This window comes from Sulfurimonas sp. NWX79, assembly GCF_039667035.1.
Taxonomy (GTDB): Bacteria; Campylobacterota; Campylobacteria; order Campylobacterales; family Sulfurimonadaceae; genus Sulfurimonas; species Sulfurimonas indica.
This window is the reverse complement of record NZ_JALCZL010000001.1, coordinates 115344-173014: the sequence shown is the minus strand read 5'-3', so window position 1 is coordinate 173014 and position 57671 is coordinate 115344. Positions and strand designations below refer to the sequence as shown.

The following is a 57671-nucleotide window of genomic DNA, read 5'->3' as shown; positions in this document are numbered from 1 at the left end:
CAATCTTATCATCCAAGAATGTCAAATCCTGTGTTGCTGCCGTCACAAAACCATACGGTTTGAAAGACTCTTCAAGACTCATCTCAAACTCATCTTTTGCATCTTCCCAATCTTCCCCATCAAGGTCTAGTTCATATGTTGTCACTAAATCATGTGCTGTTTTGAGTGAATCTTCACTCTCTTTCATTATAGCACCCGGCAGTGCGATTTTAAGTGCTTTGATAAGATCATTATCAATAGCATCAAGGATTTTAGAGTCAATTCCTAAGATTTTTCTCTGCGCATCCGCTGTTAAAATAGAGACATAGAGAATATTGTCGCCCTTTTTTTGGTAAATTCCTACACCCATTGGTGTAAGTGCTCCGGCTTGTGGATACTTCACAAGCAGATCAGCTGCTAGTTTAGTGTGATGCACTGTCATCAATGTAAAGATCGTAAAGTCAGTTTGTTTAAACTGAATCTTAAATGGTCCGTTCATCTTACTGATAAGATCAATCCCAAAACCATTCTTCTCTAAAGTTTTGGCAATCGTATCAGATGTAATTTTTCCTTTAGCATTATCAACACTAAAAATATTCAAATCACCCTTTGCGTGGAGTGAAACAGCACAAAGGAGTGCAACTGCAAATAGTAATATCTTTTTCATATCTGTTATCCTTATGGTTTAATATAAATCCAACCTGCTTTTACACTCTCTAAAAGTTCAACTACACCAGCTGTCACAATTACAGAGCCCTCTATCAGGTCTTCTTCTTTTACTTTGAGTGTTCGCATCGTATTACCACAGGCAACGAACTCTACATCGTACTGCATTAAAGCATCTACACGTATAGCAGTTGTCCGGTTACGTTTGTACAGCAGTGCAAGACCTTTGGAATAAGCAACGATTTTCATCTCTACTTTTTCCGGTCCGTAAAACTTCAGTACATTGTTTGCGACACTCAGTATATGATCAAGAGCATGCGGAGAATCTTCTGTGACAGAAAAGACAATTTGTCTTGGATTGTCAATCGAAGGCTTTGGGTCTGCATACTCTGTATCTGCAAATAAGAGAATACAAAAGCTAAGTAAAATGAGTGTAAATTTTTTCATCAAATGTGCCTTTATTTTATATTTTTTGTCAAATCTTTAAAATCTTGAATGTTCCAAGAACCCGGAATCTTCTTAATGATTTGTTGATCCGAATCTACAAAGAAAAATGTTGGTGTAAAGTAAACATGAATACCCAGTGGCAGCTCATCAAAATCAAGATTGAGCTTTACAGGAATAAAACGTTTCTCTAACCATGTAGACATCTCTTTGTTATCAAAAACTTCTCTTTGCATATCCTTACAATAATGACAATCACTTCGTACCACATCAATCATAATGAGTTTAGCATTTTTTTTCTGTAGTTTCAGAGCCTCTTCGTATGTATGAAACTCCAATGCAAACAGTGATATAAATCCGCTTATTAAAATTAAAAATATTTTATTCACTTTCCCACTCCAATGTTCTATAAACTGTCTCTACATTCTGTCTGTGAATAGAGTCATAAAAAGGAACCCCTTTATACTCCGGCATAACAACTGCATTAACAACATCACCGATATCCTCACCGTCATCGAGCAGTTTTTTTACCTGCTTGCGCAACGTAACAAGATAATTATAAGTAAAATCAATGGCCTTTTTGTTTACCATTTCACCATGCCCACCAATCACATAAACAACATCCAAAGAGCGTAGCTCTTTCAAAGCTTTTATCCAGCCGTTAATGTCCCCGTCACGCAGAGATGGCAACCTCTCATTAAAAACTAAATCACCTGCAAAAATAACTTTTTTACTTGGAATGTAAACGTAAAGATCATTCTCTGTATGAGCTTTATTATTTACACTTTTTATAAAAACTTTTTCTCCATCAATCTTTAGAACTTTTTCATTATCTACAAATAGACCTGGATATTCTTGTGTAGTACCTTGAAATGCTTCTGCAGAGATTCTTCTTTGCATTCTTGTTTGTTCTTCTTTTGCTAACTCTTTAAAACTGCTTGGTCCTATAATAGTAACATTTTGTTTCTTGTAAAAACTGTTACCAAGCCAATGATCATCATGAATATGTGTATTTATAACGTAAGAGATAGGAAGATTTTTTATTTTTTGCATTTTTTTATATGCTTGCTCGGCATATTGGTATGTGGGACCACTATCTATCACAAGATAGCTGCTCCCCATAGTAACAAAACATGAATTAACCATGTTTCCATTGTTATGCTTATCCATCACTTCTGGTAGCCCGAAGAAGCAGAACACATCACTGCTAACCTCTTTGGGCTGAAGTTTGTAATCAAAGGAGAGAAGAGAATTTACAAGTACAATACTTAACAAAAATGACTTCAAAGCATAACTCCTTTTTTATCACACTATTTTAGAATTTAAACTGGTACTGAGCGATAAATGCATCGTCTCTATAACCACTTAAACCACTCCATTTACTTGTAGCATCCTCAGTTGCACCTGAACCACTTGCTAGGATATAGTTAAATACAACTTTATGTTGATTTCTTGCACGTTTTGCTTTACGAGAGAAATCAGAGTATGGTTGTGATAGGAAAAGGTTGAAACCTAAATACGTATTTCCTAATTTAGTAGTATTTGCTGTTGCACCTTTTTGTGCAGAACCTTGAAGATGTTTTGCAACCAACTCTAGTTTTGGTGTTACGAAATATCCTGCAGTTGCAGTATACACTGTTTCATCATAATCTTTTGTACCTAAAATATTTTTAGCATCAAAAAATTCAGCTTTTAAACTTAACTTACCAAGATTTGAATCAATACCAACATTGATATTTGAATAATCTTCCCCATTTGTAGTTAATGCATCATTACCATCTGCATTTTCACTTACTGCATATGAAGCTTCCATATGAAACTTTTCTGTCCAGTCAAACATACCACGGACTGCATAAGAGTTTCCACCAAACTCTGTACTGTTCACGGCAGAACTTCTGTTTGCTTGGTTAGCTATCATAATATCATAACCAAAACCTTTCCATGGACGCTCATGCCCCATTTCAAAACCATCTACCTTATTCCCTGCATAACCAATACCACGACCAGAGATCATCAAACCAGTATTTCTCTCTAATGCTAAAGATTTATCAAAACCACGCTCAGCAATATCGAGGTTCCATCCTGGCATTGTAAAACTCATACCATTTGGCATTTTAATAAGACCGGCTTTAATAACAAAAGCAGGATCAGCTACATAAGAGATAAATGCATCTTTAATCATTTTAGGCATTGCTGCACCATCTGTTGCATCACCACCATTAGCACTACTATGATCTTGATTAAAATCTAAAAAGACTTTACCACGAACTTTACCGGCTACATATTTCCAACCAAGGCGAATACGCTGTGCACGAAATGCAATATCAGAGCTTGCTTTATCTACAGAACCAGCTTCTTTGATTTGCATACCTTTTCCACCAACAGCCTCAAGCTGAGCAAAACCAAAGAAAGTCAGTTTTGTATCAACATCACCTACTTTTTTCTTCATTGTATAACCAGCTTCTGCTGAAGTCGCCATTAAAAGTACTGCTGCAGCACCTGCAGCTAATTTAACCATATTCTTTTTCATTATAAACCCTTATTTTTAAATAAAGAATATGTTATAATTAAACCGCTTGTTTATGTATAACATATTCAACAAAAGATGGCAGCCCCAACTGCCATCTCCCAATCCTTAACAGCCCATAGAGCCTTTTGTAGGACAACCACAACTGTAATCAAGCAGAGTAACATTACCTTTATTACTCACATCAACCACTTTTTCTCTTTTGATATAGTCACGAACTACATCGTATACAGGACGGATCTTATCTTTTTGCAGATTCTCACCTGCTTTTTGTAAGTTTCCACCCCATGATGAGACAACATATGTTTTATTTAAGTCTATCGGCTTACCTCCAATTTTAAGATTTGATATACGTTCACCGGCTTTGTTCGATACAGCGATACTGTATGTTACACCACCCAAGCGACTCATATCCCCACCTTGTTGGTAGAGCGGATTTTCATTAAATACATTATCTGCGATATCTTCAAGCAGTTGTGCTATTTTTTCACCTTTTAACTCAAATGTATAAACATTCGGGTATGTGATGCCACACATCTCATAAACATTATCCATCAGTATGTCATCACCTGCAAGAACTGTTGTTCCCCATCTGTACCCTGGAGTAAAAGAGACATCACACTGCATCTCATCCATAATCGCATCATTGATGAGTTGGTCAAATGTTGAAAAGAATGTATCACGTTTGTAAAGCATACCTTTTGTCTGACCAAGTACTTCATTGAACTCTTTTGCAAATGGAGCATACAGTTCATGAACAAGTTTCTCGCCTTCAGGATCAGCCGGAATAAGATTTGAAGCGATTGGAATGAGTTTATACTCATACCCTTTTACTTTTCCATCTTTTGCATCAACATCCAAACGTCCGATGTACTTACCATGACTACCAGCAATAACGATTACCGTATCATTGATAGTTATTGGTTGTGGTGAAGGGTCATGTGTATGTCCACTCAAGATAAAGTCAATACCATTTACCTGACGAGCAACCTCTTGGTCAACACTGAATCCATCATGTGAAAGAACAACAACACAGTCCACTTTTTTCTCATTTCTAAGTTCATCAACATACTCTTGAAGCGTTTCAAGTCTTAGACCAAAACTCCAACCCTCTGTAAACTCTTTCGGGTTTGCTGTTGAAGTAAATGGGAATGACTGACCGATGATACCAATCTTGGCACCACCTCTCTCTTCGATAGTATATGGCTCAAAAATAAGCTCTTCATACTCATCTGCAAATGGATCATCACCCACAATATTTTGAGAGATAAACTTCGCATCTAACATATCAATGAGCTCTTTAACTCTCTCTTTACCGTAAGTAAACTCCCAGTGACCTACCATTACATCAATACCAAGATAGTTCTGTGCTTTTACAATCGCTTCACCACCGGTTTTTAGTGCTACACCAGTTCCCTGCCATGTATCACCAGAATCTAAGAAAAGTACATTCTCAGCTCCACGCTCTTTAATAATATGGTTCGTCAAAGTTTTCATATGAGCGATACCACCCATTTTTCCAAACTTTTTCGCAAGCTCTTCAAAATTGATGTATGTATCAAAATATGCATCAAGTGAACTAGGCTCTAGTCCATAATGCTTTGCAAATGCTTCACCACATAAAAATCCCGGTGTTCCAACCAGATTTGGAGCAGAGATCAGTGTTGATGGCTCTCTCCAGTAAAGTGGCTTGATATGTGCATGCAAGTCACACATATGAAGCAGTGTAAAATTCCCTTTTGCTTTAAAATCATATATATCTTTTAAAGATATCTGTGCAGGAGATTTCACTCCGGTATTACAGCCACCGGCTGCCATACCGAGACCAAAAATCGCTGCAATATGCATAAAGTCTCTTCTTGAAATTTCCATTATAGACCTTTTATCTTTTTAAACCAGGAATAGCAATCTCACTACCCTTAGCCTTATCAGTAAGATAAATTTCAAGTGCTACCATCTCTTTTGAACCTAAAGGAATCACTTTAAGAAGTGCATTTTTCATACATCCTTGAAAACGGCGTTGAAAAGTTCTCAGTGATGACTTTGTCATTCTGTATGCAGGCCACGTTGCAGCAGCTTTTACACCTTTTGAGCTCAAATCTGGAAGAGGTTGTGTTCTTAAAACTCTTCCGATTACATCAGGAGAGTGACAAGAGTTACATGAAAGACCACGTCCACCACGTTTTGTCATAAATGTTTTCTCACCAAGAGCATACATCTCTTTCATTTGAGGGTTTGCATTTACATCAATGTTGATTGGCTCATCATTTGCAATAGATTTCACATATGCGACCATTGCGAACATATTTCCACTTTTAAGTTTGAGTGGTTTATGCCCACCGTCTGCCATCATTGCTTGTAGCACTTGATCAAGTCCTACAACCATATCAAACTTTTTAATATAACGCGGGAAACCTGCGATATATGAAGGAAGTTCATCTTCACTTACACCAAGATATTTTGCAAGACCTTCGTCTCCACCCATATAACTTAGTAACTCTTCACCATCTGCAATCATAATATCTGCTGGATTGTTTTCTGACATTTCAGCATACATTGCACGGTCTGCATCGCTCATTGCAAATTGTTCACCACCAAATGATAATGAAGCAAGCATTGCAACTGATAGAGCTATTTTAATACCTGTTTTCATCTGATTATCCTTTTGGTTTAATCTTTTTACTTTTCTCGTGTACTTCACCAGTGTTGTCTGTATATGTAACTGTAAGTTTCCCTTTACCATTTACTTTCATATAGATAGTAAATACCGGATTTACAGATAATGATTCCCAAACTGTCATCGTCGTGATATCTTTACCGTTATAGTTAAACTTCACACTGTTGATGTATTTTGCAGGGATGATTTTTTTCGTTTTCTTATCTTTCCCCATACCTGTATCCATTGGGTGCATTACCATGAAACTTACTTTTACAATTTCACCGTCTTTATATCTTTTTGGTTTGATCTTAATCAGTGATTTTCTTTCTTCTGCCATTTTCATATCCTCTTTATTTATTTTTTATCTTGTTTCTCTGATTGAAATATCAACCACATCCACCAATAGTTACTTTTACACTTTGAGAAGCGATTAAAAACTCACCATTGCTAAGTTCTACAAGACCAACAACCTCTTGCGTTCCACCAAGTTTGATACGCGTTGAGAAGTAAGCTTTTCCATTTGCAGGTGTAAGATTCACATCAATACAACGTGCATTTGAATTTTTTGTAGAGAGTACGTGGATTGCTTTTACATAGTCTGAATCTGTCATAGGAGAATCAACTTCAACAGTTACAGGAACAACTGCACCATTCTCAGCGATTTCTGGAACTTTAAGTTTTACTTTGCTTGATTTAACAGGAGCTTTCCCACCTGTAATAGCATCAACAGCTACTTTATAGTCCATCTTGTTTGGACTTACCGGTTTTGGCGCATCTGCTGCGAAACTCATAACAGGGATAACTGCACCTACAGCTGCCACTGAACCTATTTTTTTAAAAAAATCTCTTCTTTGCATTGTTTACTTTCCTTTAGTCTTATTTTGGAGCTACGACAAATGACGTAATGTCACATATCTCTCTTGGAGTAAATAGCTTCGTTGTTAAATTGATAGTCATATGTGTATCTGGATTGTCAATACGAGCATCGGCAATTTTTTGGAAAACAAACTGATAATCTCTTGCACCACTGTCGATGAAGTTCTCTTTATAGTCTGTTAAATCAGGACCGATATTACCAGCACCACGTGCGCCTTCAATATTATGACAAGCTACACAGTTTCCATACTGTTTTGGTGGGATTTTATCGCCAGGCATATATGTTTTACCCGGTTTCATTTGTTTACGAGATAAACCTTTTGGAGGGTTTTTCTTCGCTTTTTTCCCATTTAGATTATTAAAGATATACTCACCTCTAGCAATCGCAGCCGGATCACTTGTTATACAACCTGCTGGCATTGTAAATACCTTTGGTGGTGCCAACAGATCTTTTTCTATCATCTTACTTGCATCTGGATGCTCTATAACTTTGCTGTAATCTGTAGCAAATAGTGAAGCTCCTACAAGCAATGACATCATTACTGTTTTGTTCATTCTTGTTCCTCCTATATATTTTCAGGAACAAGTTTAACTACTGAATGTAAAATGAATGTAAAATCAGATTTTTTTATAGTTATTTATTTGAAGTATGTGGAAAGATATAGAGAAACAGGCTTCCCTGCTTTAAGTTTGACTCGATTTTAAGTTCAATATTCTCACTGTTAATGATGGATTTTACAATATTTAGCCCTATTCCAAAACCACCTTTTGATGTATCTTCACGATAATAGCGAGAAAATATCTTCTCAACTTTCTCAATTCCTACACCATAATCTTTAAAAGAGAGATGACATCTCTCATCTTTCATATAGAGTGCTATATCAATTTCTGAGTTTTCATACGAATACTTAATCGCATTGGAGATATTATTATCAATAAGACGCTGCAGTTGTTTTTCATTCATATGTACACTGCCACAATTGGAGATATCTGCATTTATCTTAATGTTTTTCATTGCCGCAACTTCAGAAAAGTACTCTACCCTCTCATTTAAGAACTTAGCAATATCAACATCTTTTTTTTCATGTTCAAGTCTCTCATGCTTGATGAGATAGTCCATATCATTATAGATATTTGAGAGTACTTTTGCAGCTGCCTTCATTCTCTGCATATATTTATTTGGTTCATTTTTACGATTATAGAGATCTATGTTAACGTTGATAATAGAGAGTGGTGTATTAATCTCATGCATCGAGTCTTTTATGAAATTATCAAGCTGCTTGTTCATTTTTTGAAATGGTTTGGCAAAGGTCTTAAGAAAGTAAACACTCAAGATAAATACCAAAATAACTATGCTAAATAAAATAAGAAGTACTTTTTCATAAACAGAAGCATACGAAATCGTATTATGTACGACAAGATAACTTGCACCGAAATATCTCTCTTTTGGAAGCTTTACAACCAAATAGGCATCGTTACCATCCAAATAGTAACCATTTTTAAAATACTTTACAGGATGTTCTATCAAAGTAAAAATTGCCTGAAATTTCTCATCATAAAGACCTGATTCAAAAGTCTTAAATCGGGGATACTCAAAAAATTCGTCATTTTGGTCATACGCTTGCATCGCTTTAATAAGCAGCAGAGACTTCTCTTTTAAAAGCAGTTCATTTTGAATGGCATGAATATTTTTCATATAGACCATATAGTAAAAAAGCGGCGTGAGCAGTATTATACTAATAAGTGCCGAATAGATAAGTGCATATTTTGTAGAGTACTGATTATCTTTCAATAATGTATCCTAAGCCACGTCTATTTTGTATGATATCATCCGGCAGTTTCTTTTTGAGATTGTTGAGCTGTACACGAATGGTTGCCGGTTCAACATACTCTCCCCACACCTCATCTTGAAACATCTGTGTTGATACTATGGAGTTTTTATTTTTGATGAGTACTTCTAGCAGCTCTTTTTCTGTCTTTCGAAGCACTATCTCTTCACCATCCTGCGTGAGCTTGCTCTTTTTAAGGTCATACACTACACCAGAGCCAAGTTCTACTATCGAGCCATCATTTTGTAAATGCGATGCCAAAGCCTGATCTATTCGAAGTTCTAACTCTTCAAGATCAAAAGGTTTTCTGATATAGTCACAACAGCCACGCTTGTAGCCCTCTTTAAGATCTTCCATCTCTGTCATCGATGTTAAAAAGATTGCAGGAATTTTTATGCCGTCTTCTCTAAGCTTGCGTAAAAACTCAAAACCGTTCATCGAAGGTACATTGACATCTAGAAGTAAAATATCATAGCTTTTATCATATACGGCATCATACGCTTCTGCTCCGTCCATATAGCCATCGACTTCATATCCGATATCATTCAAAAACTCTTCGATGCTGATTCGCAGTGAATATTCATCTTCTAAGAGCAGTACTTTCATTTTATCTTCCCATCTATTTTTTTTACTATTTTACGATTAAGCATCATCTGTATCAGCTCATCTTTGGAGTATTTGTCAAATTTTTCATAGGCCTCATCAAAAAAGACCTCTCTGTCCTCTTTATCTATAACATCCTGCAGATAGACAAGAGAAGATGCCGAATAGTTCTCATAGACATTGTTCTCATACCTCTGCTGTTTTACTATATCATACAAAGAGCTTCTTGTAATATTGATTAAAAAGGAGATATCATCTTCGGGATTTCTAAAGTAGTTAAGATAACGCTCTGGTAGAACAAACACAAAACCGCCAATGATCTTTCCATCACCATCACGCATATTTTCATAAAAGATATACTTCCCATCCTTATAAACAACACCACTGAGCTTTAACTCTTTAAAGTCAATCGTGTGTAGTGTTTGCAGATGCGCATAGTTATAGTTTCTGTTTGCCAGTATATACTTGTCAATACTAAGGTTTTGCATCATAAGCACTGCTGTATCTGTATGCTTTACATCTAGCAGTACATACAGGTCCACCCCGATAGAACTAAAAAAATCGGTGATGGACTTAAAAAAGGAGATAGACTCTATAAAACCCAAAAAATTTCCCTCTTTATAAACAGGAACTGTTGCTTTAATGCCAAGTCTGCGCCCCACTTCTATAGAAGTACGTGGTGCTTTATGGGTATCAAAGTACTTTAGGTCTGTTCTATAATCTCCAATTGGCATACCTGCATAGATATCATCCCAGCTTCTTGCAAAGATATTGAGCTCTTTTGTGATAACCTGCGTACGGATTCTAGAGCCTGTATTTTGTTGGATACTTTTGGCAATATCAGAGATGATTTTATAGCCTAAATCTTCATCATCATTTTCCAGTGCATCAATTAAGCCTTTGTTTTTTGAGAGCATCAAAGCAATACGCAGATCTTCCATCTTGTGTGTTTTTAACTGACTCTCCAAAGTCAAACGCATCTGATCCATAATATGGTATATCTTCTGTTCTTTGACCTCATTTTTATAGTAATAGGTTGAGAGTAAAATAATGACAATTAAAACAGAGAAGATAAGCACTATTTTCTTTAACAAACTTTTTACTACCTCATTAAAGAGAATTTAGATGTTTTAAAAAAACATCCGGTTCGACAAAACCAATAAGCGTTTTTGCCTTGATAACTTTTCCGTCTTTATCAAAAAAGATAAGAGCAGGTGGTCCAAAAACACCATATGCTTTTGAGAGCGCCTTCTCTTTTTCACCATTCTGTGTTACATCAGCACGAATCAGTACAAACTCACGCAACTTCTCCTCTACACGAGAATCTGCAAAAGTCACCTCTTCAAGTTCCTTACATGCACTGCACCAATCAGCTGCAAAATCCAGAAGTATCTTTTTACCTCTATTCTTCTCTAAAAGTCTATTGAGCTCATCCAAAGAAGTTACCCTTGTAAACTTGAGCGCTTCTTTTCTCTCTACTGTAGAGCTCATTGCAACACTTTTTACTTTTAAAAATCCAAGCGGTTGTGTCATACTTGGTGCACCTGCAAGTACTCCGATAAAGAGTGCAAGTGAATAAAGAAACATCAATAGTGCAACAGTGCGTTTAAAAATATGCCCCTCTTTATCAAATACACCAAGATAGAGTGCAAAACCAAGACCAAGCATTGCATAAAGCAATGTTGTTATATCTGATGATACAACTTTTTCAAGCATCCATACTGCAACACCGAGCATAAGCACACCAAAGATAGCGTTGATCATTGTCATCCATGCGCCCGGTTTTGGCATAAATTTACCGGCACTCACCCCAACTAAAATAAGTGGTATACCCATACCAAGACTCATTGCAAAAAGAGCTGCTCCACCCAAGAGTGCATCACCTGTTTGACCAATATAGACTAAAGCACCTGCAAGTGGCGCTGCTACACAAGGCCCAACAATCAGAGCTGAGAAAAAGCCCATAATCGCAACACCAATAAATCCACTGCGATTTGAGTTTTGAGAAACACGCGATACAAGTACATCTGGAAGTTTTAGTTCATAAAAACCGAACATAGAAAAAGCAAGTGCAACAAAAACAGCTGCAAAACTGTACACAACCCATGGTGTTTGTAATGCAGCTTGAAGATTTGAGCCAAAAAGCCCAGCAAAAACTCCCGCTATTGTATATGCTACTGCCATTGCAAGTACGTAAACAAGTGAAAGTCCAAACGCTTTTTTCGTTGTCAATCCCTCACCTTGAGAGATAATAACACCGGAGATGATAGGAATCATAGGAAAAACACACGGTGTCAATGAAAGAAGCAGTCCAAAAATAAAAAATGTTGCAAGCACAACTAAAAAACCACTAGATTTGATCGTATCTGCTATGAGGTCTGTTTCTGATTTATTTTGTAGACCCTGTTCACTCTCATTCTTTTGTGTTCCTGCAGGAGCCACAACTCCCTTATTTGACAACTTTGCACTGTCAACTTGAAGTGTAAAAACCTTTTCACTGGGCTCATAACACAGACCCTGTTCTGAACATCCCTGATACTCGACTTTAACTTTAACATCCTGCATACCTGCAAGAGCTTTCTCTTTTTGAAGTGTGAGTACAAATTCAGGTGATTTCAGATAAACAGCATCACCCATATGTTCAACCGATTCCGGTGCAACTATCTTTTTAATCGAGATACCATTAGCTTCTAAAAGAGATACATTAAGTTTATCTTTGTAAAGATATATCTCCGGTGCTATCTCTATGCCAACGAGTATTTGCGACTTTTCATCCACTTTGGCATAGGGTTTAAATGCTTCATTTGGCATGAGAAAATCTGCTGCGTGAAGCGTGAAAAGAGTTGCTAACAACAATGTCAACACTTTTGTAAATATCTTCATAGAATGACCTTTAGTAATTTTAAGTAAGAACTATACAATCTTTTTGTGTATATTTTGTGTAACTTGTATTATAATGTCAAAAAATAAAATAAGAGTAAATTATGAATATAGATTTAGATACTGAGATATGCGTGTGTAATTCACTCACTATTAAAGATATAGCAGAGTGTATCAAACAAAATAATCTTTCAACGCTCCAGGAGGTCTTGGATAATACAGAGATGCCAATCGGTGACAAGTGTGAAGCGTGTCATGACGAAGGATATCATAATGACGGGCTCAATATTCCAATGGTTCTTGCTATGGTCAAGAGTGGACGCGCTTAGGAACTTCAATTATAAATGTACTCTGGTTATCAGATGACTCAACATCTATCTTACCGTTAAACTGTTTCTCAATTATCATTTTGGACATATACAGACCCAATCCTGTACCATTTTTTCCTTTGGTACTAAAATATGGTTCAAAAATTTTCTGGAAATTCTCTTTTTTAATACCACCTGCATTGTCACTGATCTTAATTATTATCTTATCTTCTTTACTCTCTATTTCTATGATTATGTATCTGTTTTTTGAGCTTCCTGTTTCATAGGCATCTATGGCATTGTTTAAAATGTTTAAAAAGACCTGTATCAGCTCATTTGCGTAAACATGCACTTTTATCTGCATATTTCCCTGCAGTTCCAGTGATATCTCATCTTTTTTGAGTCTTGGTTCAATAAAACTGACACACTTCATAATAAGCTCACCGATTTGTATTTCAACGGCCTCTTTTGCCGGATGAAAGTAGGTTTTAAAATCATCAATAGTATTGGAGAGATATATTATGGAGTTACTTATCTCATCAAGTATCTTTAAAAGCTCCTCTTTTGTAATCTTTTCACCTATCATCTCTTTGAGCTGAATACTTGATATTTGCAGAGTGATTGTGTTAAGTGGTTGTCGCCACTGGTGTGCTATCATAGAGATCATCTCCCCCATAACGGCCTGCTTGGACTGAATCGTTAAGATCTCATCTTTTTGTATCAGCTCCTCAATCTTCTCTTGTACAGTAGCCTCGAGCGATTCATTAATCTCACGCAGCTCTTTTGTTTTTTCATAGACCTGTCTCTCAAGCTCTTTATTGAAGTTTTTAAGTTTACGTTGATAGTAGATCATGATAAGAACTATAACACCCATGAAAAAAAGAGTTTTGAGTGCCAGAGAATAATCGATTGTTGTTTGATACCTGCTTATTCGCCAGGAGTTTCGAATCGATTCAATTTTCTCTTTTGAAATATGCTTGAGAGCTTTGTTGATGATGGAGTAAAGAGTCTTCTCATCTTTTTGTATACCGATACTTCCCTGTATTGGTCTATCTTTTGCCAAAAAACCACTTATTTTGAGTTTACCGTAACCATATTTGTCAATAAAATAATCAGCTTGTTCATCCAATGTAACAATTGCGTATGCCTTGTTATATAAAACATCCCGTACCATCTTGTTCTTATCATACTCAACTTTTATACGTAAATATGGATAGAGGTATTTGAGATATGCTCTAAAAGAGTCCTTTTGAACTATTAGGACCTTATCTTTTAGCAGTGTCGGGTCATCCACAAAAGAGCGTTCCAACTTACTCAAAAGAGCAAAACTTGTAGCACTGAATGGAGGTGTTACTTGGATAGTTGTAAACTCTTTGTTTGCCGTTGCGACAACCGAAAGCATCTTACATTTTTTATTTTGGAGATTCTCCATCAAATCTTTTTCAGAAGCAGATGCGACAGGAGTAAACTCAAGTGAGGTCAGATTTGAAATGATTGAAAATATATCTCCCATCTCTCCGGTAAGCTTGTCATTTTTAATCCCATCGAGTGGAAAAAGATCATAGTTTATACAGATATCTATCTTTTTATTATTATTGATGTAGTTGAGCTCTTTATCGCTAAACTGTAGCGCAGCTGTATCTGTTTTTGGATGAAAGAGGTAATCATCCAAGCTTTTTTCATTTTGTATATGATACTCTTTTAAAAAGAGCTCTTTTTGTTTTTTCAAAAAACTTCTGTCAATGGAACCAAGCTCATAGGTATAGGGTAAAATTAGTTTTTGAACACCAAGGGCCTCTTTTTTTATACTCTCTTTTGAGAGTTTTATCTGATATTTTTTTTTGATAATATCAACCAACTCATCTTTATGAGAGAGTGCATACTGCCACCCTTTTAATGAAGCATCACGAAAAGCTTTTGTTCGCCCGGGATGTTTTGTCGCTTCTTCTTTGGATGTAATGAGTTCAAGCTGTAAGATATAGAGATTATCATCACTTGGGTCAAGTACATTGTAGTGCACTCCCAGATCATCAAGTTTATAAAGCTCATTCGAGACAAAAGCGGTCATTGCATCAACTTTTCCCTGAGCAAAATCATCAACACTGTAACTGTGAGGAACAAGCTCTACATCATCAACACTGACACCATAACCACGCAGATAGAGACCAAAGTTGAGCATAAAATCATCTTTTGTTGTTGCCATAATCCGTTTAGTTACTAAATCCTTGGGAGATTTAATCTCCGGTTTTGCTACCAAAACCAAAGCAGCCCGTTTGAAGTACGATGAAAGCAGGACCAAAGATTTACCGCGCAGATACTCTAAAAGTGCCAAGGAGTTGTAGATGCCGTATGTTGCCTTGCCACATAAAACATCATCTTCAATATCTATGCCATCTTCATATTCACGCAGCTCAACATCAAGCCCTACATCTTTATAAAACCCTTTCTCCTTCGCAGCTATAAAACCGGCAAACTCAAACTGATATTTCCAATGCAGTTGCAGTGAGACTTTTTGAAGCTCTTCCCTGTTATGATGATTGGCAAAAAGCGTTGTTACAAAAAGGGAAAGTAAAAGTAAAAATTTCATTGAAAAAACTACTTTTGTATACTTTTTAGGACATCTTCAAAACTGCCACGCACTATCTCTTTAACTGCGCAGGATATCATTAGGTTGAGAGGGTATGCAAAGTCCTCTATAGCTCTGTTTTCATTATCTACATAGTAACCGTTGACTAAATTTTTTTCATCATCATCAAAGCATTCTATGTAATCTCCAGTATCTTGCATATATACATAGACCTCCTTACCAAGTCCATACGCATATCCACACTCCCATATTGTCCCACTGTCTGGCTCTTTTCCACGAAACGGGTTTACATTTGCTATAACAATATCCGCTTCTTGAATCATTGCTTGATTTGCTTGAAATATATCCTGTGCTATTTTTTGTTTCGGCTGAGAAAAATTAACTACATTATCAAGTGGATAAAGTCCTTCATAGCCATACTCTTTACATAATGCAACCAGTCTTTTTCCTATCTCTATGGAATCTTTTTCAAAAACATCAGGACCTGCAATATAAATTTTTTTCATTTTTAAACACTCTCTAATATAATGCAACAATAATATCATATTTTTAATAAAGACGACTCAAAATATAAATAAATTTTTAACTTCAATAACTTAAGCGTAAAATTAGTCCTTTTTGCATATTCTACATTTAAAAAAGAGAAACAACTATGCCAAACAGATTAGCAAATGCAGACTCTCCATATCTGCAACAACACAAAGACAATCCGGTAGATTGGTGGCCATGGTGTGACGAAGCCTTTGAGACTGCAAAAAAAGAGAACAAAGCCATCTTTATCAGCATCGGCTACTCTTCATGCCACTGGTGTCACGTTATGGAAGAGAAAGTCTTTGAAAATGAGGAGTGCGCAAAGATTTTAAACGAGAGCTTTATCTCCATAAAAGTTGACCGTGAAGAGCGCCCTGACATCGATAAATATTATCAAGAGGTCTATATACTTCTAAATCGCCGTGCAGGTGGTTGGCCGACTTCAATTTTTTGTACACCCCAGAACAAACCGTTCTTTGCAGGAACATACATCCCGCCTGAGTCACAACAAGGTAGTATTGAGGGAATGGGACTTATCGAACTTACCAAACTTATTGCACGCAAAGTAAAAGAGCGTGATCCTAAACTCTTACAAAATGCAGATGAGATAGAAAACTTCATCAAACAGCCTGAGCATCCAAAAGAGGCAACAGTACTAAAAGAGGAGTTTTACAAACCATTCCTCACACAGGCAAAAAGCAACTACGACACACGTAACGGTGGTTTTTCAAGATCTCCAAAGTTTCCACATGTATCAACGCTTTACGCTCTGTTAACAATTGATAGAATCTATGAAGAGAAAAGTGTTAAAGCAATGGTAACAAATACTTTGGACAATATGACAAAAGGCGGCATGTACGACCTCATTGATGGAGGATTTTGTCGTTACAGTGTTGATGAGCGATGGCTTGTACCTCACTTTGAGAAGATGCTCTATGATAACGGACTGTTGTGTGGAGTCTATACAGATGCATACTTGTTATATGAAGATGAAAAGTATCTCAAAACTGCCAAAGAGATAGCTGACTTTTGGTATAACTATATGAATGAAGAGAATCTTTTCTATTCAGCAAGTGATGCAGACAGTGAAGGCCAAGAAGGTACATACTTTGTTTACAGCTATGAGGAGGTCTTTAGTGCACTTCAAGAGGCAGGATACAATAATGCCGAGCAGATGTGTCAAGAGATGGACATTTCACATCATGGTAACTTTGAAAATGCTAAAAGTATCGTACGTTTTGAAAATGGCATACCGGAGTGGTTTGATGATGTTAAGATCATCCTCCAAAAACTTCGTGCCGAGAGGGAGTATCCATTTATTGACAAAAAGGTACAAACCTCATGGTCTGCAATGCTTATCAACTCACTTTTCAAGCTTGGAGCGATTGACAGTAAGTACCATACAAAAGCCAAAGATTCACTTGATGCTCTTCTTGCTACTATGTATAAAGAGGAGAGACTCTACCATACAACACTCATTCATAAAGAGCCAAAAGTCGAAGCTTTCTTGGAAGATTATGCCTTCTTGGCACAAGCACTTCTTACTGCTTACAAATATACACAAGATGAAATGTATCTCATCACTGCGCACAGACTTGTAAACAAAGCACTGGAGAGATTTTATGACAAAGGTCTATGGAATTTCAGTGACGGTGAATTCAGTGTCAAAGCTGAAACTACAGATAACACATATACATCTTCAGTCTCTATTATGATTGATTGTATGCTTACGCTCTCTACCCTTTTAGAAGATGAGAAGTATGCTCATTTTGCCTTTAAAACGATGGAGTACAACTCTTATGATCTAGGCAGACGCCCTATCTATTATCCATATATGCTCACGCAGGCACTGCGATATTTAAAAGAGGACAGAATGATAAAAAGCTCGTTAAATAATTTTACAAACAATGCTTACGAGTTGGCAAAAATCCGCTTTCCTTTTGTACTTTTTAAAGCAGATGAGAGTGATGCATATATGATTTGTGGTAAAACAAGCTGTTTTGCCAACACTAATGATGTAAAAGAGATAGATAGGCTCATTAAAAACTCTTTTTAACCCAAATTATGTCATAAAAATTTCTAAAATTTAGCTATGTTTGTGCATAAGGGATATTTAGTAAAAATACTAAGCTACCTTATTGGTAGTATGTATTTTTAATGAATGTTCATTATGTGCAATGATAGTTGAAGTTTTTAATTTCATATGGCATAACTTGGGTTTAATCTTGAAAGTTTTATAATTGAGTGAAGGGGTCCACTTATGAATAAAACAAAAGAGAAACAGATAAAACATGTCAAAGGTGACAGAGTAGCTGTCTGGAAGAAAAAAGAGACCATAGCGTATGAGAATGAACTCAAACGTCTTCAGATTGAGCTGCTAAAGATGCAAAACTATGTAAAAGATACAGGTAAAAAAGTACTGATGATTTTTGAAGGGCGTGATGCCGCAGGAAAAGGTGGAACGATAAAGCGCATTACCGAGCATCTTAATCCTCGTGGTGCCCGTGTAGTTGCACTTGACAAACCAAGTGATATCGAAAAGACACAGTGGTATTTTCAGCGTTATGTACAGCATCTCCCAGCTGCTGGTGAAATCGTACTCTTTGACAGGAGTTGGTACAACCGTGCGGGAGTTGAGCCTGTTATGGGATTTTGTACACAAGAGGAACATAAAGAGTTTTTACATGAAGTACCCGAGTTTGAAAAGATGCTTGTAAACTCAGATATAAACATCTTTAAATTTTACTTTTCAGTCAGTAAAGATGAGCAAAAAAGACGTTTTGAAAAACGTCGTACAGACCCACTCAAACAGTACAAACTTTCTTCTGTTGATGAAAAGTCGCAGGGATTATGGGACAAATATACTATTGCAAAATACTCTATGCTCTTAGCATCCCATACAGAACATGCTCCATGGACTGTTATTCGTTCCAATGACAAAAAAAAGGCACGCATCAATACAATCAAACATATTTTAAACCATTTTGACTACCCAGATAAGATAGATAGGAAAAAACTCAAAGCCGATGAAAAAATCCGCATCCATGCAGATGATGAGATACGTATTATGGAGACAGAGATGACATTGAAAAAGACAAAGAGCTAAATCAGCAGAGTGTTAAATTATTTTAGCTATAATCCTCTTTTTACAAAGAGGGTTTATATGTTAGAAATGTTCAAAGATTTAGGCAAATATATATTTATGATTGAGCTTGGCCTCAAATACAAAAAAATCTTCAAACAAACTTTTTTTCATCCATTTATTACTCTGAAATATGGTTATAAAGAGCTTTCGCGTGCACGTGGCCAATACTCTAACAAAGTGCTTGACTTTTTAAATATAAACGTAAAACTCATAGGCGAACTGCCAAAAAAAGACAAAATCCTTTATGCTATCAACCACCGTTCACTTCTTGATATCATTGTTATGGAAAATATCTTCTCACGTTATAAGAAAAACGGTACATGGATAGCAAAACAGGAACTTTTTGAAGACCCGATTTATGGCAAATTTTTTGAATACAGCGGATGTATAGCAGTTGATTTGGAAAACAAACGCGGACTTCTCAACTTCTTTAAAACAATCAAGAAAATATTTTCCAAAGTCGATGATATGAATCTCTATATCTTTCCTGAAGGGGAACGTTTTAAAGGTGATGGTATCCATAAGTTCCAAAGCGGTGCCCAAAAGATTGCAAAAGCAAACAATCTTGATATCGTTCCTGTCTATATCAAAGGGAAAAATGAAGAGGTCTTTAAAAATGCTCCCTATGAAGAACCTTATAGTGTTGAAGTTTATGTAGGTGAGATTATCAGCCATGAAAATCTTGAAGAGAAATATTTGAAATTTTATAACAACATTGAAAAGAGTGCTTCATGAGTAAAATGACCTTAGGTGTAAATATAGACCATGTTGCAGTATTGCGTGAAGCACGCCGTGTTAATGACCCGGATATCCTTCAAGCTCTCTATGTAGCATGTGAAAATGGAGCAGATCAGATAACAATCCATCTGCGTGAGGATCGCCGGCATATTCAAGACAGTGATGTAAAAAATATCTTATCACACTCAAAATTACCGGTAAACTTGGAGTGTTCTATCAATAAAGATATTTTAGACATTGTAGCATCACTACGTCCACATCGTGCCACACTTGTACCTGAAAAACGGGAGGAAGTGACAACAGAAGGTGGTCTTGATGTTTTGACATACAGTGATGAAATTCATTATGCTATAGAGCAACTCCATGATGCACTCATCCCTGTTTCACTCTTTGTGGACCCGACAGTTGAGGCGATGGAGAAGTCAAAAGAGTTGGGTGCTGAAATGGTTGAGCTCCATACCGGTCTCTACTCCAACCTTTTTGCAATGCTGCACTCAAATCTTGCACACTCAAACCACTCCGTAAAAGAGTTGGAACTTCCTCGATATGAGCTAGAAACTAGGCTTGAAAAATCACTCCAAGATATTAAAATAGCAGCCCTACATGCAAAAAAGATAGGCCTTGAAGTCGCTGCAGGACATGGACTGAACTATCATAATGTCGATGCTATTATGAACATTGATGCCATTACAGAACTCAACATTGGTCAAAGTATTATTGCTCGTTCAGTATTTAGCGGTTTGGCTGAAGCTGTAAAAGAGATGAAACGCCTTACTACACGATGAGTCAGCAAACCATAGCTGTCAGTGTCGGAGACCTAAATGGTATCGGCATTGAGATAGCACTCAAAGCTCACGCAGAGATATCAAAGCTCTGCCACCCAGTTTACTGCATAAACAGAGAACTTCTCACGCAAGCTGCAAAGCTGCTTGATACTGCCATTCCAAATGATATGCAACTCTATGAAGTAGCAGGCAACTTTAGTATAGAAGCAGGAAAAGTCACTCAAAAGAGCGGCAGATACTCGTATGACTCTTTTATGACAGCAGTAGAGCTTTGTGAGACAGATAAAGCTGATGCGGTTGTTACACTCCCGATCCATAAAGAGGCATGGATGAAAGCAGACTTAGAGTATAAAGGTCATACAGACCTGCTTCGTAAACATTTTGGCAAAGAAGCTATTATGATGCTTGGTTGCCCTCAGATGTTTGTAGCACTCTTTAGTGAACATATTCCACTCAAAGAGGTTGCATCTGCACTGAGCTATGAAAAGCTCAAAACTTTTTTACTGGACCTACACAACTCTATCCAAAAAGAAAAAATAGCAGTTCTCGGACTCAACCCTCACGCAGGAGATAATGGTGTACTTGGTAATGAAGAAGAGATTATCACAAAAGCCATTGAAGATGTGAACCAAGAAGTAGCTTTTGAGCAGTTTATCGGACCTGTTGTACCTGATGTAGCCTTTGCACCCTACTTTCGAAAGAACTACAACTATTTTGTAGCGATGTATCATGACCAAGGCTTGGCACCACTCAAAGCACTCTACTTTGATGAGAGTATCAATATCTCTCTCAATCTGCCCATTATCCGCACATCGGTAGATCACGGTACGGCCTTTGATATTGCTTATAAAAACAGAGCAAATACTCTCAGCTATATCAATGCTGTAAAAAGTGCTATAGAGTTTACAAATAACTAAAAGATAATTATTTTCCTTTAAGATTTTTTTTGTTATACTTTTGTAACACAAAAGACAATATACTTGTCTTGAAAGTTAAAAAAAGAAGGAAAATAAAATGAAAAAAATCGTAGTACTCGCTTTTACAGCCGCTTCACTGATGGCAGGATCACTTATTGATGATGCAAAAAACGCTGGTCTAAAAGCTATTCCAGAGTCTCCAAGTGAGCTTTTAAAGCTTATAGACAACCCTAAAAACCCTATAACAAAAGCAAAAGTTGAACTTGGTAAGAAGCTTTACTTTGACCCACGCCTTTCAAAAAGCGGTCTTATCTCATGTAACTTCTGTCATAATCTCTCTAAAGGTGGAGATGATGGTATGCAAGCTGCAATTGGTCATAAATGGACAGCAAATCCTCACCATTTAAGCTCACCTACTGTATATAACTCAGTATTTAATGAGAAACAATTCTGGGATGGTAGAAGTCCAGATCTAGAAGACCAGGCTCAAGGTCCTATTCAAGCAGCACCTGAAATGGCAGCAACACCACAGCACGTTGTAAAAACTGTGACTTCTATGCCAGAATATGTAAAAGAGTTTAAAAAAGCATATGGTGATGATGTAAAAATTACTTTCAAAAAAGTTGCAGATACGATTGCGACATTTGAGCGTACACTTGTAACACCTTCACCATTTGATGCATTTATGAATGGTCATGAAGATGCTATGACAAAAGAGCAAAAAGAGGGTCTTAAAACTTTCATCCAAGTAGGTTGTACAACGTGTCATAACGGTGTAGGTATCGGTGGTGGCATGAATGCATTTAATGTTACAGCTACATACAAATATATGAACGTTGGTGACTTTAAAGGTGATAAAAACGGGATGGTTAAAGTACCAACTCTTAGAAACGTGACAGAGACCGGACCATATTTTCACAATGGTATGATTCCAACATTAAAAGATGCTATCAAAGAGATGGGACGCATTCAACTTGGTGTAAAAATCAGTGACAAACAAGCAAAATCGATCGAAGCTTTCCTTGGTGCTCTTGATGGTAAAAAACCATATATCAAAGTGCCAATGCTTCCGGCAACAAATGACAACACACCAAAACCAGTTGTAAAATAACTTCTTCATAGTAGCTTGAAAGCTACTATGAAACTCCTTTCTCCTTATCTGTTTTTTTCCATATTTTATAAAAATGATGTATAATCACTCTATATACTTAAAATATGGAGGGAAACATGTTTACTCTCACAGATGAAGAAAAAAAAGAGCTCAAAGAGATAGCTAAGCTGGCACTTTATGAAGCGGTACTGCAAAATAAGAGACTCCAACTCGACACAAGCAAACTCCCTCAAAAATTCAAAGAACATCTTGGTGCTTTTGTCACACTTAATGAAAATGGACAACTTCGTGGCTGTATCGGGCGTTTTGAACCAGACCAACCACTCTATGAGGTTATCATTGAGATGGCGATCTCTGCTTCACGCTACGACAACCGCTTTACACCCGTTACACCGGAGGAGTTGTCAAGCATTGACATTGAAATTTCAGTTTTAACGCCAAGGGTACGTGTCAATTCTGTTGATGATATTATTGTTGGTAAACATGGCATCTATATCTCCTATGGAGGCAGAAATGGTACCTATCTACCACAGGTGGCTACTGATATGGGATGGGATAAGGAGCAGTTTGTTCGTAGTTGCTGTATAGAAAAAGCAGGAATACCACCCCAGCACTGCAAAGATGCAGAGCTTTATGTCTATGAGGCTATCGTCTTTTAGTCTCTGACAGGTATATAGGCAAAACCTTCATTTTGCTTATCAATCAGACCGATTGTAGAGTTTGGAACGATTTTCACAAACTCTACTATGTCTTTCTTTTCTAGTTTATTTCTCTTCATAGCAGCACCACACATAATAAACTCAACCTCATATGTATCGCTCATAGAAGCTATTCTTTTTTTCAACTCTTTATAGTTTTGCACCAACTTTTTGTCATCTTTAAATAGTGTGCTTTTTATATCTTTTACAAAAAATCTGTATGCACCGCCATGAATGACAACAGCTACTTCAAGCTCTTTTAGATTACTTTCATAATGGCTCTTATTGTAAGTAATACCTTTGAGTATATTTTTTTCAAATTTAGCCATATTACTCGTAGTTAAATCATAGACAACTTTTGGATTTTCCTCATCGCCAAAGGCTGCACCAATAATAAGCACTAAAAATATCAATATTTTTTTCATCAAACACTTCCTTAATAAAATTTAAAAAGTGTAGCATCTATTTGTAAAATAAATATAAAAGAAAAAAGTTATGAAGTATTTAAAGTGAGCCAAAAGGCTCACGCAAGGTTTTATAGAGTCTCTGGAGTAAGTCCAACTTCTTCTAAATAGTGACGCAGTTCGACAATAGCATCTTTTGAAAGTGTATTTCCCTGATGTGGCAATGGCATAGAAAACATTTTACCATTTACATGAATCTTTGCATGATGTTCTTTTGTTAAGTCAATCTCTGCTCCATAATGCTCTAACGCATGTAATAGTTTCTTTGAATCAATATTTCCAGAGATTGGATGATCAAAAATTTTTTTGATTTTTTCTTTGTGTTTACTCATATGCAAAACTCCTTCTTTGTATATATTATAATTATCGCTTTTTAAAGATTAAAAGCGTCTTATCTTCCGTATCATAGAGAGAAAATGTCTGTTTATCTACCAGTTTTAATCCACTTAGTTTTTGAAAAAATTGAATTTTATGAAAATACTGCACAATCGTATCTTGATACTTAGTATATCTGCCATCTTCACCCTTTTCAAAAAGAGTAAATTTCGTATGGAGCTCATTGTTTTCAAACACTGCATCTACACTTAAGAACTCACTTTCACTATCACTGCTCATTGTACCCTCAGCGACATCAGAAAAACCATAGAGTGTATTGATATCTGCAATGAAGATACCATCATCATTCAGTTTATCAGCCATTGCTTCTAAGAATTCTAAGAGCTCCTCTTTTGACATAAAGTTCAGTACATCAAAAATGCTGACAATCGCATCATACTTCCCCTTTACATCTTTTGCATCAACAGACTCAGCATCAAGTCCTTTTGCCTTGCACTCTTCAACCATCAGAGTACTTAAATCAACTCCCTTACACTCTACACCATCACTTATCATACGCTCCATAAAGCCACCACGACCACAGCCAACATCAAGCAGTGTTTTTACATTGTAGTCATCAAGTTCTGAGCGATAGAGGTCATAAAGCGCTTCAGTTGCTTCTTCTATGCCTAAAAGATGTTCTGCTTTTGCATAAAGGTCTAAGTTTGTCATCTATGCTTTATTCTCTTCTTGAATAACATCACGGATTTTCTCATAGATATCAAGCACTTCATCTTTTTTTGCGATATAGGAATTTTTATTTGCTATGAGGTATGTTGAACTTGTCATAATATCTTCTACAACTTCTAAACCGTTTTGCTTCATCGTTGTACCAGTTTCGACAATATCAACGATCATATCAGCAAGTCCAATAAGAGGAGCAAGTTCAATGGAACCATAAAGCTTAATAATCTCAACACTAACAGCTCTCTCTTCAAAGTAACGTTTTGTGATATTTACCATTTTAGAAGCAACTTTAAGTTCAGGTTTTGTCAGGTCAAGCTTTTCACCTTTTTTCATCCCGATAGCTACTTTACAGATACCACGACGAAGATCTAAAAGACGCACTACATCAAGGCCCTGCTCTTCTAAAGTATCAAGCCCTACGACACCGATATCTGCTGCTTGATGATAAACATAGGTTGCGACATCCTGATTACGTACAAGTAAAAAACGAAACTTTGGCGTCTCTAAAATCAATTTTCTATCATCAAATTTAAAACTATCACCAAAGATAGTCTCAAAAATCTCTAAAGTCTCCTTGGCAATACGACCTTTAGGAAGTGCAACAGTTAGCATTAAAACAGCCTTTAATTTTTTTGAAATTTTATCTAAAATAAACTCAAAAACTAATAAGTTTGAAAATATTTTTTTTCAATATCTGATACTGATAAAATATTCTCTTTTTCCAAGTCTATATTGACAACTTCACACAATATATTTTTCTGTTCTACAAGAGCTTTAATAGAGTTCTGAATTTTTTCAATTTGACACTCTTTATTGTCCAAAAAAACAAAATCATCTCCAAAAATTCTAAAAGCATTAGAATGCTCAAAACACTGTTTGAATATAGCAGCTATTTGTCTCAAAAGCTCATCACCCTGTTTCCAGCCATACTCTTTGTTATATTTTGAAAAATTTTTCAGCTTGAAAATATGTAAAGAACTATACTTTTTTTCAAATTGATTTCTTACCAACACAACTTCAAGATAGTGCTGATTGTATAAATCTGTTAACATATCTTTATAGAAATATGCAAATCTCTCTTTTTCAATTTCTGTTCGAGGTAGCTGATCTATATTTTCATCTATAACTACATTTTTTAGCACATTAGAAGCAGCATCAACAACATCAGGATTGAATAAAATTCCTTTTAGACTCATCAACTCTTCAAGAGCCTCTTGAACCGTTTTTCTTCCTTTATATATCCGATTTGTAGTCATTGCATCAAATGTATCTGCAACGGCCATAATCTTTGCTAAGGGTACAATCTCACTGTCGTTTAATGCTCTGGGATAACCACTTCCGTTATATCTTTCATGATGCGCATATACGATTTCTGCCAATTCCTTAAACATAGGAATATGGGTAAGCAAACGATAACCGACATCCACATGTTCTTGTATTAGTTTATATTCCAGCTCATTGAGTTTATGAGGGTTGAGAAGAACAACATCAGGTGTCGCAACTTTCCCGATATCATGTAAAATTCCTGCTTGATAAACTTTATCACAGTCATCTTTAGAAAACCCCATCTTCTCAGCTATTATTCTACTATAATTTGCGACCCTTTGACTATGCCCTGCTGTATAGGTATCACGATCCTCAATCATTTCAACCATAGAAAGTAATGTCTTTTCATAATTATATTTTTGAAAATGAATCATACTGTTGAGTTCAGACGTTTTTTGTTCAACCATACGTTTTAAGTGTTTTTTATACTCTTCATTTTGTGCATATTTATATATTTTTTCTACTATTTTAAAAAGTTCATAATTTAATTGTTCATAATTAAAAGGTTTGATAATATAACCATCAATACCTATTCTAATCGCCTTAATCATATATTCGGCTTCACTATGTGCAGTAGTTATTAACACTGTTTGCTCTTTATGTAATGCCCGGATTTTTTCTAGCATTTCCAATCCATTCATCTTTGGCATTGATAAATCGGTTATAACAATGTCAAAATTTCCACTTTTATAGTATTGAAGCCCTTCTTCACCATCTTTAGCGACTCTAACCTGTTTAAAAAACTTACTTAAATAGTTTGTCATTTCCTTTTGAATTAAAAGATCATCTTCTACATATAATATTGTAAATTTTTTTCCTAGTTGTTGAAGTAACTTTAAATCCACTGCTGATAACCTTGTTAAAATATTTATTTTTAATTATATCTTAATTTTGATAAATAACAATTTCTCAACAAACCACTAAATGTCCCTAAAATATGGACTACACTCTGTATTGCAAAAATACAAAATTATGCTAAAATAAAAATAGTTTTAAAGATTCGTATCAAATAAAAGAGAGAAAATGAAAAATTTCATATATGTTGGAATTGGTGCTAGTGCCGGTGGTCTACAAGCTCTAAAAAAATTGGTCTCAAAGCTACCCGGTACATTCAACTATGTTTATATCATAGCGCAACATTTAGATCCGAATAAAAAAAGTTCTCTTACAGAAATTTTGACAAAATATGCCAATATGCCTGTAGAGACAATTACACAAAACACAAAGTATAGTGCTAATCATATTTATATCATTCCGCCAGGGCATAATATTATATATAAAAAACATCATTTATACTTGCAAAAGACAGATCTTCAGATACACAACCCGACTCCATCCGTAGATAAACTTTTTGAAGCTTTGGCACTTTATAAAAAACAAGACTCTATTGGAATCATATTAACAGGTTCCGGTCATGATGGAACACAAGGCATTAAAACAATTAAAGAGTACTCAGGCATCACTATCGCTCAACTACCGCAAGAAGCATATTGCAAAAGTATGCCTCAAAGCGCAATAGAGTCTCATATGATAGACTATATTTTAACTATTGATGAAATCGCTGAAGAGCTCACTCATTCACTATATACAAAGCTACCGGCTCCATTTAAAAAAATCCAGAACCTATTACATACAAAAGAAAAATTCAATATAGAAAAATATAAAAATGAAACTATTTTACGCCGTATCAACAAAAGAATGTTACTTGTCAATGTAAATACCTTAGATGAATATTTAGCCTATTTAAACGAACATCCCAACGAGCTTCATCTTTTATATCAAAATATATTGATCGGAGTTACAGAGTTTTTTAGAGATCCAGAAGCCTTTGACGCTTTAGAGGATGAAATATATATTTATCTCAAAGATAAACCAGACGGCTATATATTACGACTCTGGTCTATTGCCTGTTCAACAGGAGAAGAAGCCTACTCTCTTGCGATTTTGGTCTCAAAGGTAAGTGAAAAGCTTAACAAAGAGTTTGATGTACATATCTTTGCAACTGATATAGATGATAAAGCTCTGGAGAGAGCACGCAATGGTATCTATTCGGCTGAGGCTGTTCAAAAAATCGATAAAAACATACTGAGTAAATATTTTATTAAAATCAATAATGATTATAAAATAGTGGAAAAAATCCGCAAACAGATTATATTTACAAAACATAATATCTTGAATGAGCCTCCCTTTATCAATCAAGATATCATTAGTTGCAGAAATTTACTAATTTATATACTGCCTGAAGTACAACAAGAAATTTTTACACTTCTACACTATGTGCTTAAAGACAAAGGAATCTTATTCTTAGGCTCTTCAGAGTCCACACTGACAAGCATACGGTATTTTGTAGCTTTGAACTCTCAATATAAAATATATATGAAAGAAAGACTTGAGAATCCTCCTAAAATTTCGTCACACTATTTTTCAAAACATTTAGAAGAGAATAACAAAGCTTTAGAGCAACGTATCCATAAAAAAGATGATCTTAATATTGAACATGATTTAGAAAAAAATATATTTGACTTTTTTGCACCCAACTGTATCGTTATTGACCATACCTACAATATAGTATATAAAAAAGGTTCACTGCCATTTCTCCATATCCCTGATGGCTTTATCAGTTTAAATATACTTGATAATTTACACCAATCTCTTCGCTATGATGTTAATCGTATTATAAAGCAAGCTTTTCGACTAAAAAATACGCAAAAAAGTAAATTTATAGAAATTACTTTGGAAAACAAAGAAAAATGTTTTATTAGAATAATAGCTTCTCCATATAAAAAAGAGAGCTCACGTCAAATGCTTTTTCTCTATTTCCAACTTTTATCTGCTGATGAATTACAATTTAATACAGCAGATTTAAAACTTCCCGATGAATCTTTTGTCATCAAAAGTCTCACAACACAACTTGCACAAATCCAAGAAGAGAACCGTTTACTCTCTGACGAGCTTATTGTCACAAAAGAAAATATGCAACTTTTAAATGAAGAGCTGCAAAGTTCCAATGAAGAGCTACAAAGTTCCAATGAAGAACTTGAAACATCAAACGAGGAGTTACAAAGTTCCAATGAAGAACTTCACATATCAATCCTTAATGAGCAAAAACTGCAACAACAACTATCAAGTATCCTCAATGCAACTCAAGATGGCATTATTGGGCTAGATTTGCAAGGAAATCATACATTTGTAAATGATGCAGCTATTAACATTTTAGGATTTTCAAAAGATGAACTGCTCAATAATAATGCACATAAACTTTGGCATCATACAAAACCAGACGGTTCAAACTACCCTTTTGAAGAGTGTACTTTACATAATCATCTCATCAACAAAGAATCAATCAGGACCGAAGATCTCTTTTGGAAAAAAGATGGTACACCTATAAATGTTGAAGTGTTACAAAATCCTATTGTAGAAGATGGAAAACTTATAGGGGCAGTTCTCTCCTTTCATGATATAACAGAGAAAATCAAACTCAAAAAAATTGCAGAGCATGAGCATAGATTAGCAGAGCTCTATATGAACATAGTAGGAACCCTTGTCATGACTCTTGATATAGATGGGAATATTACCATGATAAATAAAGAAGGAGCAAAACTTCTTGGTCTTTCTCAGAATGCCGTAATTGGTAGAAATTGGTTCGAGACTTTTATCTCTTCTGATATTAGAAATGAACTCAAGCATATGTTTGACAACATGATAAGTGGATTGAAAAAACTAGTTGTACATCATACTAATAAAATCATTGATATAAACGGAGAGGAGCACCTTATCTCCTGGACAAATAATTATACTCGAGATATTAATAATAATATCACAGGTATTATCAGTTCAGGAATAGATATAACAAAAGAAGAAGAGCTTTCAAAAAAACTTTTTGAACAAGAACATTTATATAAACTTACTTTTGAGGAAGCAGATATCGGAATCGCCCATACTACACTTGATGGCACATGGATAGATACAAATGAATATATGAGCCATCTTTTAGGCTATACAAAACATGAGTTTCAACAAATGACAGTTTCACAAATCACACATGAAGATGATAAGCATACAGACCAAATTATGATGCAACAACTTTTAGACAAAGATAAAAACAGTTATCATATTGAAAAGCGATATATTCATAAAAATGGAGATATTATATGGGTATCGCTATCTGTTGTTGTTTTAAAAGATGAGAACAAAAATCCACTCTATTTTCTGAAAATAATACGTGATATTTCACAATTGAAACTACTAATGTATCAACTTGAAACAGAAAAAGAACGCTTTGAAAAAATTATTGACTTTACTCCTATTCCTTTAATGCTCTACAAACAAGACGGTGAAATCATTTTGCTCAACCAAGTTTTTACAGAAACCACTGGTTATACTCAAGAAGAGATCTTAACAATTGATGAGTTGATAACACAGCTTTTCCGGCATGAAAATGCTGAAAAAAAATCTGAAATAAAACAATATTATAAAAATCCACTCAAAAAAATGCACGAACAACAGACAATTATCACAAAATCAGGAGGCAAGAGAATCGGTATATTAAATGCTGTATCACTTGATAATTGGAAAACCACTCAAACAATATATTATCTCATTGCGATTGTGGATATTACAGACTTACAGAAAAAAGATGAACTCATGATAGCACAATCTCGTCAAGCGGCTATGGGAGATATGCTAACAATGATAGCCCATCAGTGGAGACAACCCTTAAGTGTCATTTCAATGCTTGCAAATAACCTGAAAGTAAAAAAAGAATTACATGAAGAAATAACACAAGAAGATATTAGCCATCTTATAGTTACACTGAACAAACAGACAGATTATCTTTCTCATACGATTGATGATTTTAGAGATTTTTTTAAACCAGACAAAATAAAAGAAAAAACTTCGATAGATGCTATTCTTAAAAAAACAACAACACTGGTAGAAAAATCTTTAGAAGATAATAATATTAAACTAGAGATATCAAGCCATCCTAGCATCACTATCACAACTTATCCAAATCAGCTTATTCAAACTATAATAAACCTTATAAACAATGCAAAAGATGCAATTAAAGAACACACTCCAAACAATGGGCTAATCAAAATCTCTGTTTCTCAAGAAAAAGACAATGTAAAAATCACTATTTGTGATAACGGAGGAGGAATTGATCCAGATATTATAGATAAAATTGGTCAGCCTTACGTAACAACAAAATCAAAAAACGGCACAGGACTTGGACTCTATATGTCTATAATCATTATTTCAAAACATCTTGGAGGTACACTTGAGTGGCAAAGTGACAATATAGGGAGTTGCTTTGATATCACTCTGCCAAACAACTAAAAGCTTAGTTCTTAGAGGCAATGATTTTCTGCATAGATGTGAAAATCAATTTTGTTTCTACTTTTGCTTCTGGAAATATCTTTTTCAGTTGACTTGCATCACCACCGGTCAATATAATAGGTAAATTATGTGAGAGCACTTCATCCCGTAAAGGTTTTAAATAGGCATAACTGATTGCATTATGGGTATTCTTTGGCAAACAGCTCATATCCAATTCAAAATTTATTGTAGTTTCCAAAACAGGAGAAATATTTTTATATGCGAGTTCTATGGCTTTTAGTCCAGGATAGATAAATCCTCCTTCAAATGCTCCATTATGAACCACATCAACGGTTATCGCAGAGCCGGCATCAATGATTATACCATTCTCAACTGCTTCTATGGCAAAAATTCTGTCAACACCCATTGTCTCATAATATTTCTCCCAATCAATGAAAGAGGAGAGGTCTATCCAATTCTCTAAAAGATGTAGTTTTTGAGAGACAGCTTTATTTACAGAGATATAATAAGTTCTCTCTTTTATAGTTGAAGGATCAAATGTATCTACATCCTTTTTAAACTCTTTATCACCCTTTAAAAAATGATATGAGGTATTTCCAATGTCACACAGTAACATTACTGGATTTTCCAGCCTGCTTCTTTAAAGGCTTTTGCAGCTTTAGAACAAAGCGGTGCATCGATGAAAAGAATCTTATACTTAAAGTTATGTTCACAAAAAAGTGTCAGCTTTGCATAAATCTCTTCAAATTTATGCACATCTTTCATCAAAATTCTACTCTTTTGACTTACTGCAAAAATAGTCCAAAAATAACCATTAACATCAGTTGCTTTATAGATTTTGATTCTGTTTCTAATACCTAAATCCTTCGGTGGGATCTCTTGCATCTTTTTAAAAATTTTACCCTTTTGTCTTAGGGAATCAACAACCATCTGCATATCTATACGACATCCTTTACGAGTATTTTTTCATAAATGCTTCACAATCTACTTTTGAAAGTGCTTTTGAATAGTAGAAACCTTGGATATTATGACATCCTGCTTGTACTAAAAACTCAACCTGTCCTTCTGTCTCCACACCTTCAGCAATTGTCTCAAGCTCTAAGTTTCTTGCCAAATCAATAATTGTTTTTACAATAGCAGCATCATCTTCATCCTCAGGTATCTCCATAACAAAACTTCTATCAATTTTTAGTTGAGAAACTGGAAGTTTTTTCAAGTAAGACAATGATGAGTAACCTGTACCAAAATCATCAATGGCAATAGAGATACCAAGACTTCTAATAGAGCGTAAAATGTCAATAGAACGTTCCGGATCTTTCATAATCTGAGACTCTAAAATCTCCAGTTCTAAAAATTTCGTATCTACACGACTCTTCTCAACGAGTTGGTAAAGCTCACTTCTAAAATCTTCACTTTCAAGTTTTTTCGTAGAGATGTTGATGGAGAGTTTTCCAGTATTATATCCAACGGCTCTCCACTCTACAAGTTGTTTTACACAGTGTTCCAGCATATATCTGTCAATCTCTACAATTAATCCTATCTCTTCAGCAAAAGGAATAAACTCTATAGGATAAAGTAGACCTTTTGTCGGATGCTTCCATCGAATAAGTGCTTCAAGTCCTACAATGCGCAGTGTTGTTGCATCTATTTTTGGTTGATAGTAAGCTTCAAACTCACCCTTACGCAAACCATTTCTGATATCGGCATCTAATTCTAGTCGTTTTCTGACTAATTCCGTCATTTTCTCATTATAAAACTGATAGGTATTTTTCCCGCTATCTTTTGCTTTATACATAGCTGTATCTGCATTTCTCAGAAGGATATCAGGATTCTCCCCATCTTGCTTATACACACTGACACCCACACTGAAAGTTGTATGTATCTCTACACCTAAGAGTAAAAATGGTTTTCGCATAACATCAAAAATCTTTTCAATAACTTTTATAACACTTACCTGATTGGCATTTGGCAGTAAAACAGTAAATTCATCTCCACCTATTCGAGCTACGGTATCATCTTCTCTTACACATGCAAGCAATCTAATTGCAATATTTTTCAGTAGCTCATCTCCGACATCATGTCCATAGGTATCATTGACCTCTTTAAATCTGTCTAAATCCAAAAAGAGTACAGCCAAAGATTGATGTTCTCTTTTAGCATGTTTAATACCTTGCTTCAATCGATCAAGGAAAAGGTTTTTATTTGGTAGTGCTGTCAAAGCATCATGGTGAGCAAGATATTTCATTTTCTTGCTCTGTTTTTGTAGCTCTTCTGTCTTTTCTTCTACAGCATACTCAAGTATCTCATTTTGTTGCTGTATAAATCGCTTATAATTAACATTATAGATAATATATAAAAAGAGCAGTAAAAAGAAAAAGATCAATACAAGTGTTTTAATAATGTTATCTCTTGTCTGATATATCTCACTTATATCTATTTCACTCAGTGGCTTTGAGATGATAAAATATGCCATCGGACGATTATCCATACCATCTACCTTCACTAGAGTAAAAATATAACCATTTCGTTCATCAATCTTATAACCATCAATCTCTGTAAAATAGTTGACGTTTCGTTTTTTTAAGATGTTAAAAATATGCTCATTACTGTGTGGATTTGCAATATAATAACCATTGATAAAGATACCGGAACTTGAACGTGTAAGTTGTTTTTTGTACTGTTTATCAACAACTATCAGAGTCTCATAACCCTTACTTTCAAGTTTTGCAACAAGTGAGTTGAACTTTGCCAATGTCTCAATCATTCCAATAAATCTGCCATATTTGTTAGACATAGGAACCATTGCTTTAAAAGTTAAATCAAACTTCCCAACACTAATTGTTGACATAACCTTTGGGAGACGTATCATTTTTGCAACATCCAAGCGAATACTCGCTACATTATCACCTTTTTGCGATGTCCAACTCCTATAAACACTTACACCGTTATCATCAATGATTTGAAACCAGACATTATCTAAAGATGTATATTTTTGGAGTAGCGATGAAAGATTGTTGAGTGCCAATTTACTATATTGTTTTGTTCTTATTATCTTCTTGACTATTTTATCTTCAGAGAGTGTCAAACAGACAAGCAGTACAGCTTCAGACTTCTCACGTATCAACAATTCAAGATCATTACGCATCTCTTTTGAAATTTCGAGATATTTTTTAGCCTTTAAGTCATCTACACGCTGTGTAGTATAGATATAGGAAAAGCTAAATATAATTGCCAGTAAGATAAAACCGACTAAAAAAACTCGAAACCCTCTGTTCATATAGTATCCAACTGCCTTATTTACTTAAACCCAGTTCGGCAAAGAGTGTCTCAAAATATTCACTCACTTCTAACAACTCTTCTTTTAAAAGACCAAAAGCCTTATCTTCTTCATACCACTCTTCAATACGTTTGACACTGTCACTTTTTTCATTGTCACTTAACTCTTTTGCCTTTGTAACAGCATCTTTGATTTTTTCTAAATGTTCTCTATGTTTATGTGCGCTCATTCTTTTTCCTTTTTAATAATTGTTATATTTTCCAGCTTCAATATCTACACGGATTGCATCTATTTTTTCTTGCATCATATCAATTAAGACCTTAGCCGCTTCTTTATCATCAGCCTCAGGAACATCCCAGTCTGTAATTTTCATATTTACTTTAAAAAGAAGCTCTAACTCTTTTTGAATCTCACCTTTTCTACTTAGCAACTCTTTGATAACCGTATCTTGCTGACTCATTTTTTCATCCTTCTTGTTTATTTCAATAAGTATGTCTTTTCATCCTTTCTCATAAAAATTGTACTCTTTTATTATAAATTATCACTTAACAACACCTTTGTTTTTCTTAGTAAAAAGAATAGTTCCCAGAAGCAAAATCGTGATAAACACTGCACCAGAAAGCGAAAAGTTTATCGCAACATAAAAACTGTACCGTGACCAGATAAGACCTATCAACAAAGCACCAACTGCACTGAAGATTGCAATACCCCCATAAAAAACACCATATACAAAACCTTGGGAGATCGCATTTTTAGAGATATATACACGCATAGCATTTAAAGATACAACAGTAAAAGCTCCAAAGAAAGCAAATGACAACCATACCAACTCATACTCCATCGATAGAAGTGAGAAAATCCCAAAAACATACGCAAACAAAAGTATGATTTTAGCACCCATTTTATCTATAAGTACTCCGCTGTAGTAACTTAAAACCACTTGTGTCAAAGTTGAAGTAATAGCCAAGAGAGGAATCTGTGAAAGTGTCATTCCAACATCTTTTGCACGCAGTAAAAAATATTGGTCACTCATAAAAAACAGTAGAAAGAAAAAGTAACTTCCTAAAACCCAAAAAAGCCTATAATCCTCTTTTTGAATTACAAAATTACTTTTTTTCTCTTTTTTCGGTGTATCTTTTACAAAAAACAGTACTATAAAAACACCCATCATTCCAGGTAAAAATGTCCAGGCAAATATACCTCTGATAAGCGTTTCATTCTGTATAGAAGAGAAGAAAAATACGAACACAATGATGAGTGAGCCCAGCATCTCCCCTGAGACATCCATCATCTTATGAAAACCAAAACTCTTCCCCTCTTTCTCTTTTTTACTGTAACTACTGATAAGTGCATCTTTAGAAGCACTTCTTATGGCTTTTCCCATCCTCTCTAACGAACGAAGCAATGCAACAGAAGTATAGGAGTATGAAAACGCAAGCAATGGTTTTGTGAGTGCAGATATCAGATAGCCCCCTGCTACAAAAGGTTTGACTATCTGATACCTGTCACTCAAGTATCCAAACAGAATTCGGAGTGCATACGATACAAATGTAGCAACAGCGATAATATAACCAAGCTTGTCAATACCCTCATCCAAAACATAAACTACAAAAACAGGTAGCAATGTCGTCACCATGGCTGACGCCATATCTGTAAAAAAACTAACCCAACCAATCGCTATTACATTTGAATTGATATTTTTCACAGATTTTCCTTTTCAAGTTTCATTGTAATCTCATAAAGAGAACTAATTGTACAACTTCTTCAATATAAATTACATTAGAGTCTCTATTTTTTGCTATACTTAAACAACACAACCTGACTGAAGAGGCTCTTAGATGCATGAGAAAAATTTAGATTTTAAAGAGTTACTTGCTATTGCCCTTGGAGGTATGATAGGTGGTGGTATATTTACGATACTTGGTATATCTGTATCTATGGTAGGGGCTCTTGCTCCATTTGCCATTGCTCTTGGAGGCATAGTAGCATGGTTTGCTGCTTATGCCTATGTAAAACTTGGAGTCTACTATAAAGATGAAGGTGCGACATATGCTTTTTTTAAAAGAACCTATCCATCTTCTCATTTAGCTGCATCCTTTATTGGTTGGTATACTATATTTGGGTACATTAGTACATTAGCTCTCTATGCTTACACATTCTCCTCTTATGTCATAAGCGGATTCGATTTTTCCCAGAATGAAGTCATACGAAAATTGGTCGCTATTGGCATTATTACCCTCTTTACACTGATCAATTTATGGAGTGTGAAAGGAATGGGACGTATTGAAGATGCCATGGTATATGCAAAACTGATTATTTTGATACTCATTTCAACGCTTTTAATATATTATGCAAAAGTTGATTTTCATACTTTTGCGATAATGATGCGAAATGATTTTCAAACAACACCATTTATGAGCATCTTAATAGTCTCTTCTGTTACTTTTGTAGCCTATGAAGGGTTTCAACTCGTTATCAATGCGGTCAATGAGATGGAGAATCCCAATAAAAATATTCCAAAAGCTATTTACAGCGCAATTATTTTAGTGGCACTCATCTATTTTATCATAGCTTTAAGTGCCGTATTAGCGATTCCAGCAGATGACCTCATACGCAACAAAGAGTCAGCATTAGCCTCTGGTGCAGGAGATATAATGGGAGATATTGGCCAAAACTTTGTTATCTTTGGTGCTATTTTAGCAACAAGCAGTGCTATTAACGGAACTTTATTTGGTTCTTCGAGACAAATGGCACGAATTGCCGATGATGGCTATCTTCCAATGATTCTATCTCACAGAAAAAACAATATTCCGACAACTGCCATCATAGCAATGGCTACTATTGCGGCTCTTTTAATTGCAATTGGCGGCCTCAGACTTATACTGGAGTTTGGCAGCATAACCTTTTTACTTGTATCCTTACTCATCTCTATTGCCAATTTTAAGATTAGAAAAGATACACACAGCTCTTATATTATAACTATAAGTTCCATACTTACCCTCTTTGTTGGGACACTACTTATTTTTTACTATGAATATAAAACAAATATGGAACAGCTACTCTTTATCGGAGTACTCTATATTACTTTAAGCCTTGGAGCTTTTGGATATGCAAATATACATAAAAAATTTACGCGCTTATAAATTATTCATAAAGTTGGGATATATTTTTTTAATAATAAAGTAGATTTTACAGCCGATACAAAAATTAAAAAATACATCAAGCAAAGAACAGCTCAAAAAGACTACTGCAATACCAAGTGAAATATCCCAGATATCAATATAATGTGAGACAATTAATAAAAAGATAAAAAAAAGTCCAAAGAAACCTGCAAGTTTTTTTGCACCACCGTCAGTAAACTTACTCTCTATTTTAAAAAAATCTTTTAAAAATGTAGCAAGCATATGAATGGGGGAGACTCCGGGATTTAAAAAGAGTTTCATAATAAAATCAAATGCTAAAAAATAGAGTATAAACACATTGTTTGTATAGAGATAAAGCATCACCAGCATCGCTACAAACAAAGAGCTGAAACGTGCAATATTTGAATCAACTTTTACAAAATTCAGTGGACAAACATTTGCCATAAAAAAATCACCTACCTTACGCTAAAATATAAATCAAATTTTAGTGATATAAACTTAAAATTCAGCTATACATTTTTCTTATACTTAGATATCCTATCTTTTCAAAGTTTTTATTACTGTTTTTATAGCTTTCATAGTACTCTCTTTTGCAAAGCAGCGACGCAGTGTACATGCAAGGTAATCATTATAGTTTTCTGCTTTTCTTAAAATGTAGGGATACCATATCTCTTCAATGTTTTTGCGTTGCTGTACAAGGTTTTTCTTTGAACTTTTTAGAACAACCATCCCATACTTCTGCATTAGGTAAGCTGAAGCCAAAGCAGGTACAGTACTCTGTTTTTCTTGCAGTTCGCTATGAAGATTTTTTAAACTCTCCTGCGCAAATTTTTCATAAGTAAACGAGGCTTTTAAAGCAGCAAGCTTTAAAATATTTTGCAGCATCTTAGACTGAGCGGAAGTATAGTACTTATCACTCAAATCAGCTTTTATATGTAAATCATCATCACTCAAGTACCAAATACCATTTTTATAAAACTTCTCTTTCGCCTGCTGTAAAAGATAAGCTGCAAAATCCAACCTTTTTTCATCATACTCTACTTCATAGGCAGCTATCAAAGCGGAGATAAAAAAAGCATAATCCTCCAAAAGCCCTTTTTGTGTTGGTCTACGTTTGGGAACAGTTTGATGGTACAAAGCTCCTTTATCAAACATTAGCTCTGTTAAAGCCTCTAGATGGTTTTTCGCTTTTAATGCATAGCTTTTATCTACAACTGAAGCTATGTAGAGGGCTTCTATCATCATCGCATTCCAAGCTGTATTTATCTTTTTATCTATAAAAGGATATGCTCTTTTCTCTCTTATCTTTTGCAACTCTTTTTGAAAGACTGTAAATCCTTTTGGGCGTTTATCTGTATAAAAGTTGATATGCACTTTGTCATGAAAGTTCCCTTCAAAACTAAACTCCATCGCTTCTTCTATGGCTTTTGCGTGAGGATTATGCCGCAAGGCTTTTTTAATCTCATCCTGTGTGAAAATAAAAAAGCCACCCTCTTGTGTATTAGAATCTGCATCACTAGCACTAAAATAATAGTCTTTATATAAAAAGTATCTATCAAGCATAGCGATACTCTCTTTTATTACATCTTTATAGAGTGGTTTTGCTTCTAATACATAGCCTCGTACATAAAGCGGTATCAACTCAGCCTGTGTATAAAGCATTTTTTCAAAATGGGGTATCTCCCACGCTTCATCGACACTGTAACGGAAAAAGCCGCCATCTACATGGTCATACAATCCTCGTAAGGTCATGATATCAAGCAGTTCAAAGTAGTTTTTCTTTAACTCTTTATTATCAGTAAGTTCAGCAAGTTGCAGTACTAAAGCAGTTTTTGCGGCCTGAGGGAATCGCTTACTTTTTCCAAAACCGACATCTTCACTGTCATACTCTTTTTTTATTGACCTTATTAAACTTTTGAGAGAGAGTTGCTTCTCTTTTGTACTTTTGGGGAAACGTTTTTGTATATGCCTATAGAGATACATATTTTTTTCTAAAAGTTTTTTATTTTCATAAATATTATGTAGTTTGAGGAGTAATGTATCAAATCCCTCTGCATAACTCTCATGTAAGGGTGGAATGTAGTTTGTTATGTAAAAAACCTTTTTATCTGCTGTCATAAAAAGATTGAGCGGCCAACCTCCAAATCGTCCATAATGTTTTTTATAAAGTTGTTGATAAAGCACATCCACATGTGGCAGCTCCTCTCTGTCTATTTTTATACATATAAAATATTTATTCAGTAGTTGCGCAATCTTTTTGTTTGAAAAAGACTCCTCTTCCATTACATGACACCAATGACAGGTTGCATAACCGATAGAGAGAAAAATTGGTTTTTGCTCTTTTTTTGCTCTTTCAAATGCTTTTTTCCCCCATGGCATCCACTCTACAGGGTTGTCTGCATGTTGCAAAAGGTAAGGTGATGTTTCCTTTTCCAGCTCATTTGTCAAAAGCTGTGTAGGTAACAGAAAAAAATGAGAAAAAGCGTTACATATATTGTCTTCATTTACTGATTATACTCCAAATAATTAAATGTGATGCATTTGTGATATAGGAAAATAAAATATATGTTATAATCTCTACTTAAATTTCGAAACAATTTCAAAGGACAAAAAAAAAGATGAAAAAAATCATAAGTATTCTTTCATTTGCACTTTTACTCAATGCAAATGATACGATGACTGATGCACTTTCACTTAATCAAGCACTTGATATTCTAAAATCTCAAAACTTAGAGATTAAAGCTGCAAAGCTTGATATAAAAAGTGCTCAAGCAGAAGCTGACAGTGTATCGGGAATGAATTGGGGTAAATTAACTTTCACGCAAGATGTTGCACGCTCAGATGATGCCGGGAATGTCTTTGGATTTAAACTCACCTCACGTGAGGCGACATTTGGAGATTTTGGTTTTGCAGATTTTCTATCACCACCTCCAGGTACTACAGATATCTTAAAAGTTCAACCAAATGACTTAAACTATCCGGAAGATAGAAACTTCTTTCAAAGTAAGTTAAAGTATGAAGTACCACTCTTTACAGGTTTTGCTATCAGCAGTTACACAAAGATCATGAATGAGATGACAAGACTCAAAACACTTGATAAAGAGAAAATTCTGACAGAAAAAACATATGAGCTTAGAAAAAGCTACTATGATATGGCTCTACTAAACTCATCTATCAAAAACTTAAATAAAATTTTAGAAAATATAAACACTTTGGAAAGAACAACACAGACAATGATAGATGTAGGGTATGCAAAGCATGTAGACCTCTTGGAAGTCAAAGCAAAAAAGGGAAATGTTGCGAGACTTTTGATTCAGATGGAAGCAAACAAAAAACTGCTCTATCACTACATCAGTTTTCTGCTCAATCAAAAGGTTGATGCTATCATTCCACCTGCTTCTGAAGTTGCAATGCCAAACTTTACAAATGAAGAGATCCTAAAAAGAAATATCGATATACAAAAAGCAAATACAGGTTTAGAGATAAGAAAAAGTATGCTTGATGCAAGTCAGGCAGTTTACTATCCAACACTTGGTGCTTTTGGAGAAGTAGCAACAGCAGATGATACATTTTTAGGCGATGCAAATGACCATAAAGCATATACAGTAGGTGCAAGACTTACATGGAATCTCTTTAATGGTGGTATAGACAGTGCAAAAGTTGAAAAATCAAAAATCGAACAACTGAAAATGAAATCACAAGTAGAGCTTGCAAAACATGGAATTGCTCTCAAACTAGATAAAATACGTACAGAAATTGAAAGTTCAAATGCACAAATCGCCTCTTTGAAAAAAGAGTTAGAACTTGCAAATGCAATCTATGAAAATTATGAAGGCAGATACAAAGAAAAACTTGTCTCTATGAGCGATGTTATCATCAAACAATCTGCTCAGATAGAGAAGATTTTACAACTGCAAGTTGCAAAAAACAAACGTATAGAAAAAATATTCGCTTTAGAAAAATTAGCAAATGGAGATAAATAGATGAAAAAAATACTACTGATACTAGCACTTGGTGCTTCACTTATGGCAGAAGTACTTACACTCTCGGGAAGTGTAATCTCAGACAACCAAAAGATGATTACAAGCCGTTTTATGGGCTTTGTGACAAGTGTCAATGTAAGTGAGGGTGAAAAGGTAAAACGGGGACAGATTCTTTATACTATTGACTCACGTGAGATAGATTCAGCAAAACGTCAAGCAGAGCTCAGCCTACAAATGTATGAAAATCAATATACAAATGTAAAGATCAACCTTGAACGTCACAAAAGACTCTTAGAAAAAGATATGGTTTCAAAATATGAAGTTGAAAACCTCGAACTCGCAGAGAAAAACCTCAGAGATATGGTTGCTATCGCAAAAGCAAGACTCCAAGAGGTACAAAATCAGTATAAATATCTCATTATCAAAGCACCAAATGACGGTGTTGTTGTTGCTAAGAATATAAAAGTCGGTGAGATGGCAATGCCTGGTATGCCTGCTATCATCCTCTCAGACCTCTCAAATCTTAAAATCCTGGCAGAGATCAGTGAAACTAATCTTAATGCTATTGCTTACGGAAAAAGAGTCAAAGTTGCGATTCCATCTATCGGATTTAAAACGATTGGGAAAGTCAATGCTATTATTCCTAGCTCAAACCCTATGACACATACTTTTAAAATAAAAATCAGTTTCAATAAAAACAATAACCAAAAAATTTATCCGGGTATGTACGCAACAGTTGACATAAAGGTAGATTAAGATGAAAGAGAAAGATTTATCACATATCAAGGTCATCGATTATGCAGGAAAACTTGCCAAAGGATTTTTATACAATCCTTTGACTGCTCTTCTTGCGGTTTTTCTATTGGTACTGGGATACATCTCACTGGAAGTTATGCCACGTGAGGAAGACCCGCAAATTGCCATTAGTGGTGGTAGCGTTATCGTTGTTGCACCTGGAATGAGTCCTAAACAGATAGAGAAAGTCATCGTTGAACCACTAGAGCAAAAGCTGCGTGAGATTAAGGGTGTTGAGCATATCTACTCTATGAGTATGGAAAATGTAGCTGTTGTTAATGTTATGTACTACATCGGTCAGAACCGTGAGATATCAAACCTCAAACTCTATGATAAAGTTATGCAAAACATGGACAAAATGCCAAAAAGCATCATGCAGCCGCTTGTCAAACCATTTGATATCGACATCGATATCCCAATCCTGACTGTAGCCTTTTGGAAAGACAAAAACTCAAAACTTCCATACAGTAAGTACCTAGAAACGATTCAAAACCTTAAAAAAGAGATCAGCCAGATAAATAACGTCTCAAAAACAACACTTAAAGGGGCACATAAAGAGCAGTACAATGTCAATGTTGACCTTTCAAAACTCAAAGGTTATCACATCTCTTTGGGACAGATCATGCAAGGTATTGGGGCAATCTCTAAGATTGCACCTGATGTGGATGCCCCAACAGAAGATGGAAAACTTGTGGTCTTTGGCGTTAAAAATGCAGTTGAGAGTATTGAAGATGTTGAGAATATCATTATTGCTCAGTACATGGGAAGTCCTATATACCTTCGTGATGTGGCAACAATAACAGACGGCATAGACTTTCAAAACAAACAGAGTGCTTCACTCATTATGAAAGATGACAGCCAACTCTTCAGTACCCCTCAAATCACACTGACAGTTTCAAAACTTGCAGGCTCTAATGCTGTTTTTGTTGCAGATGATGTCAAAGAGATGTTAGAGAAGTACAAAGAGAGACTCCATCAACTAGGAATCAACTATAAAATTACACGTGACTATGGTGTAAGAGCGGATGATGCCGTAAATGAGCTTGTTCATCACCTTATCATCACTATTGCTATCATTGCTGTAATGCTGGTCTTTTTCCTTGGTTGGAAAGAGTCTCTTATTGTCACTTTTACAGTACCTGCAATTTTGGCAATCACGCTTTTTGTTGCTTATATGACAGGTCAGACTATCAACCGTATCACACTATTTGCATTCCTGCTTTCACTTGGTCTGCTTGTTGATGCCGCGATTATTGTAATTGAGAACATCCACAGACATCTTCATGACCATGACAGTGAACATAAAGATATGGATACACTGCTTATCAAAGCAACAGATGAGATCGGACGTCCTACAAACATTGCAACATTGGCAATTATCTTGACAATGGTACCTATGATGTTCGTTGGTGGAATGATGGGTGAGTTTATGAAGCCGATTCCACTCAATGTTCCAGTTGCACTACTTGCATCACTTATAGTTGCTTATATCTTTACACCGTATCTCAGTAGAAAGCTACTACGCCGTCAAGAGGATGGAGCCCACCATCATAAGATTGCAACAGAGGAGGAGAAGTAATATGCCACACCATCATCACAAGGGTAGAAAATTTGAAACTTTTGTATACAATATCTTAAACAACCCTTCGAAAAAAATATTTGTAATTATTGCAACACTTTTAGCACTTGTTGGCAGTATTATGATGCTTCCAACAAAGACTGTTGTAGCAAGAATGCTACCGGGAAAAAGTGCAAATACTTTTAATGTTTATGTAACAACACCTGCAGGAAGTTCCATTGAAGAGACACAAAAAGTTTCACAGTGTGTAATTGATCATCTTATCAAGGAAAAAGAGGTTACAGACATTGAATCTTTTTACGCTCAAGGTGCACCGCTTGATTATGCGGGGCTTGTAAAGGGAAGTGCTCTGAAACAGGGGGAACGTTTTGCAGAAATCGTTGTAAATCTTACAGATAAACATGAAAGAGCCGAAAAGTCTTTTACAATGGTACACAGACTCCGTCCCCAAATCAAAGATGCATGTGGCAATATCATAAAAGGAACTACAATAGCATTTATTGAGATGCCGTCAGGTCCTCCAACACTTGCATCTATTGCAGTTGAAGTTTATGGTCTTCACAACAATGAAGTACTGCAAATTGCACAGGATGTAGCAAAAATTCTTAAAGCAACGCCAAAACTCGTTGATGTCGATATTATGAGTGAAACACCATATGATAAGTATCAGCTCGTACCACTCAAAGATAAAATTGCAAAGAGTGGACTCAGTGTTGAGCAGGTAAATAACATTTTATACCTTGCTTTTAAAGGGATGAATGTTGCAGTTAAAAATACTATTGAACTAAACGATCAAGTCGGTATCTTTATCTCCTTAAGCAAAGATTCCAAAACGCTTTCTAATCAGGGACTAAGAACTTTAAGAGCAAAACTCAGCTCTTTATATCTTATGAATAAAAAAGGGATGATGGTCCCACTTACAGAGATTGTTGATATTGTTAAGATAAAATCAACACCGACTATCTATCATAAAGATTTGCGAACGATGGTCAATGTTACAGCTGAAACAGATATGGAATCACAGGTCTATCCTCTGCTTGAAGCAAGAGAGAAAATGATAGAGTACTTCCAGTCACATGGTTTTGAAGTAAAAAAAGCTCCGGGAATCTCTACTTATATGTTTGACCTGACACTGATTAATCAAAAAACAGGTCATGAATTTTTGCTTCGCTGGGATGGAGAGATGAAAGTAACACTTGATACCTTTAGAGACCTTGGTGCTGCATTTATCGCTGCACTTATTCTAATCTATCTTTTACTTGTTATCTACTATAAGTCTTTTGCTATCAGTGGTATCGTTCTTGCAGGAAGCTTCTTATCTATCATTGGTGTAATTGTTGGTCACTGGGTAGCTGACCTCTTTACAGTTGATGTTTTCTTCCTTACAGCTACGTCATTGATTGGTTTTATTGCACTTATGGGTATTAGCTCACGGAACTCTCTTCTTCTTATAGATTTTGCTAAATCTTTAATGGAGGAAAAAGGCATAGAGAAACGACATGCCATCGCCATTGCAAGTGCTACAAGAGCAAAGCCTATTATGCTAACTGCAATTGCCATTATCTTAGGTTCAGCGCTTCTTGCAAGTGATCCTGTCTTTGGTGGACTTGGAGTAGCACTTATCTCTGGAACAGTTGCAGCTGTTATTGTTTCACTTATTTTTATTCCAGTTCTTATGGATAATACAAAAGCTATCTAATAGCTTTTGTTAACAAACAAAAATGTTCTGTTATTTGCTATAAAAGTATTAAACGAACACTATAATTTTAAGTATTCTATGCTTTTTCTTTAGATTTATAAGAAATAATTGCTATTTGTCATATTTTCAACAATAAAATACAAAAAGTGTGTTTGTTTATTTGAAATAACTAACTGTTTTGGATAAAATGTTTGTTAATAAATAGTTGTCCGCTCGCTTCGCGACCGGACAACGGGGGCGCGGGTTGAACACCCGCTAGTCATCTGTCGCAAAGCGCAAGACAACAAGCGGGAGGAGCGAACAACCATTTGAAAACATAAATGTTTGAAAATGGCAGTCACTCACCCGCGCCCCCGTTATGAGTCAAAAGGAATTTAATTGAGTGCCATAAGTATTAAGTCCATTGTTAGTGATATAGAAGATAAAACTAATGCTTCACTATTAGTTTACCCACGGAAAAGAATAATTTTTACAGGTGAGACAAGTGACTCTCAATCAATTGCAATAGTTACTCCTGAAAGTAGTTTAAATGCTAGTGAAAAAGGTTTAGTTGATTTTACTCTAATTCAAAAAAATATTTTAGATGATTTTGATGTGGCATTAATAATTTTTAGATTAACTAATGGTGAAGTGTTCTATACTGATTATGAAACATTAAAGATTTACCTTACAGCTGAAAACATGACTTACAATGAGAGAGCTTTTGAGCATTGGAAGCTTCACATCTACCCTAATGAAGAAGTTGTTAGCATCAAAGAAAAAAACAATAAAGTGCGGATGGAAAGAAGTTTTAAATATTTAACACAAAATAGTTCAATAATTTACCCTGATGATATTAATGATAATGGACTTTTTGAAGGTGCAAAAAAGAGAGTTACAGTAAATTTTTATGAGAGAGACCCTAAAGCAAGAAAAGTTTGTTTGGAACATTACGGATATAATTGTAATATCTGTAAATTTAATTTTGAAAAGAACTTTGGAGAAATTGGAAAAAACTTTATACATGTGCATCATATTAAGCCATTATCTGAAATTAATCAAGAGTACAAAGTTAATCCAATCAAAGATTTAATACCGGTTTGCCCAAATTGTCATGCAATGCTACATAAAAAAGTACCTGCATACAGATTAGAAGAACTCAAAGATATTATTAACAGAGACTCATAACAAAACAGAGTAGCCAATAAATTACCTAGCGGCAATTTATTGGCTATACTCAGTCGTTAAAAAAAATATTTACAGATTTTTCACCAATTACTAAGTAATTGCTTTTTCAGGGGATATATTTAACTACTCCTATAAAAGAAGTAGTTAAAAGACTTATAAACGAGCGTAGCTTACGCTTTTACAAGCTTCAAGTGAAGCTAACTCTTCAAGTGTTTTGTCACTTACTGCAGTATCTACAAGAATAACTGCCAGTGCTTCTTTATTTGCACTACGAGCAAGTGAGAAATCTGAGATGTTAACATTATTGTTTGCTAAAATTGTTCCAACACTTCCGATTACACCTGGTACATCAGAGTTTTTAAAGAGAATCATATCACCTTTAATTGCTACCTCATTATCAAAACCATCAATTGATACAATACGCTGAACACCATCATCAAAGATAGTAGCAGAAATAGTCGTAGTACCCTCATTTGTAGTCAGTTTTACCGTAATAAGGTTTTTGTATACGATAGAGTCACCAAGGTTTTCAGCCTCAACCTCAATACCTTTCTCTTTTGCAACAAAGTCAGCATTTACATAGTTGATAGTCTCAGATGAGTGGCTCATAGCTCCAACTGTTACAAAAGTAGCAAGTGAATCAACATAGTTACCTATCTCTCCGTTACCGCCAACTTTGATAGAGACGATTTTAGACTTGTTAATCTGAGAAGCCATAAAACCTATTTTTTGTCCCATCTCTAAGAATGGCTTTACAAATGGAGGAATTTTACTCTCATCAATCGGTAAGTTCATTGCATTTGGATATGCGATGCCTTTTGCAGCTGCGATTGCATTCTCTGCAGCCTGTGTACCGATGTTGTACTGAGACTCGTATGTATTTGCACCTAAGTGCGGAGATACGACAATATTGTCCAAATCCAAAAGCTTGTTATTGATTGCCGGCTCTTTACCAAAAACATCTATCCCTGCAAAACGGATTTTTCCGCTTTTAAGCCCATCATAGAGTGCATCTTCATTATACAAATCACCTCTGGCACAGTTTACAAGAACCACACCGTCTTTCATCTTAGCAATCTCTTCTGCACCGATGATACCGATAGTCTCTTTGTTTTTAGGAGTATGAATCGTAATAACATCACACGCTAAGATATCATCAAAGTTCTTTGTATATGTCATATCAAGGTCAGTTACTTTAGATGGGTTGATATATGGGTCATATGCTACGATATCCATCTCAAATGCTTTTGCACGTTTCGCAACACGACTACCAATGTTACCAAAACCAATAACACCAAGTTTTTTACCCTTAAGCTCATACCCGTACCACTTCTCTCGTTTCCAGATTCTTTGGTTTTTGAGATGGTCATGAGAGTATGGGAACATTCTCATACAAGAGAGCATATGTGTCATAGTAAGTTCAACTGCAGCGATTGTGTTTGCAGTCGGTACGTTCATAACGATGATACCTTTTTTAGAACATCCTGGGATGTCAACATTATCGACACCAACACCAGCACGAACGATTGCTTTTAGGTTTGTAGCATGTTCAATGAAAAAAGCATCAACATCTGTTGAACTTCTTGTGATAGCAACATCTGCAGTTGGAATGATTTTTTCAACAAGCTCTTTTTTATCAACATCTGCTGCCATAACAAAGTTGATAGATTCATCATCTTGAAGCATTTTTAGACCCGCTTCATGAATATGGTCACATACGACTACTGTATATTTTTGCATTTTAATATTCCTCTTTATATGGCTTGATTTGTGCCAAGATTTTATAATTTTTCAGTACATTAACTAAGGAGTGTAATTTACCAATATTTTTTGAATAAATAAGTAATTCTACACCCTGCTTATCTTTTTTTAAGAAGTATTTAAGTCCATGGCGTTTGAGCTCTTCTTTAAGACAAAAGAGTTGATATGGGTCTTTCAATACTGCTGATAATTTATAGGTAATAGTTTTAGTTATTTTTTCATTTAGATCAACTTCTACATACACTTCATTTACAGGATAAAAGTACCCTTTTTTCTGTGTTTGTGACAGATGATTGAGCCAAATCTTCTCTTTTGACTTTGGTGTGATTTCTTCGCTCTTTAGTTTGAGTGGTTCACTCTCTATCAAAACCTCTTCAGAGTTGATAGAGACAAGAAAAATAGTTATGAAGATGGCAACTCCCAGTGCTAAGAGAGGAGCAAACCATTTCATAATCTTTTGCATGAAAAGTTCTTATTTAAACTTATCTTTGATTAAGTCACCTAAAGAGTGTGACTCATTATCATTAATCTCTTCAAGCATTGCTTGATTTTTAATGTAATCTAATTTTTTAACAGAAAGACGGATACGATCACGACGAGTATCGATGTTAGCAACTGCTGCTTCTATCTCTTGACCTGACTCTAACTCCTCTTTGTTCAGTGGAGCTAAATCTTCATCACGGATTAACGCGTCAACACCATCTTCTAAAGATACAAATACACCGAAGTCTTTAATATCACGGATAGTACCTTTTACGATAGAGTTTACTTTGTGTGTTTTAGCAAATTGATCAACAGGAGACTCTAAAAGAGTTTTTCTGTTTAAAGAGATCTTTTGGTCTTGCTCATTGATTTTAGCAATTTTTACTTCAACCTCTTCACCAGATTTCAGTACATCTTTTGCTTTTGTATTTTTGTCCCAAGAGATATCTTGGTTATGTAAAAGACCTTCAACACCATCGATGCGAACAAATGCACCAAAGTCAGTCAGTGATGTAACTGTACCAGTTACGATATCACCTTCGTTATATTTCTTCAAGAACTCATCAAATGGTTTTGGAAGAAGTCTTTTTAATGATACACGAAGTTTATGAGTTTTAGGGTTAATCTCGATTACTTCAACATCAATCTCTTGACCTACTTCTAAATAGTCACCCGGATTTTTAACATTTTTGTTCCAAGTAATTTCTGAGATATGTAAGAAACCTTCGATGTCGTTTCCTAAATCTACAAATGCACCGTAGTTTTCAATGTTTGAAACAGTTACAGTGATAGTATCACCTTCATCAAGCTCAGACTCTACTTCAGCCCATGGATCTGGATGAACTGCTTTGATAGAGAGTGAAAGGTGACGCTTATCTTTATCATAAGAGATAGCTTTTACAGTTACCGGATCACCTTCGTTATAAAGTTTTGACGGATTAACCGGCCCTTTATAAGAGATCTCGTTATAGTGAACAAGTCCATCAACACCACCAACATCAACAAACATACCGTATGAAGTGATTTTCTTGATAACACCTTCAACTACAACATCTTCTGCCATAAGTTGATCGATGATCTCTTTTTTCTTCTTACGCTCTTCGTTGAAAAGTTTTCTACGAGAAACGATGATTGAGTTCTCTTCCGGGTCAATTTTAACAACCTGTGCTTTGATCTTACGACCTACTACATCATCACTGTCTTTAAAAGCAGCAAGTGAACGTGGCATAAAGAAAGAGACTGCATCAGCTTCTACTACATAACCACCACGGTTTTTCTTTGTAATAACACCTTCGATTACTAAGTTTTCAAAATCTTCTTTGTGTGCATCAATAAACTCAATAGTTTTCTCTTGCTCTAACACTTTTTTGTAAGAGATTTTAGGACGCTCATTGTAGTATCCCATAATCATTACTTTGATTTTATCACCAGTACCAAATTTCAGTTCACCGTTCTCATCACAGATCTCATCTAAATTGATAATACCTTCTAGTTTATCACCTACACCTACTAATGCTCTGTTATCATCAGCCTGAATCTCTACTATTTCGCCTTCTACTATACGGCTTGTCTCTTGTTGTTTTTCGCTTGCAGCAAACATCTCTGCAAAATTTTCTTCTTCTTCAAATGATTCGTTATCGAACGCCATTGCCTATCCTCTGTTACATAAAAATTGCGTGATTATAACTAAAATATGATTATATTGGTATTAAACTTGGGAAGTTTTGGAGAATTTAGCTTTTCCTGTTTCCATGTTTTCTATGAAAACAAGAAATCTTTAAAAGAGAAAAAGCTCTTTAATTGACACCTTTTTGAATGGCATCCACAACATTTTGGATAATCCAGTCAGGTGTGGAAGCCCCGGCTGAGATACCACATAGCTCTTTGCCTTCAAACCATGACATATCTATCTCATTTTCATCTTCGATATGATACGAATCGGGACAGTTTTCATGGGCTATGTTAAAAAGCTGCTTTGTATTTGAAGAATTTTTTCCACCGATGATTATCATCACATCGGCACGCTTAGAGAGCTTTCTCGCGGCATCCTGATTTTCAAAGGTCGCATTACAAATAGTGTTAAAGACACGTACCTCTTTATAACGAGGAATAAGATAGTTTGCTATCTTCATATAGTCTTCAACTTTTCTCGTTGTCTGGGCAATCAAAGCGATACGTTCATGGAGTTTTAAATCTTCTAAATCTTCTACTTCCGTAACAACGGTTGCACCATGTGTAGCGTATGATTTCACCCCTTTTATCTCCGGATGCTTCTCATCGCCAAAGATAACGACACTGTACCCTGCTTCACTCATCTCTTGAGCGATCTCTTGGGGTTTTGTCACAAAGGGACAGGTTGCATCAACAACATCAACACCGCTCTCTTTTAAAGCTTTAAGCTCATCTTTGACTATTCCATGCGTTCTTACAATCGCCTTGTCACCTGGCTGGAATGTTGTAAAATCCTCAACAAGCCCTACTTTGTAGTCACTGTCGAGTCTTGCTATCTCTTTGGAGTTATGAATAAGCGGTCCATAGGTTGCCGCATTTCTATTCTCTTCTGCAATCTTAATCGCACGCTTTACCCCAAAACAAAAACCATAACTCTCAGCAAGTTCTATTTTCATTTTGCAAACTCCACATCTGTAATCTTTTGCAAGAGTTCAAAAAAGTTTGGAAAAGAGGTATTGATACACTCTAGGTCAGTTACTTTCATGCCACAACGAAGTCCCGCGATAATAAAGCTCATAGCTATTCTATGGTCTCCATCACTCTCAACCTCTGCTGATTTTAGCTCACCACCGACAATTCTATAACCATCTTTGTACTCATGCACTTCAATACCACAAGCACGAAGTCCTTCGACTACCGTTGCAATTCTGTCAGACTCTTTAACACGTAACTCTTCGGCGTTTTTAACAAGACTCTCACCCTCAGCACATGCCATAGCGATACTTAAAGCAGGAAGTTCATCAATAAGCCAAGAGATATTATCCTCTATTACAATACCATGTAAAGGAGCATGTTTTACTTTAATATTTCCAACTGGTTCATACTTGTTATCACGCAGTTCATAAGAGATATCTGCACCCATACGTTCGAGTGCTTTAAAAGCCTCTATACGCGTAGGATTGAGCGTTACACCTTCGAGTGTTACTTCACTTCCCGGAGTAATAGCAGCGGCAACTGCAAAGAAAAATGCAGAAGATGGGTCAGCAGGTACTCTTATTTTAAGAGGTAAAAGTAAGCCCTCAAGCGGTGTAACAGTAGTTTTTAGTCCATCTACTTCAATCTTTGCACCCATTCCACGCAGCATTCTCTCCGTATGGTCACGTGAGAGTTCCGGTTCTGTATAGCTACAAACACCATCGGCTCTCAGTGCTGCTAAGATCATACACGACTTCACTTGAGCTGATGCAATTTTAGACTCATAATCAAAAGCCTTCAGTGATGCACCGCGAATAGAGAGCGGTGCCAAATCACCATGCTCACGCCCGTCAATCTTTGCACCGATGCTGATAAGTGGAGCCGTTACACGCTTCATCGGACGACGACGCAGATACTTGTCTCCTGTTAGGACAAAATGTCCCTCAGCTGAGCTTAAAAGCCCGCAGAAAAGACGCATTCCCGTTCCCGAGTTTCCACAATCTAAAATCTCAAATGGCTCTTTGATACCATCAGAAGATATTTTAATGGTTTTGCCGTCATCTTCAACTTTTGCACCGAGATTTTTAACGATTTCCAAAGAGTTTAAGGTATCTTCAGCACGTAAAAAGTTCTCAATTTCACTCACTCCGTCTGCAAGCATTGCGAACATTACACTTCTGTGCGAAATGGATTTATCGGGTGCGATCTCTGAGATACTCAGTGCAAAATTTTTAGCTGAAGTGACAACAACACTGCTCATTATCTTAATCCTATACCTAGTTGAGAACCTAACTGTTCTAAAATCGTTTCCATTACATTTGTTATTTCTTCTTCTTCAAGAGTTTTTGCAACTGACTGCAGAACAAAACGGATAGAGAGACTCATATTTTCACCAAGTGTTTCATCTGTATATTTATCAACCGGATAAAAACGAACTAAGTTAGGTATTTTTGATGTTTCTATTATCTCTTTTACTTTTTCATACGGCATATCTTTTGGCATAATGAGACTTAAATCTCTAAAAGATGCCTGATATTTTGATCTTTTCTGAGCTGTTTTGAGCTCATAGCTTAACTTGTCAAAATCAAGTTCACACATAAATGTCATATCTAAATCATACGCTTTTTCTACTTCCGGATGTACTCTAAAGAGCTCACCGATCACTTCACCATTTTGTACTACTGCAGCACACTGGTAGATGTGTGAAAGTTTATGCTCTGTCGTATGCTCACGCAGTACTACATCACCGATAATATCTGCAATCTTTTGAACAAAACCTGCAAAATCAACTTTTGCAGGTTTTCCTGTATTACTCAGTGATTCATTCTCTCTTTGGCCACTGAAAAGAAATGCAGCTTTGAGCGTCTCTTCTCTTGTCGGTGAGAAAACAGAACCAACTTCAAAGAGTTTTACAGATGCATAACCATTTTTTACATTTTGTGAAGCTGCCTTTAATAGTCCTGTTAAAAGTGTAGGACGTAAAGTATCGAGTGTTTGAACGATCGGATTTAAAAGTTCAAGTTCATCTTTTGTTGTTTTAAACCCATAAGATTCCAACACTTTTTTCTCATCAAATACAAAGTGTACTGATTCAAAAAATCCGCTTTGTGCCGCTTTTTTTCTGTATACAGAGCGTTTTTTATAAGCAAAGTAGTTATCTTCGAGTCTGTTTGCCTCTTGGAGTAAGAAGGGTTTTGAAGGGATATTATCAATCCCGACCATTCTTACAATCTCTTCCACGATATCTTGTTTATTGACAATATCATGACGGAACTGTGGTACGGTAATGACAAAGTTGTCCGTTGAAGATTTTGATGTGTCAAAACCTAAGTTTTTAAGTATCTTGGCAATAACACTTTTGTCAATCTCCGCACCGATAATCTCGTCGATTTCCTGTTTTGTCACTGTGACAATCTTCTCTTTGAATGATTTAGAGAGCTCTACCGTACCGCTGAAAGTAGTAGAGTTCGAATACTCCTCAATCAAATCAATACAGTAAGAGAGTCCAGCTTCGAGTTCAGGCTCACTTCCACGTGAGGTTTTATAAAACATCGGACCTGATTCTATCTTAGACTCTGCCATCTTTTTCGAGATAATGTCCGGTGGAATGTAAGAGGCTTCAAGAACGACAGTACCACTGCCCTCTTTCATCTTCGACTCTTCTTTTTGGATGATTCCAACAATGGATGCGATCTCTTTTTGCTCATTTTCAATACATGCAAAACCATGTTCATCTTCTCCAAGAATCACTTTGCCCATCTTCTCATCATCATGTGCAAAAAAGTTATGTCTGTATGCTCTGAGTATTACTCCCGTAGAGTGTGTTACATAGAGCATCATAGACTCTACATCACATGCTCTGCTCTCTTCGATTTGCGCAAGTCTGAGTTTTACAATAAACGGCAGTGTGAGCTCTTTTAAATCCAGTGCTTTGTAGCGAAGATTTACATCCAAATCTTTTTCATGTACTAGTGAGAGTATACGTCCAATACCTCTTTTTTCGTCATTATCAGTTACCGTGTACTCTTTTACCGGTCTGTCAAATGCAGCTGAAAGGTCACGTGCAACACCACGAATACTCAGACAGTCTCCTCTGTTTGCAGTAAGTTCTATCTCGATTAAATCATCATTAAAGAAAGGATTTTGATTGACTTCCTGTCCAAGTTCAAACTTTCCAATGCTGCTGTCAAGCTCCATAATTCCATTACCTGTATCAGGCAAACCTAACTCAGAAGAAGAACATATCATCCCCTCAGAGTCAACTCCACGCAGTTTTACAGGTTTGATAGCCATCCCGTTTGGCATTTCAGCACCGATTGTTGCAACGGCAACAGTGAGTCCTGCACGAACATTTGAAGCTCCACAAACAATCTGACGTGTTGCACTGCCGATATCTACTTTACAAACATTGAGCTTATCGGCATCCGGATGTTTTTCACATTCTAAAACTTTTCCGAAAACTATCTTTTTAGGAACTCTGTACTCATGAACACGATCTACTTCTAAACCAATGGCATTAAATGTTTTCGCAATATCTTCTGTAGAAATTCCCTCAAGGTCTATCCACTCTTGTAACCAAGATCTTGTAACTATCATTGAAATTGCTCCAGTAATTTAATATCGCCTTCAAACAGTGAACGAAGGTCTCCAATCTGATGAATCAGCATTGCAAATCTCTCTACTCCAAGACCAAATGCATAACCGCTGACATCTTTATAATTAACCGCTTCAAATACATTAGGGTCAACGATTCCGCATCCAAGTACTTCAAGCCAGCCCGTATGTGAACATACACGACACCCCTCACCTTTACAAAAGACACAAGAGATATCTACTTCGGCAGAAGGCTCTGTGAACGGAAAGAACGACGGGCGAAAACGTACAGCCACATCACCGAACATATACTTCAAAAAGTCCTCTAAAATAAACTTCAGATTTGCAAAAGAGACTTTTCCGGCCTCATCAACCAAAAGCCCTTCAATCTGGTGAAACATCGGTGTATGCGTAAGGTCATAATCACGACGAAATACGGCACCTGGAGCTATCATACGAATAGGCGGTTTCGTCTCAAGCATCGTTCTGATTTGTACAGGAGAGGTATGCGTGCGAAGAAGCATCTCATCTTTAAAGTAAAAAGTATCTTGCATATCACGTGCCGGATGGTATTTTGGAAGATTCAGTGCTTCAAAATTGTGAAAGTCATCCTCTACCATTTTTCCGGTTTTTACTGCAAAGTTCATTGATGAGAAGTACTCTACGATTCTGTCCATCGTCTCCATTACCGGATGCAGTGCTCCTGCTGATGAAGAAGTGCTAAACATAGAGACATCAATAGCTTCTGCTTTCATAGCCTCTTTAAGTGCTTCAGTTTCAAGCACTATTTTCTTCGCTGTAAATTCATTCATCAGGTTTTGTTTGTGTGCATTGAGATCTTTTGCAAATTGCGCTTTTTGCTCATTTGGAACATCTTTCATCTTAGCGAACTCAGCTGCCAAGACACCTTTCTTTCCAAACAGTGCAATACGTATCTCTTCTAATGCATCAATGCTTGTTGCTTCGTTTATTTTATCGTACCACTCTTTCAATTGAGAGTCTCCATAATTGTAAAATTTTAGAGAGATTATAGCAAATATAATTTATAAACAGCTTCATTTAGCGTATTATGTGCTACAATAAGTCAAAAAAGAAGGAAAATAATATGTGTTTATTTTGTAAGATAGTCAACAAAGAGATACCTGCAAATATCATTGCAGAAGATGAGAATTTTTTAGCATTTCATGACATTAATCCAAAGGCACCTGTACATATTTTGGCTATTCTAAAAATTCACGTTGAGAGTTTTAATGAAGTAACACCAGAGACGATGGCAGGAATGACAACATTCATTCAAGAAGTAGCACGTGAGACAAAAATAGATGAGAGCGGATACAGAATCATTACAAATGTCGGTGAAAATGGTGGTCAAGAGGTAAAACACCTCCATTTTCATATCCTTGGAGGGGCAAAACTTAAATGGGGTCACTTCAGTGATGCAGACCCAAAAGACTTCATATAACACAATGTTTAAAACATTCGTAGCATCTGCACTCCTTATATCGTGTGCATCTGCTATATCCTCTTTTGACTCCTATAAAAAATCTCAAAAAAGCAATTTTACGCAAGAAAAATCACAGTTTTCAGACTACAAAAAAGCCCAGCAAAAAGCTTTTAGCTCCTACATCAAAGAGTTAGAGAAATATTGGAAAAAACCAATAATGACGAGCAAGAAAAAACTCGTCTCCTATGCAAAAGACAAAAAAAGTCGTACTATCATAGATTTTGGACATAACAGACTCACTATTGAAACATTGGCAAAAGAGACTCAAGAAGCAGAGCAAAAACTCTCTTTAGCTTTGGTACAGGCTGTCACTTTTAATACAGAAGATTTTTATAACAACGATGAGTTTGAGCAGCAACTAGCAAAGATAGAAGCATCTCATAAAATAGCAACACCAAAAATTGATGCTGAACCTGTTTTAGCACCCATTTTTTTTAAAGAACAACCGACAAAAAAAAGTCTCTATCACTTTGTGAAACACAATATCACGCCAGAGAAAATTCAAATACAAAAAAGTTCAAAAATCAAAACAGACAAAGTCTATACGCTTACTATTTCTCTTCCAAAA

The 57671-nt window shown here is 35.7% G+C and carries 53 protein-coding genes (2 of these 53 cut by a window edge); 17 read left to right on the top strand and 36 right to left on the bottom strand.

Annotated elements, in window-relative coordinates; translation table 11 throughout:
• The 14 genes from MNY27_RS00900 to dsbD form a co-directional block, all read right to left on the bottom strand.
• Window positions 1–646, bottom strand: the 5' portion of a protein-coding gene (locus MNY27_RS00900) for a DUF302 domain-containing protein (protein WP_152183033.1). It extends 266 nt beyond the left edge of the window; only the first 646 of its 912 coding nucleotides appear in the window; it begins with the start codon at window positions 644–646; its stop codon lies beyond the left edge, outside the window.
• A gap of 11 nt (window positions 647–657) precedes the next feature.
• Window positions 658–1092, bottom strand: a complete 435-nt coding sequence (locus MNY27_RS00895) for a DsrE family protein (RefSeq protein ID WP_152183034.1) — start codon at window positions 1090–1092, stop codon at window positions 658–660.
• A gap of 11 nt (window positions 1093–1103) precedes the next feature.
• Window positions 1104–1478 carry a DUF255 domain-containing protein gene (locus tag MNY27_RS00890; RefSeq protein WP_152183035.1) on the bottom strand — a complete coding sequence of 125 codons (375 nt, stop codon included), beginning with the start codon at window positions 1476–1478 and terminating at the stop codon, window positions 1104–1106.
• Window positions 1471–2376, bottom strand: a complete 906-nt coding sequence (locus tag MNY27_RS00885) for an MBL fold metallo-hydrolase (protein WP_152183036.1) — start codon at window positions 2374–2376, stop codon at window positions 1471–1473. The genes MNY27_RS00890 and MNY27_RS00885 overlap by 8 nt, the downstream gene beginning before the upstream one ends.
• A 28-nt stretch (window positions 2377–2404) precedes the next feature.
• Window positions 2405–3619 (bottom strand): porin, encoded by a 1215-nt coding sequence (locus MNY27_RS00880; RefSeq protein WP_188109409.1) that lies wholly within the window; start codon window positions 3617–3619, stop codon window positions 2405–2407.
• A 105-nt stretch (window positions 3620–3724) separates the two neighbouring features.
• A complete protein-coding gene (gene soxB / locus MNY27_RS00875) occupies window positions 3725–5488 on the bottom strand; it encodes a thiosulfohydrolase SoxB (RefSeq protein WP_152183038.1) in 1764 nt (587 codons plus the stop codon).
• Window positions 5489–5498: 10 nt separating this feature from the next.
• Window positions 5499–6269, bottom strand: a complete 771-nt coding sequence (gene soxA / locus MNY27_RS00870) for a sulfur oxidation c-type cytochrome SoxA (RefSeq protein WP_152183039.1) — start codon at window positions 6267–6269, stop codon at window positions 5499–5501.
• 4 nt (window positions 6270–6273) lie between these two features.
• On the bottom strand, window positions 6274–6612 hold the full coding sequence (soxZ, locus tag MNY27_RS00865) for a thiosulfate oxidation carrier complex protein SoxZ (RefSeq protein WP_152183040.1): 339 nt from the start codon (window positions 6610–6612) through the stop codon (window positions 6274–6276).
• A gap of 49 nt (window positions 6613–6661) precedes the next feature.
• Window positions 6662–7132, bottom strand: coding sequence for a thiosulfate oxidation carrier protein SoxY (gene soxY, locus MNY27_RS00860; protein WP_152183041.1), 471 nt, complete (start codon window positions 7130–7132; stop codon window positions 6662–6664).
• 19 nt (window positions 7133–7151) lie between these two features.
• Window positions 7152–7706: a sulfur oxidation c-type cytochrome SoxX gene (gene soxX / locus MNY27_RS00855; RefSeq protein WP_346391764.1), complete on the bottom strand. Its 555-nt coding sequence runs from the start codon at window positions 7704–7706 to the stop codon at window positions 7152–7154.
• A gap of 79 nt (window positions 7707–7785) precedes the next feature.
• On the bottom strand, window positions 7786–8943 hold the full coding sequence (locus tag MNY27_RS00850) for a HAMP domain-containing sensor histidine kinase (RefSeq protein ID WP_152183043.1): 1158 nt from the start codon (window positions 8941–8943) through the stop codon (window positions 7786–7788).
• Window positions 8933–9586 (bottom strand): response regulator transcription factor, encoded by a 654-nt coding sequence (locus MNY27_RS00845; protein WP_152183044.1) that lies wholly within the window; start codon window positions 9584–9586, stop codon window positions 8933–8935. The genes MNY27_RS00850 and MNY27_RS00845 overlap by 11 nt, the downstream gene beginning before the upstream one ends.
• A complete protein-coding gene (locus MNY27_RS00840; RefSeq protein WP_152183045.1) occupies window positions 9583–10677 on the bottom strand; it encodes a hypothetical protein in 1095 nt (364 codons plus the stop codon). The genes MNY27_RS00845 and MNY27_RS00840 overlap by 4 nt, the downstream gene beginning before the upstream one ends.
• A gap of 16 nt (window positions 10678–10693) precedes the next feature.
• Window positions 10694–12466 (bottom strand): protein-disulfide reductase DsbD, encoded by a 1773-nt coding sequence (dsbD, locus tag MNY27_RS00835; protein WP_346391763.1) that lies wholly within the window; start codon window positions 12464–12466, stop codon window positions 10694–10696.
• A 101-nt stretch (window positions 12467–12567) separates the two neighbouring features.
• Here dsbD and MNY27_RS00830 point away from each other — a divergent pair, with 101 nt between their 5' ends.
• Complete coding sequence (locus MNY27_RS00830; RefSeq protein ID WP_152183047.1) at window positions 12568–12792, top strand: (2Fe-2S)-binding protein; 225 nt, start codon at window positions 12568–12570, stop codon at window positions 12790–12792.
• Here MNY27_RS00830 and MNY27_RS00825 read toward each other — a convergent pair.
• Both MNY27_RS00825 and MNY27_RS00820 read right to left on the bottom strand, forming a co-directional pair.
• Entirely contained in the window at window positions 12773–15358 is a 2586-nt protein-coding gene (locus MNY27_RS00825; RefSeq protein WP_152183048.1) for an ABC transporter substrate-binding protein, read from the bottom strand. The two genes, MNY27_RS00830 and MNY27_RS00825, sit on opposite strands and share 20 nt — an antisense overlap.
• A gap of 8 nt (window positions 15359–15366) precedes the next feature.
• On the bottom strand, window positions 15367–15864 hold the full coding sequence (locus MNY27_RS00820; protein ID WP_346391762.1) for a nucleoside 2-deoxyribosyltransferase: 498 nt from the start codon (window positions 15862–15864) through the stop codon (window positions 15367–15369).
• A 146-nt stretch (window positions 15865–16010) separates the two neighbouring features.
• On the opposite strand from MNY27_RS00820, the gene MNY27_RS00815 reads away from it, so the two are divergent.
• From MNY27_RS00815 to amrA, 7 genes are all read left to right on the top strand, one after another.
• Complete coding sequence (locus tag MNY27_RS00815; protein WP_346391761.1) at window positions 16011–17945, top strand: thioredoxin domain-containing protein; 1935 nt, start codon at window positions 16011–16013, stop codon at window positions 17943–17945.
• A 204-nt stretch (window positions 17946–18149) separates the two neighbouring features.
• Entirely contained in the window at window positions 18150–18995 is an 846-nt protein-coding gene (gene ppk2, locus MNY27_RS00810; RefSeq protein ID WP_152183050.1) for a polyphosphate kinase 2, read from the top strand.
• 57 nt (window positions 18996–19052) lie between these two features.
• Window positions 19053–19769 (top strand): lysophospholipid acyltransferase family protein, encoded by a 717-nt coding sequence (locus MNY27_RS00805; RefSeq protein WP_246153790.1) that lies wholly within the window; start codon window positions 19053–19055, stop codon window positions 19767–19769.
• A 5-nt stretch (window positions 19770–19774) separates the two neighbouring features.
• Complete coding sequence (locus tag MNY27_RS00800) at window positions 19775–20557, top strand: pyridoxine 5'-phosphate synthase (protein ID WP_188109411.1); 783 nt, start codon at window positions 19775–19777, stop codon at window positions 20555–20557.
• The gene (gene pdxA, locus MNY27_RS00795; protein ID WP_152183052.1) at window positions 20554–21474 is read left to right on the top strand and encodes a 4-hydroxythreonine-4-phosphate dehydrogenase; all 921 of its coding nucleotides are present in this window, start codon (window positions 20554–20556) and stop codon (window positions 21472–21474) included. The genes MNY27_RS00800 and pdxA overlap by 4 nt, the downstream gene beginning before the upstream one ends.
• A gap of 97 nt (window positions 21475–21571) precedes the next feature.
• Complete coding sequence (locus MNY27_RS00790) at window positions 21572–22585, top strand: cytochrome-c peroxidase (protein WP_152183053.1); 1014 nt, start codon at window positions 21572–21574, stop codon at window positions 22583–22585.
• A gap of 116 nt (window positions 22586–22701) precedes the next feature.
• The gene (gene amrA, locus MNY27_RS00785; protein WP_152183054.1) at window positions 22702–23244 is read left to right on the top strand and encodes an AmmeMemoRadiSam system protein A; all 543 of its coding nucleotides are present in this window, start codon (window positions 22702–22704) and stop codon (window positions 23242–23244) included.
• Here amrA and MNY27_RS00780 read toward each other — a convergent pair.
• The 5 genes from MNY27_RS00780 to MNY27_RS00760 form a co-directional block, all read right to left on the bottom strand.
• Window positions 23241–23708: a DsrE family protein gene (locus tag MNY27_RS00780; protein WP_152183055.1), complete on the bottom strand. Its 468-nt coding sequence runs from the start codon at window positions 23706–23708 to the stop codon at window positions 23241–23243. The two genes, amrA and MNY27_RS00780, sit on opposite strands and share 4 nt — an antisense overlap.
• A 110-nt stretch (window positions 23709–23818) precedes the next feature.
• Window positions 23819–24079: a hypothetical protein gene (locus MNY27_RS00775; RefSeq protein ID WP_152183056.1), complete on the bottom strand. Its 261-nt coding sequence runs from the start codon at window positions 24077–24079 to the stop codon at window positions 23819–23821.
• A gap of 31 nt (window positions 24080–24110) precedes the next feature.
• Window positions 24111–24794: a class I SAM-dependent methyltransferase gene (locus MNY27_RS00770; protein WP_152183057.1), complete on the bottom strand. Its 684-nt coding sequence runs from the start codon at window positions 24792–24794 to the stop codon at window positions 24111–24113.
• Window positions 24795–25421 (bottom strand): ATP phosphoribosyltransferase, encoded by a 627-nt coding sequence (hisG, locus tag MNY27_RS00765; RefSeq protein WP_152183058.1) that lies wholly within the window; start codon window positions 25419–25421, stop codon window positions 24795–24797.
• Window positions 25422–25471: 50 nt separating this feature from the next.
• The gene (locus MNY27_RS00760) at window positions 25472–26980 is read right to left on the bottom strand and encodes an HD domain-containing phosphohydrolase (RefSeq protein ID WP_152183059.1); all 1509 of its coding nucleotides are present in this window, start codon (window positions 26978–26980) and stop codon (window positions 25472–25474) included.
• A 178-nt stretch (window positions 26981–27158) separates the two neighbouring features.
• Between MNY27_RS00760 and MNY27_RS00755 the strand changes: the two genes are divergently transcribed.
• Complete coding sequence (locus MNY27_RS00755; RefSeq protein WP_346391760.1) at window positions 27159–31472, top strand: PAS domain S-box protein; 4314 nt, start codon at window positions 27159–27161, stop codon at window positions 31470–31472.
• A gap of 4 nt (window positions 31473–31476) precedes the next feature.
• Here MNY27_RS00755 and MNY27_RS00750 read toward each other — a convergent pair whose 3' ends face one another.
• The 6 genes from MNY27_RS00750 to MNY27_RS00725 form a co-directional block, all read right to left on the bottom strand.
• The gene (locus MNY27_RS00750; RefSeq protein ID WP_346391759.1) at window positions 31477–32088 is read right to left on the bottom strand and encodes a type III pantothenate kinase; all 612 of its coding nucleotides are present in this window, start codon (window positions 32086–32088) and stop codon (window positions 31477–31479) included.
• Complete coding sequence (locus tag MNY27_RS00745) at window positions 32088–32408, bottom strand: hypothetical protein (RefSeq protein WP_152183594.1); 321 nt, start codon at window positions 32406–32408, stop codon at window positions 32088–32090. The genes MNY27_RS00750 and MNY27_RS00745 overlap by 1 nt, the downstream gene beginning before the upstream one ends.
• 16 nt (window positions 32409–32424) lie before the next feature.
• Complete coding sequence (locus MNY27_RS00740; RefSeq protein ID WP_346391758.1) at window positions 32425–34749, bottom strand: EAL domain-containing protein; 2325 nt, start codon at window positions 34747–34749, stop codon at window positions 32425–32427.
• 16 nt (window positions 34750–34765) lie between these two features.
• A complete protein-coding gene (locus MNY27_RS00735) occupies window positions 34766–34978 on the bottom strand; it encodes a hypothetical protein (RefSeq protein WP_152183592.1) in 213 nt (70 codons plus the stop codon).
• Between the two features lie 12 nt (window positions 34979–34990).
• Complete coding sequence (locus MNY27_RS00730) at window positions 34991–35209, bottom strand: hypothetical protein (RefSeq protein ID WP_152183591.1); 219 nt, start codon at window positions 35207–35209, stop codon at window positions 34991–34993.
• 81 nt (window positions 35210–35290) lie between these two features.
• Window positions 35291–36454, bottom strand: coding sequence for an MFS transporter (locus MNY27_RS00725; protein ID WP_346391757.1), 1164 nt, complete (start codon window positions 36452–36454; stop codon window positions 35291–35293).
• Between the two features lie 133 nt (window positions 36455–36587).
• On the opposite strand from MNY27_RS00725, the gene MNY27_RS00720 reads away from it, so the two are divergent.
• Window positions 36588–37892 (top strand): APC family permease, encoded by a 1305-nt coding sequence (locus tag MNY27_RS00720; protein WP_346391756.1) that lies wholly within the window; start codon window positions 36588–36590, stop codon window positions 37890–37892.
• On the opposite strand, the gene MNY27_RS00715 is transcribed toward MNY27_RS00720, so the two are convergent.
• Window positions 37887–38336, bottom strand: coding sequence for a DUF4395 domain-containing protein (locus tag MNY27_RS00715; RefSeq protein WP_346391755.1), 450 nt, complete (start codon window positions 38334–38336; stop codon window positions 37887–37889). The genes MNY27_RS00720 and MNY27_RS00715 overlap by 6 nt on opposite strands.
• 93 nt (window positions 38337–38429) lie before the next feature.
• Window positions 38430–40340, bottom strand: a complete 1911-nt coding sequence (locus tag MNY27_RS00710) for a DUF255 domain-containing protein (RefSeq protein ID WP_346391754.1) — start codon at window positions 40338–40340, stop codon at window positions 38430–38432.
• A gap of 170 nt (window positions 40341–40510) precedes the next feature.
• Between MNY27_RS00710 and MNY27_RS00705 the strand changes: the two genes are divergently transcribed.
• From MNY27_RS00705 to MNY27_RS00685, 5 genes are all read left to right on the top strand, one after another.
• Entirely contained in the window at window positions 40511–41875 is a 1365-nt protein-coding gene (locus MNY27_RS00705) for a TolC family protein (protein WP_152183580.1), read from the top strand.
• A complete protein-coding gene (locus MNY27_RS00700; protein ID WP_152183579.1) occupies window positions 41876–42631 on the top strand; it encodes an efflux RND transporter periplasmic adaptor subunit in 756 nt (251 codons plus the stop codon).
• 1 nt (window position 42632) lies between these two features.
• Window positions 42633–44249, top strand: coding sequence for an efflux RND transporter permease subunit (locus MNY27_RS00695; RefSeq protein ID WP_152183578.1), 1617 nt, complete (start codon window positions 42633–42635; stop codon window positions 44247–44249).
• Between the two features lies 1 nt (window position 44250).
• Complete coding sequence (locus MNY27_RS00690; RefSeq protein ID WP_152183577.1) at window positions 44251–45948, top strand: efflux RND transporter permease subunit; 1698 nt, start codon at window positions 44251–44253, stop codon at window positions 45946–45948.
• A gap of 378 nt (window positions 45949–46326) precedes the next feature.
• Complete coding sequence (locus tag MNY27_RS00685) at window positions 46327–47115, top strand: HNH endonuclease (protein ID WP_346391753.1); 789 nt, start codon at window positions 46327–46329, stop codon at window positions 47113–47115.
• Between the two features lie 153 nt (window positions 47116–47268).
• On the opposite strand, the gene serA is transcribed toward MNY27_RS00685, so the two are convergent.
• The 7 genes from serA to pheS all read right to left on the bottom strand — a co-directional run bounded on the left by serA (window position 47269) and on the right by pheS (window position 56591).
• Window positions 47269–48855, bottom strand: a complete 1587-nt coding sequence (gene serA / locus MNY27_RS00680) for a phosphoglycerate dehydrogenase (RefSeq protein ID WP_346391752.1) — start codon at window positions 48853–48855, stop codon at window positions 47269–47271.
• Window position 48856: 1 nt separating this feature from the next.
• A complete protein-coding gene (locus MNY27_RS00675) occupies window positions 48857–49339 on the bottom strand; it encodes a hypothetical protein (protein WP_152183574.1) in 483 nt (160 codons plus the stop codon).
• Window positions 49340–49348: 9 nt separating this feature from the next.
• The gene (locus MNY27_RS00670; RefSeq protein WP_346391751.1) at window positions 49349–51007 is read right to left on the bottom strand and encodes a 30S ribosomal protein S1; all 1659 of its coding nucleotides are present in this window, start codon (window positions 51005–51007) and stop codon (window positions 49349–49351) included.
• A 148-nt stretch (window positions 51008–51155) separates the two neighbouring features.
• Window positions 51156–51986 carry a 4-hydroxy-3-methylbut-2-enyl diphosphate reductase gene (locus MNY27_RS00665; protein ID WP_346391750.1) on the bottom strand — a complete coding sequence of 277 codons (831 nt, stop codon included), beginning with the start codon at window positions 51984–51986 and terminating at the stop codon, window positions 51156–51158.
• On the bottom strand, window positions 51983–53266 hold the full coding sequence (gene aroA, locus MNY27_RS00660; RefSeq protein ID WP_346391749.1) for a 3-phosphoshikimate 1-carboxyvinyltransferase: 1284 nt from the start codon (window positions 53264–53266) through the stop codon (window positions 51983–51985). Before aroA ends, MNY27_RS00665 begins: the two co-directional genes overlap by 4 nt.
• Window positions 53266–55602 carry a phenylalanine--tRNA ligase subunit beta gene (pheT, locus tag MNY27_RS00655; protein WP_346391748.1) on the bottom strand — a complete coding sequence of 779 codons (2337 nt, stop codon included), beginning with the start codon at window positions 55600–55602 and terminating at the stop codon, window positions 53266–53268. The genes aroA and pheT overlap by 1 nt, the downstream gene beginning before the upstream one ends.
• The gene (pheS, locus tag MNY27_RS00650; protein ID WP_152183567.1) at window positions 55599–56591 is read right to left on the bottom strand and encodes a phenylalanine--tRNA ligase subunit alpha; all 993 of its coding nucleotides are present in this window, start codon (window positions 56589–56591) and stop codon (window positions 55599–55601) included. The genes pheT and pheS overlap by 4 nt, the downstream gene beginning before the upstream one ends.
• A 113-nt stretch (window positions 56592–56704) precedes the next feature.
• Here pheS and MNY27_RS00645 point away from each other — a divergent pair, with 113 nt between their 5' ends.
• The gene (locus tag MNY27_RS00645; protein ID WP_152183566.1) at window positions 56705–57061 is read left to right on the top strand and encodes a histidine triad nucleotide-binding protein; all 357 of its coding nucleotides are present in this window, start codon (window positions 56705–56707) and stop codon (window positions 57059–57061) included.
• Window positions 57062–57065: 4 nt separating this feature from the next.
• Window positions 57066–57671 carry the 5' portion of a murein transglycosylase domain-containing protein gene (locus MNY27_RS00640; RefSeq protein WP_346391747.1) on the top strand. Its footprint extends 552 nt past the window's final position, so 606 of the gene's 1158 nt are visible here — the first part of the coding sequence; its start codon is at window positions 57066–57068; its stop codon lies beyond the right edge, outside the window.

Excerpts from the sequence above, each read along its gene's own strand:
- MNY27_RS00820 (WP_346391762.1), bottom strand. The coding sequence starts at position 15,864 with ATGAAAAAAATTTATATTGCAGGTCCTGATGTTTTTGAAAAAGATTCC.
- MNY27_RS00825 (WP_152183048.1), bottom strand. The coding sequence starts at position 15,358 with ATGAAATTTTTACTTTTACTTTCCCTTTTTGTAACAACGCTTTTTGCC.
- MNY27_RS00690 (WP_152183577.1), top strand. The coding sequence starts at position 44,251 with ATGCCACACCATCATCACAAGGGTAGAAAATTTGAAACTTTTGTATAC.
- MNY27_RS00780 (WP_152183055.1), bottom strand. The coding sequence starts at position 23,708 with ATGAAAAAAATATTGATATTTTTAGTGCTTATTATTGGTGCAGCCTTT.
- dsbD (WP_346391763.1), bottom strand. The coding sequence starts at position 12,466 with ATGAAGATATTTACAAAAGTGTTGACATTGTTGTTAGCAACTCTTTTC.
- aroA (WP_346391749.1), bottom strand. The coding sequence starts at position 53,266 with ATGAGCAGTGTTGTTGTCACTTCAGCTAAAAATTTTGCACTGAGTATC.
- MNY27_RS00705 (WP_152183580.1), top strand. The coding sequence starts at position 40,511 with ATGAAAAAAATCATAAGTATTCTTTCATTTGCACTTTTACTCAATGCA.
- MNY27_RS00790 (WP_152183053.1), top strand. The coding sequence starts at position 21,572 with ATGAAAAAAATCGTAGTACTCGCTTTTACAGCCGCTTCACTGATGGCA.
- MNY27_RS00755 (WP_346391760.1), top strand. The coding sequence starts at position 27,159 with ATGAAAAATTTCATATATGTTGGAATTGGTGCTAGTGCCGGTGGTCTA.
- MNY27_RS00700 (WP_152183579.1), top strand. The coding sequence starts at position 41,876 with ATGAAAAAAATACTACTGATACTAGCACTTGGTGCTTCACTTATGGCA.
- MNY27_RS00805 (WP_246153790.1), top strand. The coding sequence starts at position 19,053 with ATGTTAGAAATGTTCAAAGATTTAGGCAAATATATATTTATGATTGAG.
- pheT (WP_346391748.1), bottom strand. The coding sequence starts at position 55,602 with ATGATAGTTACAAGATCTTGGTTACAAGAGTGGATAGACCTTGAGGGA.
- soxA (WP_152183039.1), bottom strand. The coding sequence starts at position 6,269 with ATGAAAACAGGTATTAAAATAGCTCTATCAGTTGCAATGCTTGCTTCA.
- MNY27_RS00675 (WP_152183574.1), bottom strand. The coding sequence starts at position 49,339 with ATGCAAAAGATTATGAAATGGTTTGCTCCTCTCTTAGCACTGGGAGTT.
- amrA (WP_152183054.1), top strand. The coding sequence starts at position 22,702 with ATGTTTACTCTCACAGATGAAGAAAAAAAAGAGCTCAAAGAGATAGCT.
- MNY27_RS00845 (WP_152183044.1), bottom strand. The coding sequence starts at position 9,586 with ATGAAAGTACTGCTCTTAGAAGATGAATATTCACTGCGAATCAGCATC.
- soxY (WP_152183041.1), bottom strand. The coding sequence starts at position 7,132 with ATGCAAAGAAGAGATTTTTTTAAAAAAATAGGTTCAGTGGCAGCTGTA.
- soxX (WP_346391764.1), bottom strand. The coding sequence starts at position 7,706 with ATGAACAAAACAGTAATGATGTCATTGCTTGTAGGAGCTTCACTATTT.
- MNY27_RS00880 (WP_188109409.1), bottom strand. The coding sequence starts at position 3,619 with ATGAAAAAGAATATGGTTAAATTAGCTGCAGGTGCTGCAGCAGTACTT.
- soxZ (WP_152183040.1), bottom strand. The coding sequence starts at position 6,612 with ATGGCAGAAGAAAGAAAATCACTGATTAAGATCAAACCAAAAAGATAT.
- MNY27_RS00775 (WP_152183056.1), bottom strand. The coding sequence starts at position 24,079 with ATGAGTAAACACAAAGAAAAAATCAAAAAAATTTTTGATCATCCAATC.
- MNY27_RS00695 (WP_152183578.1), top strand. The coding sequence starts at position 42,633 with ATGAAAGAGAAAGATTTATCACATATCAAGGTCATCGATTATGCAGGA.
- MNY27_RS00895 (WP_152183034.1), bottom strand. The coding sequence starts at position 1,092 with ATGAAAAAATTTACACTCATTTTACTTAGCTTTTGTATTCTCTTATTT.
- MNY27_RS00740 (WP_346391758.1), bottom strand. The coding sequence starts at position 34,749 with ATGAACAGAGGGTTTCGAGTTTTTTTAGTCGGTTTTATCTTACTGGCA.
- MNY27_RS00715 (WP_346391755.1), bottom strand. The coding sequence starts at position 38,336 with ATGGCAAATGTTTGTCCACTGAATTTTGTAAAAGTTGATTCAAATATT.
- MNY27_RS00720 (WP_346391756.1), top strand. The coding sequence starts at position 36,588 with ATGCATGAGAAAAATTTAGATTTTAAAGAGTTACTTGCTATTGCCCTT.
- MNY27_RS00800 (WP_188109411.1), top strand. The coding sequence starts at position 19,775 with ATGACCTTAGGTGTAAATATAGACCATGTTGCAGTATTGCGTGAAGCA.
- MNY27_RS00735 (WP_152183592.1), bottom strand. The coding sequence starts at position 34,978 with ATGAGCGCACATAAACATAGAGAACATTTAGAAAAAATCAAAGATGCT.
- soxB (WP_152183038.1), bottom strand. The coding sequence starts at position 5,488 with ATGGAAATTTCAAGAAGAGACTTTATGCATATTGCAGCGATTTTTGGT.
- MNY27_RS00815 (WP_346391761.1), top strand. The coding sequence starts at position 16,011 with ATGCCAAACAGATTAGCAAATGCAGACTCTCCATATCTGCAACAACAC.
- hisG (WP_152183058.1), bottom strand. The coding sequence starts at position 25,421 with ATGCTAACTGTTGCACTTCCTAAAGGTCGTATTGCCAAGGAGACTTTA.
- MNY27_RS00770 (WP_152183057.1), bottom strand. The coding sequence starts at position 24,794 with ATGACAAACTTAGACCTTTATGCAAAAGCAGAACATCTTTTAGGCATA.
- MNY27_RS00645 (WP_152183566.1), top strand. The coding sequence starts at position 56,705 with ATGTGTTTATTTTGTAAGATAGTCAACAAAGAGATACCTGCAAATATC.
- MNY27_RS00830 (WP_152183047.1), top strand. The coding sequence starts at position 12,568 with ATGAATATAGATTTAGATACTGAGATATGCGTGTGTAATTCACTCACT.
- ppk2 (WP_152183050.1), top strand. The coding sequence starts at position 18,150 with ATGAATAAAACAAAAGAGAAACAGATAAAACATGTCAAAGGTGACAGA.
- MNY27_RS00730 (WP_152183591.1), bottom strand. The coding sequence starts at position 35,209 with ATGAGTCAGCAAGATACGGTTATCAAAGAGTTGCTAAGTAGAAAAGGT.
- MNY27_RS00665 (WP_346391750.1), bottom strand. The coding sequence starts at position 51,986 with ATGAAAATAGAACTTGCTGAGAGTTATGGTTTTTGTTTTGGGGTAAAG.
- serA (WP_346391752.1), bottom strand. The coding sequence starts at position 48,855 with ATGCAAAAATATACAGTAGTCGTATGTGACCATATTCATGAAGCGGGT.
- pdxA (WP_152183052.1), top strand. The coding sequence starts at position 20,554 with ATGAGTCAGCAAACCATAGCTGTCAGTGTCGGAGACCTAAATGGTATC.
- MNY27_RS00670 (WP_346391751.1), bottom strand. The coding sequence starts at position 51,007 with ATGGCGTTCGATAACGAATCATTTGAAGAAGAAGAAAATTTTGCAGAG.
- MNY27_RS00750 (WP_346391759.1), bottom strand. The coding sequence starts at position 32,088 with ATGTTACTGTGTGACATTGGAAATACCTCATATCATTTTTTAAAGGGT.
- MNY27_RS00745 (WP_152183594.1), bottom strand. The coding sequence starts at position 32,408 with ATGCAGATGGTTGTTGATTCCCTAAGACAAAAGGGTAAAATTTTTAAA.